The sequence below is a fragment of the Cupriavidus sp. 2SB genome, assembly GCF_005503625.1.
In the GTDB taxonomy this organism is placed as follows: domain Bacteria; phylum Pseudomonadota; class Gammaproteobacteria; order Burkholderiales; family Burkholderiaceae; genus Cupriavidus.
In genome coordinates, this window is the sequence record NZ_SCMX01000043.1 from 1 (window position 1) to 57,671 (window position 57,671).

At 64.1% G+C, this 57,671-nt stretch carries 45 protein-coding genes (1 of these 45 running past the window's edge); 10 read left to right on the forward strand and 35 right to left on the reverse strand.

The window, feature by feature from the left end; all coding sequences use genetic code 11:
• Positions 1 to 862: glycosyltransferase family protein (locus tag FFS21_RS19390; RefSeq protein ID WP_502705185.1), on the reverse strand; the 862-nt coding region annotated here is incomplete at its 3' end.
• A complete protein-coding gene (dnaE, locus tag FFS21_RS19395) occupies positions 855 to 4,358 on the reverse strand; it encodes a DNA polymerase III subunit alpha (protein WP_137926410.1) in 3,504 nt (1,167 codons plus the stop codon). The genes dnaE and FFS21_RS19390, both read right to left, overlap by 8 nt.
• Positions 4,359 to 4,552: 194 nt before the next feature.
• Between dnaE and FFS21_RS19400 the strand changes: the two genes are divergently transcribed.
• Positions 4,553 to 5,392: a sulfurtransferase gene (locus tag FFS21_RS19400; RefSeq protein WP_137926411.1), complete on the forward strand. Its 840-nt coding sequence runs from the start codon at positions 4,553 to 4,555 to the stop codon at positions 5,390 to 5,392.
• A 12-nt stretch (positions 5,393 to 5,404) separates the two neighbouring features.
• Here the strand turns inward: FFS21_RS19400 and FFS21_RS19405 are convergent, their stop codons facing one another.
• The 5 genes from FFS21_RS19405 to rpsP form a co-directional block, all read right to left on the reverse strand.
• Positions 5,405 to 6,085 carry a CoA pyrophosphatase gene (locus tag FFS21_RS19405; RefSeq protein ID WP_137926412.1) on the reverse strand — a complete coding sequence of 227 codons (681 nt, stop codon included), beginning with the start codon at positions 6,083 to 6,085 and terminating at the stop codon, positions 5,405 to 5,407.
• A 131-nt stretch (positions 6,086 to 6,216) separates the two neighbouring features.
• The gene (gene rplS, locus FFS21_RS19410) at positions 6,217 to 6,609 is read right to left on the reverse strand and encodes a 50S ribosomal protein L19 (protein WP_137926413.1); all 393 of its coding nucleotides are present in this window, start codon (positions 6,607 to 6,609) and stop codon (positions 6,217 to 6,219) included.
• 74 nt (positions 6,610 to 6,683) lie between these two features.
• Positions 6,684 to 7,466 (reverse strand): tRNA (guanosine(37)-N1)-methyltransferase TrmD, encoded by a 783-nt coding sequence (trmD, locus tag FFS21_RS19415; RefSeq protein ID WP_137926414.1) that lies wholly within the window; start codon positions 7,464 to 7,466, stop codon positions 6,684 to 6,686.
• 29 nt (positions 7,467 to 7,495) lie between these two features.
• On the reverse strand, positions 7,496 to 8,164 hold the full coding sequence (rimM, locus tag FFS21_RS19420) for a ribosome maturation factor RimM (RefSeq protein ID WP_137926451.1): 669 nt from the start codon (positions 8,162 to 8,164) through the stop codon (positions 7,496 to 7,498).
• A 63-nt stretch (positions 8,165 to 8,227) separates the two neighbouring features.
• Positions 8,228 to 8,488, reverse strand: coding sequence for a 30S ribosomal protein S16 (rpsP, locus tag FFS21_RS19425; protein WP_137926415.1), 261 nt, complete (start codon positions 8,486 to 8,488; stop codon positions 8,228 to 8,230).
• Between the two features lie 365 nt (positions 8,489 to 8,853).
• On the opposite strand from rpsP, the gene FFS21_RS19430 reads away from it, so the two are divergent.
• The 7 genes from FFS21_RS19430 to FFS21_RS19460 all read left to right on the forward strand — a co-directional run bounded on the left by FFS21_RS19430 (position 8,854) and on the right by FFS21_RS19460 (position 24,095).
• On the forward strand, positions 8,854 to 9,261 hold the full coding sequence (locus FFS21_RS19430) for a hypothetical protein (RefSeq protein WP_137926416.1): 408 nt from the start codon (positions 8,854 to 8,856) through the stop codon (positions 9,259 to 9,261).
• A gap of 71 nt (positions 9,262 to 9,332) precedes the next feature.
• Entirely contained in the window at positions 9,333 to 9,830 is a 498-nt protein-coding gene (locus tag FFS21_RS19435) for an NINE protein (protein WP_137926417.1), read from the forward strand.
• 281 nt (positions 9,831 to 10,111) lie between these two features.
• On the forward strand, positions 10,112 to 18,226 hold the full coding sequence (locus tag FFS21_RS19440; protein ID WP_137926418.1) for an Ig-like domain-containing protein: 8,115 nt from the start codon (positions 10,112 to 10,114) through the stop codon (positions 18,224 to 18,226).
• Between the two features lie 117 nt (positions 18,227 to 18,343).
• Complete coding sequence (locus FFS21_RS19445) at positions 18,344 to 19,711, forward strand: TolC family protein (RefSeq protein WP_137926419.1); 1,368 nt, start codon at positions 18,344 to 18,346, stop codon at positions 19,709 to 19,711.
• Entirely contained in the window at positions 19,692 to 21,881 is a 2,190-nt protein-coding gene (locus FFS21_RS19450) for a type I secretion system permease/ATPase (protein WP_249359501.1), read from the forward strand. Before FFS21_RS19445 ends, FFS21_RS19450 begins: the two co-directional genes overlap by 20 nt.
• Positions 21,882 to 21,886: 5 nt before the next feature.
• Complete coding sequence (locus tag FFS21_RS19455) at positions 21,887 to 23,059, forward strand: beta-barrel domain-containing protein (RefSeq protein ID WP_137926420.1); 1,173 nt, start codon at positions 21,887 to 21,889, stop codon at positions 23,057 to 23,059.
• Positions 23,060 to 23,201: 142 nt separating this feature from the next.
• Complete coding sequence (locus FFS21_RS19460) at positions 23,202 to 24,095, forward strand: LysR family transcriptional regulator (RefSeq protein WP_137926421.1); 894 nt, start codon at positions 23,202 to 23,204, stop codon at positions 24,093 to 24,095.
• A gap of 30 nt (positions 24,096 to 24,125) precedes the next feature.
• Here FFS21_RS19460 and FFS21_RS19465 read toward each other — a convergent pair whose 3' ends face one another.
• The 3 genes from FFS21_RS19465 to FFS21_RS19475 form a co-directional block, all read right to left on the reverse strand.
• A complete protein-coding gene (locus tag FFS21_RS19465) occupies positions 24,126 to 25,085 on the reverse strand; it encodes a phosphoribosyltransferase (RefSeq protein ID WP_137926422.1) in 960 nt (319 codons plus the stop codon).
• A 127-nt stretch (positions 25,086 to 25,212) separates the two neighbouring features.
• Positions 25,213 to 26,298, reverse strand: a complete 1,086-nt coding sequence (locus FFS21_RS19470) for a PA0069 family radical SAM protein (protein ID WP_137926423.1) — start codon at positions 26,296 to 26,298, stop codon at positions 25,213 to 25,215.
• A gap of 77 nt (positions 26,299 to 26,375) precedes the next feature.
• Positions 26,376 to 26,891, reverse strand: coding sequence for an Lrp/AsnC ligand binding domain-containing protein (locus FFS21_RS19475; RefSeq protein ID WP_137926424.1), 516 nt, complete (start codon positions 26,889 to 26,891; stop codon positions 26,376 to 26,378).
• A gap of 109 nt (positions 26,892 to 27,000) precedes the next feature.
• Between FFS21_RS19475 and FFS21_RS19480 the strand changes: the two genes are divergently transcribed.
• A complete protein-coding gene (locus FFS21_RS19480; protein ID WP_137926425.1) occupies positions 27,001 to 28,305 on the forward strand; it encodes a D-amino acid dehydrogenase in 1,305 nt (434 codons plus the stop codon).
• A gap of 215 nt (positions 28,306 to 28,520) precedes the next feature.
• Here FFS21_RS19480 and FFS21_RS19485 read toward each other — a convergent pair whose 3' ends face one another.
• The 7 genes from FFS21_RS19485 to FFS21_RS19515 form a co-directional block, all read right to left on the reverse strand.
• Entirely contained in the window at positions 28,521 to 30,305 is a 1,785-nt protein-coding gene (locus FFS21_RS19485; RefSeq protein WP_137926426.1) for an acyl-CoA dehydrogenase, read from the reverse strand.
• A 108-nt stretch (positions 30,306 to 30,413) separates the two neighbouring features.
• Positions 30,414 to 31,349, reverse strand: coding sequence for an electron transfer flavoprotein subunit alpha/FixB family protein (locus FFS21_RS19490; protein ID WP_137926427.1), 936 nt, complete (start codon positions 31,347 to 31,349; stop codon positions 30,414 to 30,416).
• A 17-nt stretch (positions 31,350 to 31,366) separates the two neighbouring features.
• A complete protein-coding gene (locus tag FFS21_RS19495) occupies positions 31,367 to 32,116 on the reverse strand; it encodes an electron transfer flavoprotein subunit beta/FixA family protein (RefSeq protein ID WP_137926428.1) in 750 nt (249 codons plus the stop codon).
• Positions 32,117 to 32,323: 207 nt separating this feature from the next.
• Positions 32,324 to 33,118, reverse strand: coding sequence for a MetQ/NlpA family ABC transporter substrate-binding protein (locus tag FFS21_RS19500; RefSeq protein WP_137926429.1), 795 nt, complete (start codon positions 33,116 to 33,118; stop codon positions 32,324 to 32,326).
• 37 nt (positions 33,119 to 33,155) lie between these two features.
• Positions 33,156 to 33,809 carry a methionine ABC transporter permease gene (locus tag FFS21_RS19505; RefSeq protein ID WP_137926430.1) on the reverse strand — a complete coding sequence of 218 codons (654 nt, stop codon included), beginning with the start codon at positions 33,807 to 33,809 and terminating at the stop codon, positions 33,156 to 33,158.
• Positions 33,799 to 34,833, reverse strand: a complete 1,035-nt coding sequence (locus FFS21_RS19510) for a methionine ABC transporter ATP-binding protein (RefSeq protein ID WP_137926431.1) — start codon at positions 34,831 to 34,833, stop codon at positions 33,799 to 33,801. Before FFS21_RS19510 ends, FFS21_RS19505 begins: the two co-directional genes overlap by 11 nt.
• Positions 34,834 to 35,021: 188 nt before the next feature.
• Positions 35,022 to 35,948, reverse strand: coding sequence for a histone deacetylase family protein (locus FFS21_RS19515; protein WP_137926432.1), 927 nt, complete (start codon positions 35,946 to 35,948; stop codon positions 35,022 to 35,024).
• A gap of 164 nt (positions 35,949 to 36,112) precedes the next feature.
• Between FFS21_RS19515 and mltB the strand changes: the two genes are divergently transcribed.
• Entirely contained in the window at positions 36,113 to 37,222 is a 1,110-nt protein-coding gene (mltB, locus tag FFS21_RS19520; protein ID WP_137926433.1) for a lytic murein transglycosylase B, read from the forward strand.
• Positions 37,223 to 37,301: 79 nt separating this feature from the next.
• Here the strand turns inward: mltB and cysM are convergent, their stop codons facing one another.
• The 18 genes from cysM to gyrA all read right to left on the reverse strand — a co-directional run.
• Complete coding sequence (cysM, locus tag FFS21_RS19525) at positions 37,302 to 38,204, reverse strand: cysteine synthase CysM (protein WP_137926434.1); 903 nt, start codon at positions 38,202 to 38,204, stop codon at positions 37,302 to 37,304.
• A 72-nt stretch (positions 38,205 to 38,276) separates the two neighbouring features.
• Positions 38,277 to 39,611 (reverse strand): solute carrier family 23 protein, encoded by a 1,335-nt coding sequence (locus FFS21_RS19530; RefSeq protein ID WP_137926435.1) that lies wholly within the window; start codon positions 39,609 to 39,611, stop codon positions 38,277 to 38,279.
• Positions 39,612 to 39,854: 243 nt separating this feature from the next.
• Positions 39,855 to 40,268: a ComEA family DNA-binding protein gene (locus FFS21_RS19535; protein WP_137926436.1), complete on the reverse strand. Its 414-nt coding sequence runs from the start codon at positions 40,266 to 40,268 to the stop codon at positions 39,855 to 39,857.
• A gap of 223 nt (positions 40,269 to 40,491) precedes the next feature.
• A complete protein-coding gene (gene rfaD / locus FFS21_RS19540; protein ID WP_137926437.1) occupies positions 40,492 to 41,484 on the reverse strand; it encodes an ADP-glyceromanno-heptose 6-epimerase in 993 nt (330 codons plus the stop codon).
• 24 nt (positions 41,485 to 41,508) lie between these two features.
• Complete coding sequence (gene rfaE1, locus FFS21_RS19545; RefSeq protein ID WP_137926438.1) at positions 41,509 to 42,450, reverse strand: D-glycero-beta-D-manno-heptose-7-phosphate kinase; 942 nt, start codon at positions 42,448 to 42,450, stop codon at positions 41,509 to 41,511.
• A 54-nt stretch (positions 42,451 to 42,504) separates the two neighbouring features.
• On the reverse strand, positions 42,505 to 43,878 hold the full coding sequence (locus FFS21_RS19550; RefSeq protein WP_137926439.1) for a UDP-glucose dehydrogenase family protein: 1,374 nt from the start codon (positions 43,876 to 43,878) through the stop codon (positions 42,505 to 42,507).
• A 40-nt stretch (positions 43,879 to 43,918) separates the two neighbouring features.
• Entirely contained in the window at positions 43,919 to 45,115 is a 1,197-nt protein-coding gene (lapB, locus tag FFS21_RS19555; RefSeq protein ID WP_137926440.1) for a lipopolysaccharide assembly protein LapB, read from the reverse strand.
• A gap of 3 nt (positions 45,116 to 45,118) precedes the next feature.
• Positions 45,119 to 45,445: a LapA family protein gene (locus FFS21_RS19560; protein ID WP_137926441.1), complete on the reverse strand. Its 327-nt coding sequence runs from the start codon at positions 45,443 to 45,445 to the stop codon at positions 45,119 to 45,121.
• Between the two features lie 187 nt (positions 45,446 to 45,632).
• Positions 45,633 to 46,046, reverse strand: coding sequence for an integration host factor subunit beta (locus tag FFS21_RS19565; protein WP_137926442.1), 414 nt, complete (start codon positions 46,044 to 46,046; stop codon positions 45,633 to 45,635).
• A gap of 33 nt (positions 46,047 to 46,079) precedes the next feature.
• Entirely contained in the window at positions 46,080 to 47,774 is a 1,695-nt protein-coding gene (rpsA, locus tag FFS21_RS19570; RefSeq protein WP_137926443.1) for a 30S ribosomal protein S1, read from the reverse strand.
• A 181-nt stretch (positions 47,775 to 47,955) separates the two neighbouring features.
• Positions 47,956 to 48,624, reverse strand: coding sequence for a (d)CMP kinase (gene cmk, locus FFS21_RS19575; RefSeq protein WP_137926444.1), 669 nt, complete (start codon positions 48,622 to 48,624; stop codon positions 47,956 to 47,958).
• Positions 48,625 to 48,751: 127 nt separating this feature from the next.
• Positions 48,752 to 50,065: a 3-phosphoshikimate 1-carboxyvinyltransferase gene (aroA, locus tag FFS21_RS19580; RefSeq protein WP_137926445.1), complete on the reverse strand. Its 1,314-nt coding sequence runs from the start codon at positions 50,063 to 50,065 to the stop codon at positions 48,752 to 48,754.
• 41 nt (positions 50,066 to 50,106) lie between these two features.
• Positions 50,107 to 51,009: a prephenate dehydrogenase gene (locus tag FFS21_RS19585; RefSeq protein WP_137926446.1), complete on the reverse strand. Its 903-nt coding sequence runs from the start codon at positions 51,007 to 51,009 to the stop codon at positions 50,107 to 50,109.
• A 20-nt stretch (positions 51,010 to 51,029) separates the two neighbouring features.
• Entirely contained in the window at positions 51,030 to 52,154 is a 1,125-nt protein-coding gene (gene hisC, locus FFS21_RS19590; protein WP_137926447.1) for a histidinol-phosphate transaminase, read from the reverse strand.
• Between the two features lie 12 nt (positions 52,155 to 52,166).
• Positions 52,167 to 53,330, reverse strand: a complete 1,164-nt coding sequence (gene pheA / locus FFS21_RS19595; RefSeq protein WP_137926448.1) for a prephenate dehydratase — start codon at positions 53,328 to 53,330, stop codon at positions 52,167 to 52,169.
• A gap of 94 nt (positions 53,331 to 53,424) precedes the next feature.
• Positions 53,425 to 54,588 carry a 3-phosphoserine/phosphohydroxythreonine transaminase gene (serC, locus tag FFS21_RS19600; RefSeq protein WP_137926449.1) on the reverse strand — a complete coding sequence of 388 codons (1,164 nt, stop codon included), beginning with the start codon at positions 54,586 to 54,588 and terminating at the stop codon, positions 53,425 to 53,427.
• A gap of 157 nt (positions 54,589 to 54,745) precedes the next feature.
• Positions 54,746 to 55,312: a DUF2059 domain-containing protein gene (locus FFS21_RS19605; RefSeq protein WP_137926450.1), complete on the reverse strand. Its 567-nt coding sequence runs from the start codon at positions 55,310 to 55,312 to the stop codon at positions 54,746 to 54,748.
• An 82-nt stretch (positions 55,313 to 55,394) separates the two neighbouring features.
• The coding region annotated (gyrA, locus tag FFS21_RS19610; RefSeq protein WP_249359503.1) for a DNA gyrase subunit A crosses the window boundary (this coding region is incomplete at its 5' end): on the reverse strand, positions 55,395 to 57,671 show 2,277 of its 2,644 nt. Its footprint extends 367 nt past the window's final position.

Here is a 57,671-nt window from a genome sequence, read left to right on the forward strand (position 1 = left end):
GTATCGGTGGGACGTCTGGAAGAAAGCCAGAAGGATTTTGCGTCTTTACTGCATGCCTATGCCCGGCCAGCCGGGCATAGGCATGCAGTAAAGACGCAAAATCCTTCTGGCTTTCTTCCAGACGTCCCACCGATACGATGAACGGGCCTTGTGGCGTCACACCGGGTTCCAGCGGCTGCTGCGCCCGGGTACGGATGTTCGCGATATCGATGGCGTTGTAGAGGCGCACGAGCTTGTCGGCGGCATCGGGCAACAGCACGCGAGCATCGGCGAGCATGCTGTCGGTCAGCAGCACCACCGCGTCGTAATCCACCTTGCACTGGTGCCGCAGCTTGCGCAGCTTCCGCTCGTGACCATCGGCCAGGTGCGCGACGCTGAAATGCTGATAGCCGATCATCGGCACGGCCAGCGGCCCCGTGATGCGCGACAGCGACATGTCGTAGTCGACTACGGCGTCGTATCCGCCCGGCCCACCCTGCTTGAGAATGCTCAGAAAGCGGCGCCGCATCAGCGGCTTGCGGACCGGCGGCAGCAACGCCTCTTCATAGATCTTGCCAAGCGGCCCAAGCTTCCGCTGCTTCTTCAACTGACGGCAATGCGACAGCCAGCGCTCCGGCGCCAGCACATGTACCTTCACATGCGCGGGCAGCCGGGCGCGGAAATGCGATTCCAGTTCCGGCGACGGATACGTGATCGTCAAACCCAGTTCGAAGTGTTCCGGATCGAGCGAGGCCAGCAGTGATACCAACGAGGTCTCGATGCCGCCATGCAGGAAGTGCGTGACGTGGAACAGCACACGCTGGCGGCGCCCGGCCACGGGGGCGATGTCCTTCGAGGCAACCATCGGCATGGCCTCAGCCATAGATCATCTTCACGCTGTCGCCGAGCGCGCTGCGAAGATTCGTCAGCGCCTCCTCGGATGGCGTGATCTGCCATTGCGCGCCAAGCATGGCTTCGCACTGAGCGGTCTTGTTGACGTAGCTGACGCGAACCGGCAAGCCCGGCGACTGCGCCACGCTGGCGAGGTACGGCGTCAGCAGTTCGCGCAGACGTTCGGTCGAAGCATTGCCATTGAAGCCCAGGCACACCGCCTCGGCATACTTGGCACGCGCCGCCACAAGATCCATCACCGTCTCTGCCGTGAAGCGCACGCCGCCCGTGAACGTGTCATGCCGCGCGTTGCCCTGCGCGATGATCAGTTCGTCTTCCTTGAACATGTGCCGGTTGGCGTCGTACAGCTCGTTGAACACGGTCATCTCGATCTGCGCCGTGCCATCGTCGATCATCACGATAATCAGCTTGCCGCGCTGCGTCATCTGCGTACGCACGCCCATGATCACGCCCGCCACCGCACGGCCGCGCACGTCGCGGCCATAGCCGCCGCCGTTGCCCTGCACTTCCTTCTCCAGCGCGGCCAGCGTGCCCTTGAGGAACTTGCGCACCTCGTCGCGCGACGCATCGAACAGATGGCCCGAGAAGTAATACCCCAGCGCCTGCTTCTCTTCCTGCAGCGTGCGCTTGGCCGTCCAGGCCGGCTCCGAGACCAGTTCCGGACGATGCGTCTCGCCGGCGTCTTCCATCAGGTCGAACAGCGACACCTGGTTGGCCGATTCCGCCTTCTGCTCGGCCGCTTCCATCGCGATCGACACCGAGGCCAGCAGCTGCGCGCGATTGTTGTTGAGGCTGTCAAACGCACCGGCGCGGATCAGTGCCTCGATCGTGCGGCGATTGACCTGGCGGCGATCCACGCGCTCGCAGAAATCGAACAGGTCCGTGAACGGCCGCTCTTCGCGTGCGCGCAGGATGTCTTCGATCGCGCCCTGCCCCGAACCCTTGATGCCTCCCAGGCCATAGCGGATCGTCTTCGCATCGGTCGGCGCAAAGCGGTATTCGCTGGCGTTGACGTCCGGCGGCAGCACGGTCAGCTTGTTCAGGCGGCAATCCTCGAACAGGATCTTGACCTTGTCCGTGTCGTCCATGGCCAGCGACATATTGGCTGCCATGAATTCGGCCGGGTGATGCGCCTTGAGCCACGCCGTGAAGTACGCCAGCAGCGCGTAAGCCGCCGCGTGCGACTTGTTGAAGCCGTAGCCCGCGAACTTCTCCATCAGGTCGAAGATGTCGTCGGCCTGTTGCGCGCTCAGCCCGTTCTTGTCGGCACCGGCGCGGAACAGTTCGCGGTGCTTGGCCATTTCCTCGGCCTTCTTCTTGCCCATCGCGCGGCGCAACAGGTCGGCGCCACCCAGCGAGTAGCCGCCGATGATCTGCGCCATCTGCATCACCTGCTCCTGGTAGACCATGATGCCGTAGGTCTCCTTGAGCACGGGCTCGACGCGCGGATCGGGATACTCCACCTTCTCGCGGCCATGCTTGCGTGCGCAGAAGCTCGGGATCAGGTCCATCGGGCCTGGTCGATACAGCGCCACCAGCGCGATGATGTCCTCGAAGCGGTCAGGCTTGGCGTCCTTGAGCATGCCCTGCATGCCGCGGCTTTCCAGCTGGAACACCGCCACCGTGTTGGCGCTCTTGAGGATCTCGAAGGCCGGGCCGTCATCAAGTGGAATCTGGCTGCAATTCCAGTCGGCCTTTGACGGATCGAGTCGGCGGATATAACGCTCGGCCCAGTCGAGAATCGTCAGCGTGGTCAGGCCCAAGAAGTCGAACTTGACCAGGCCGGCCGCTTCCACGTCGTCCTTGTCGTACTGGCTCACCACGCCGCTCATGCCGTCCGTGCCCTGCGTGTACAGCGGGCAGAAATCGGTCAGGCGGCCCGGCGCGATCAGCACACCACCGGCGTGCATGCCGACGTTACGCGTCATGCCTTCCACACGCTGCGCCAGTTCCAGCAGTTGGCGCACTTCTTCCTCGTTGGCTTCGCGTTCGGCCAGCGCGGGCTCTTCCTTCTTGGCTTCCTCCAGCGTCACCAGCTTGCCCGGCTTGAACGGAATCAGCTTGGCCACGCTATCGACGAAACCGTAACCCAGGTCCAGCACACGGCCCACGTCGCGCACGGCCGCCTTTGCTGCCATCGTGCCGAACGTGGCGATCTGCGACACGGCTTCCTTGCCGTATTTTTCCTTCACGTACGTGATCACGCGATCACGGCCGTGCTGGCAAAAGTCGATGTCGAAGTCGGGCATCGAGACCCGCTCCGGATTCAGGAAACGCTCGAACAGCAGCGCGTACTTGAGCGGATCGAGATCGGTAATGCCCAGCGCATAGGCCACCAGCGAACCGGCACCCGAACCCCGGCCCGGCCCCACCGGCACACCGTTGTTCTTGGCCCAGTTGATGAAGTCCGCCACGATCAGGAAGTAGCCCGGGAAACCCATCTTGATGATGGTGCCGGTTTCGAACTCAAGCCGCGCGTAGTACTCGGGCCGCTGCCGCTCGCGCTCCGCCTCGTCGGGGAACAGCACCTCCATGCGCTTTTCCAGACCTTCCTTGGCCATGTGGATGAGGTAGTCATCCAGCGACATGCCATCGGGCGTCGGGAACAGCGGCAGGCTCGGCTTGCCCAGTTCCAGCGTGAGGTTGCAGCGCTTGGCGATCTCGACCGAGTTCTGCAGCGCCGACGGGATGTCCGCGAACAGCGCGGCCATCTCGTCCTGCGTCTTGAAATACTGGTCGGTCGTGAACTTGCGGATGCGGCGCGGGTTGGCCAGCAGTTCGCCTTCGGCGATACAGACGCGCGCCTCGTGCGCGGTGAAATCGTCGGGTGTCATGAACTGCACCGGATGCGTCGCCACCACGGGCAACTGCATCGAGGCGGCCAATTGCACGGCCTGCGGCACATACGCATCGGTACCGGGATGCCCGGCGCGTTGCAGTTCGATATAGAAACGTTGCGGGAAGACACGCGACCAGTGCTGCGCGGCGCGGCGCGCAGCCTCGACGTTGCCGTTGCCCAGCGCCTGGCCGACATCGCCACCCATCGCACCGGACAGCGCGATCAGGCCCGTCGCCAGCGGCAGGCCCTCTTCGCCCGGCTCTTCGAACCAGCCCGGCTCGAACTCGGCGCGGCCTTTGTACTGGTTGCTCAGCCACGCGCGCGACAGCAACGCGCAGAGATTCAGGTAGCCGATGCGATCCTGCACGAGCAGCAACATGCGCGCGGGCTTGTCGCGATCCTCGGCATTGGTCAGCCAGATGTCAGCGCCCACTACCGGTTTGACGCCGCTGCCGCGGGCCTCCTTGTAGAAGCGGATCAGGCCGAATGCGTTGGCAAGGTCGGTGAGCGCGAGCGCGCCCATGCCGTCGCCGGCGGCTGCCTTGACGGCGTCGTCAAGACGGACAATGCCGTCCACGACGGAGTATTCGGAGTGCAGGCGGAGGTGTACGAAGCGGGGTGCAGACATAGGGCGCCATTGTACCGGCTCCCCTCGCCCGATCTGCGGAGACTTTTCGTAAAGTGATGTCACCTGCAGGGTCTGGGGCGCTGGCCGCGACCATTGCGCAACGGGTATCGGGGAGGCCGCCGAACGGCTATAATTTCGCCTTTCCAATCAGGCAGTTACCGAGCGCTTTCGTGCCCGGCCAGCGGCGTTGCACCATGCAGATCGTTAATATTTCGGCTTACAAGTTTGTCTCGCTCGACGATATCGAGACCCTGCGTCCCGCCATGCGCGAGCGCTGCGACGCCGCGAGCCTCAAGGGCACGATCCTGCTGGCGCCGGAAGGCATCAACATGTTCCTGGCCGGCACCCGCGCACAGATCGACGAATTCATGACGTGGCTGCACGCCGACGCCCGTTTCGCCGATATCGCGCCGAAGGAAAGCCTGTCCGAGAACCAGCCCTTCAAGCGCATGCTGGTTCGTGCCAAGAAGGAAATCATCACGATGAAGATGCCGCTGATCCGCCCCGAATCGGGTCGGGCGCCGGCGGTGCGCCCGGTGGACCTCAAGCGCTGGCTCGATCAGGGTCACGACGACGAGGGCCGCCCCGTGGTGATGCTCGATACGCGCAATGATTTCGAAGTGGCGGTTGGCACCTTCGACAACGCCGTCGAGTACAACATCTCGAAATTCAGCGATTTCCCGCCGGCCGTCGCCGAGAACAAGGCTGCGCTGGAAGGCAAGACCGTGGTCTCGTTCTGCACCGGCGGCATCCGCTGCGAAAAGGCCGCGATCCACATGCAGGAAGCGGGCATCGAGCGCGTGTACCAGCTCGAAGGCGGCATCCTGAAGTATTTCGAGGAAGTGGGCGGCAGCCACTACAAAGGCGACTGCTTTGTCTTTGACTATCGCACCGCCCTGAACCCGAATCTCGAACCCTCCGGTCCGGTGCAGTGCTTCGCGTGCCGCGCCGTGGTCACGTCGGAAGAACAGCAACATCCGAAGTACGTGGTGGGCAAGAGTTGCCCGCATTGCGCGGACGCCGCCGCAGCGTAAGCTTCCTGGCGCCTAAGCCGCCAGCAGGTGGTAGAGATTGCGGAGCATTCCCGCCGTGGCGCCCCAGATAAAGCGATGACCGCCCGCTTCGAGCGGATACGGCATCGCATAGAACTGGCGTTCGCCGCCCTCATACCGATAGATGCGGCGCTCATGCCGCGATGGGTCCATCAGGAACGCCAGCGGCACTTCGAAGACATCGGCCACTTCGCCCGCATCGGGTTGCAGCGTGAAGCCTGGCCGCACCAGGCCCACGACCGGGCTCACGTGAAAGCCCGTGCCCGTGATGTAGTCGGGCAGCGAGCCCAGCACCTCGACGAAATCCCGTCCGATACCAACTTCCTCTTCGGTCTCGCGCAGTGCCGTGGCGATCCGGTCGGCGTCATAGGTTTCCTGACGGCCACCCGGAAAACTGATCTGCCCCGCATGGGAAGAGAGATTGGCATTGCGTTGTGTCAGCAATACGGTCAGCCCGTGCTTGTGCTCCACCAACGGCACCAGCACTGCAGCCTCGCGCAACCCACGCGTTTTGTCGTAGATGCGCGACTCGTCGGTCAGTTCAGGCTCCCAGGCGGGCGGCGAGAGCAGCCGGTGCCGGATGAAATCGGGCTGCATGCGCGGCGCGGAAAGCGGCGCGCGCTGATGGTCGGTCGCGACGACCGGAAGTGTTTCGGGATCGAATATGGGGCGCATAACACCGGCAAGTATGACAGGAAGCGACGTACCGCGCCGGGCGCCCCACAATGCAAAAAGGACACCCCGAGGGGTGTCCTTCGCAAAGCCGGTCTGGCGTAGCACCGGTTTCCCGGTGCTGTCAGAAAAGCTTACTCTGCAGCGGCGGCGACCTTGGGGGTCTTCGCTACCAGCTTTTCCTTGATACGTGCCGACTTGCCCGAGCGCTCGCGCAGGTAGTACAGCTTCGCGCGACGGACGTCGCCACGACGCTTGACTTCGATGCCGGCGATCAGCGGCGAGTACAGCTGGAACGTACGTTCCACGCCTTCACCCGACGAGATCTTGCGCACGATGAAGGAGCTGTTCAGGCCACGGTTACGGCGGGCGATCACCACACCTTCGTAAGCCTGCACGCGCTTGCGCGTACCTTCCACCACATTCACGTTGACGATAACGGTATCGCCAGGTGCGAACACGGGGATGGACTTGTTCGCGGTCAGACGCGCGATTTCTTCCTTCTCGATCTGCTCGATGATGTTCATCGTTTTCTCCTTGACCATCATGCCAGCGTTCAATGCCCCAGAACTTTGCTGGGCCCCGGCAGAGGATGGTAGTTTCACTTGGCGGGAGCGAACTCCCGCCCTGCTTTCGCCGCCAGTTCCGACAGATACTTCTCGTCGGCCTTGGACAACAATCCTTGCCCACGCGCGGCCACGATCAGGTCGGGACGCTTGCGAGCGGTATTGGCCAGCGCCTGCTGCCGCCGCCATTTTTCGATCTCGGCATGATGGCCCCCGAGCAAAATGTCGGGCACCCGCACACCTTCATATTCTTCCGGCCTCGTGTAGTGCGGACAATCGAGCAGGCCGTTGACAAAGCTGTCCTGCACCGCCGATTGCGCATCGCCCAGCACGCCGGGCAGATGCCGCACCACCGCGTCGATCAGGGCCATCGCAGGCAGTTCGCCCCCCGACAGCACAAAATCGCCGAGGCTGATTTCCTCGTCCACGCGACGATCGATCAGACGCTGGTCGATGGCCTCGTATCGTCCGCACAGCAGCACCAGTCCCGGGCGCTGCGCCAGCGACATGACCTTGTCATGCGTCAGCGTCGCGCCTTGCGGCGACATCAGCACCACATGCGGCTTTTCCACCCCGGCGTCACGCTGCGCCGCAGCCGCGGCATCGAGCGTATCGTCCAGCGGCTTGGCCAGCATCACCATGCCGGGTCCGCCACCATACGGCCGATCGTCGATCGTCCGGTAGTTGTCGACGGTGAAGTCGCGGGGATTCCAGCTGCGCAGCGTGTAACGCTGCTGCTTGGCCGCCCGGCTGGTAATGCCCCAGTCGGTCAGCGCACGGAACATCTCGGGAAACAGCGTGATCACGTCGAACTGCATCGCGCCTCCCAGGACGTCACTTCAGTACTTCAGAAATCGAGCCCCCAGTCGACCACGATGCGCCGGGCGGAAATATCCACCGAGCGCAGATATGCGTCGACAAACGGAATCAGCCGCTCGGCGGCCTTACCGTCCGGCAGCTGGTAAGCCACCTCGAGGATCTGATGGGCGCCATTGTCGATCAGGCCAGTCACCTCGCCGAGCGCTTCGCCCTGCTCGTTGACCACGGCACAACCGATCAGGTCGACCCAGTAGAATTCATTCTCTTCCGGCGCGGGGAAGTCCTCCCGCCGGATCCAGACGCGCCTGCCCTTGAGCATTTCGGCCACATTGCGTTCCGAGACACCGGTAGCTTGCGCCACCACGGTACCGCTATGTTCACGCGACTGGGCAATCTTGACGCTCACTGCCTCCGACGGCGACGCCGGTGCCGCCAGCCTGCCAGCGGGTGGCGCGGGAAGCAGCCACCAGCGGCGGGCGTGGAGCAATGCGGAGGCGTCGTCCGCATGCGGCTGGACCTTGATCCAGCCCCGGATACCATACGCCGCGCCCACGTAGCCAACCTCGATGAGGTCGTCGGGAAGCGCGTCGGTACAGAGCAGCCCGGCGGGCAGCTTTGCTGAGCGCACAGCGGCACCGCCTTGCGTGGCGGCGTTCGACAGGTTCAGCGGCTTGCGGCCGGTGGCGTTGCCAGTCACGTTGGCGGAGCGTCGGTCAGACATCGCCACGCACCGGAAACCGGCGCACAGGCGATATGACTATCAGGCAGCAGCCGGAGCAGCCTTGGCGGCTTGCTTCACCAGGCGGGCAACCGTCGGCGACAGTTGTGCGCCAACGCCTTGCCAGTAGGCCAGACGGTCGTGCACCAGGCGCAGACCTTCTTGCTTTTCAGTCGCCAGCGGGTTGTAGAAGCCAACGCGCTCGATGAAACGGCCATCGCGACGGTTGCGCGAATCGGTAGCAACGATATTGAAGAAGGGGCGCTTCTTGCTGCCGCCGCGAGCCAGACGGATTACGACCATTGTAAATTCCTCGAAAAAACGGGGTGTGCGAACACGAAACGCAAGAGTATAGCCCAGTTCCGCAGCCCAAACAAACACTTAGGGCGATCCCGTACCCCGCGCCGGCGCCGAAGCGCCCTCGACGCAACATCGGAGCCGCCGGGCCGTGGCGAAAACCGCGAAGCGGCTCTGCAACAACAGTCCGATGATGCACTTTCCGGTCGCTCAGATGGAACAACCGCAGCCGCCGCCAAACAGGCGTCAAAGCTGGCAAAAATGACGAAACAATCCGTTACACCAGTAACGGGTTTCGCATAGGCCATCACAGGCGCGCTGCGTACCATGGACCCAACGCCTGACTCATCACCTGGACATTGGGAATCCGCATGCTTGCCCGCCCCCACCTGCGCTCACTGGTGGCTGGTACCTTGGCCGTCATCGGCCTGGTTGGCGCGATCGCCACCAGCCACGCACAAGTCGCCTTCTGGCAGCGCGCCGTCGACAATCCGGTGCGCGCGGTTCGCCTTGGCGCCGATAGCTGGGATGTTGCCGCGGTACGCGCCGAAAATCGGCAGCACGTGCAGCAGCAAATCGACCGCATGGAGCAACGCGCCCGCAACGACGACCGCCTGAGCGGACGCCCCCCCGAACCCGGCAACCGCGACGAGCGGGCGCGCCAGGCGGGTGGACCGGATCGTAACACCGGCGACAACGGTGCGATGCGCGGCACCGACGTTCGCCCCACCAACGTCGGCCCCGGCTGGCAGGCACGCGGACGCGACGGCGGACGCTGACTCCCCCTTCGGCCAGCGCCTGGGTGACGGGGCGTACAATGCGGCATCCCTGCCCCATCGCCCCGCTCACGATGCCTGCCGCAAGCCAAGCCCCTGTCGTCGCGCCTCAATCCCCCGCCGGACGTCCGCTCCGAAAATCCAAGCTCGTCACCGTTGCGCTGGCCTTCCTGCTGGGAAGTGTCGGCTTGCACCGCTTCTATCTGCATGGCCTGGGCGACAAATTCGCCTGGACCCACCTGCTGGCCATGCTGGCTGGTGCGATTGGCGTCACGTCGATGGCATTGGGCACCGGCAATGCGGCATTGAACTGGACGTTTGCGGTAGCCGGTGGAGCGTCTATCGTTGCCGCCTTCCTCACGGCCATCGTGTTCGGACTGCGTCCCGACGAAAAGTGGGATGCCCGCTACAACCCGCACGGCCAACCCACGCGCTCTGGCTGGCCGGTGATCATTCTCGTGATCCTTTCGCTGATGATCGGCACTGGCCTGTTGATGGCCGGACTGGCGATCAGCTTCCAGACGTTCTTCGAATCCCAGGTGGAAGCCGCCAAGGCGCTCTCGCAGGAGTAGCGCACTGCTTCAATTCCCACTGGTTGCAAAGATGCAACCAAACGTAAGTGGGGAAATGAAATGTGCGTTTACTTCGCCATACTCGCCGATATGGCAAATCGTTCGCTTTTTGTGCTTCATGCAATTCGCACAGTTCGTGGATAGATTCCTGACCATTCAGACATAACAACAACAGAGACAACTGCATTGGCACGGCCTTAGGCGCGCGCTGCAGATGGGGGATTGTTCCTTGATATGCCCGGCCTCGCCGGGCATATGGACCATTCTCGCCAGGAGCGCGTATGAGCACGCCCGCCGCATTGCAGAACCACGCCAACGTTTCTGTCGCCGCCGGCGCCACCTCCGTGGCTGCCCCGCAAGGCCCCACCAACTTCCTGGTTTCCGCGTCGCGCGAAAGCGTGCAGAACTACGCCCGCGAGGGCAACGACCTGCTGGTGTCGTTCAAGGACGGCCACACGCTGCGCATCGAGGGGTTCTTCGCCAACGGCACACAGACCCACAACCTTGTGTTTGTCCAGGACGATGGCAGCTGGCTGGCTTCGTTCGACCAGGCGATGGTGCCCGGCGGCGATCAGATCGCCGACGCGGCGGTGGCCTACACGCCGATCTCGCAGAGCACGTCCACCACCGCCTTGCTGGCGCTGCTGGGTGTGGCCGCTGGTGCGGGCATCATCGCCGCCGTGGCTGGCGGCGGCGGGGGCGATAGCGATAGCGGCGGCAACGTGGGCGGTGGTGGTAGCGGCGGCGGCACGGGCACCACGCCCGCCGCGCCATCCGTCGCGCCCATCGGCAACGTGATCGGCAGCAACGGCTCGCAAGCCACCGACAATGCCGCGCCAACGCTGCAAGGTAGCGGCGCGCCCGCCAACAGCACGATATCGATCCTGCTCGACGGCCGTCCGCTGGCAACCGTGCGCGCCGATGCCAACGGCAACTGGAGCTACACACTGCCGCAGCAGTTGCCGGATGGCGCCCACCAGATCGTGATCACGCAGACGGCACCCGATGGCACCACAAGCGCACCCACCGTGATCGATTTCACTGTCGATACGCAAGCGCCTGCCGCCCCGGTAGTGACCGACGTCAGCGACGATGCCACGCCGGGGACGGGTCCCGTCACCAGCGGGGCCAGCGCGAACGACAGTACGCCGACGCTCACCGGTACGGCCGAGGCTGGCAGCACCGTACAGATTTTCAACGGCGCCACGTTGATCGGCAGCGTGATGGCCGATGCCAACGGCAACTGGTCGTTCACGCCTGGCACCGCCCTGCCCGACGGCAGCTACACGTTCACGGCCACGGCCACCGATGCCGCCGGCAATACCGGCGTGGCGAGCGCGCCGTTCACGCTCGTCATCGACACCGCACCGCCAGCCGCGCCCACGGTTACGCAAAGCAATGCGCAAGGACTCGCCGGCACGGCCGAAGCGGGCAGCCTGATCTCGATCGATCTCGATGGCGACGGCACGGCCGATGCCACCGTCACCGCCGATGGCGCGGGCAACTGGCGCTACGTGCCCTCGCCCGCCTTGCCCGATGGCACGACGATCACCGTGATCGCCACGGATGTGGCGGGCAATGCCAGCGCGCCCGTAGCGGCCACCGTCGACAGCACGGTGCCCGATGCGCCCGATCTCGACAGCGTGACCGATGACCGGGCGCCCGTGACAGGTACGCTGGCCAGCGGGGACACCACGAACGATGCCACGCCCACCCTGTCCGGCAGGGCCGAGGCCAACAGCCTCGTCACGATCTACGACGGCACTGCCGTGCTCGGTACTGTGGTCGCGGATGGCGATGGCAACTGGCAGTTCACGCCCACTGCGTCGCTGTCCGAAGGCTCGCACGTGCTGACCGTCACGGTGACCGATGCAGCAGGTAACACCAGCGCCGCCACGGCACCGTTCTCGTTGACCGTCGATACCTTGCCGCCCGGCACACCCACGGTATCGCCCAGCAATGGCGCGGTCCTGTCCGGCACGGCCGATGCGGGCAGCACCGTCCTGATCGATCTCGACGGCGACGGCACCGCCGACGCCAGCGTCGAGGCCGATACCAGCGGGCACTGGTCCTATGCACCGGACACGCCGCCGGGCAACGGCGCGGTGGTGACCGTCACCGCCACCGATGCGGCGGGCAACGCGAGCCCATCCGCATCGACCACGATCGATACCAGCATCGTCGACACCACGCCGCCCACCACGCCAACCATCGCGCCGACCGCGGGCACAACACTGTCCGGCACTGCGGAAGCCGGCAGCACCGTCAACCTGGACCTGAACAACGACGGCACGGTCGATACCACCGTCGAGGCCGACGACGAAGGCAACTGGACCTACACGCCGGTCCCACCCATTGACGATGGCGTCACCGTCAGCGTGACCGCCACAGACAGCGCCGGCAACACGAGCCAGCCGGCGACGGCCATCGTCGATGCCAGCGCACCGCCCACGCCTGCCATCGGCACCGTCACTGACAACGCATCGCCCATCACAGGTCCGCTGACAACGGGTGGGAGCACCAATGACACTACGCCCACGTTCGCGGGCACCGCGGAGCCTGGCAGCACCATCACCCTTACTGACACCGTCAGCGGCAACGTGCTCGGCACTACGACCGTCGATGGTGACGGCAACTGGACATTCACGCCGCCCAGCGCCCTGCCACCCGGCGCGTATGCAATCGAAGCCATCGCGACCGACGCCGTTGGCAATGCCAGCGGCCCGAGCACGGCGTTCGAACTCGTCATCGACACCTCGCCACCCGCAGGCCCTGCCATCGGCACGGTCACCGACAACGCCGATCCCGGCACGGGACCATTGCTGAACGGCGGCATCACCAACGACACCACACCCGCATTCAGCGGCAACACCCAGCCGGGCAGCACGGTCAATCTTTACAGCGGCACCACGCTGCTGGGCACGGGGGTGGCGGACGAGAACGGCAACTGGACCATTTCGCCATCGCCGGCACTGGTCGACGGCAGCTACACGGTCACGGCCGTCGCGACCGATCCGGCCGGCAACACCAGCATTCCCGGCGCGGCCTTCACGCTGACCGTCGACGCCACGCCGCCCGCTGCGCCCACCATCGTCACCAGCAACGGCACCACATTGAGCGGCACGGCGGAAGCCAACAGCACGATCGACATCGACCTCGACGGCGATGGCACCGCCGATGCCACGGTCACCGCCAACGACGATGGCGAATGGACCTACACGCCCCTGCCCACGCTCGGCGATGGGGCCGTGGTCAGCGTGACCGCCACCGATGCCGCGGGCAACGCCAGCGAACCGGCCACGATCACCATCGACGGCGCCGCGCCCGATGCGCCATCCATCGATGCGGCCACCGACGACACGACCCCTGCGACAGGCGCCCTGGCCAGCGGCGACAGCACCAACGACACCACGCCGCTGCTGAGCGGCACGGCCGAACCGGGCAGCATCGTCGAGATCTCCAATGGCAGTGCCGTGCTTGGCACAGCCACGGCAGACGAAGACGGCAACTGGACCTTCACGCCCACGGTGCCGCTGACCGACGGCGTCTATACGCTGACCGCCACGGCCACCGATGCAGCCGGCAACACCGGGGCCGCCAGTCCCGCGTTCACGCTGACCGTCGATACCGCGCCACCCGACGCGCCCAATGTCACCGGCAGCAACGGGACCGCGCTGACGGGCACGGCAGAGGCCAACAGCGTGATCGGCATCGATCTCGACGGCGATGGTGCCGCGGACGCAACCGTTACCGCCGACAACAACGGCACGTGGACCTACACCCCCTTACCCGTGCTGCCGGACGGCGCCGTACTCGGCGTGACGGCTACCGATGCCGCAGGCAACACCAGCGCCGTCGCAGCGGTCACGATCGATGCCGCAGCGCCCGCCGCACCTGTCATCGTGTCCGCCACCGATAACGCGACGCCGCTCACCACGCCAGTACTCGACGGCGGCAGCACCAACGACACCACGCCTACGCTGACCGGCACCGCCGAACCCAACAGCACCATCAACCTCTACAGCGGGGGGGCACTGCTGGGCACCGTGGATGCCGATGCCGACGGCAACTGGTCGTTCACGCCAGATCCGGCGCTGGTCGACGACACCTACATCGTCACGGCCACCGCCACCGATGCCGTGGGCAACACCGGTCCGGACAGCGCCCCCTTCACCCTTACCGTGGACACCGCGCCCCCCGCCACGCCGATCATCGACATCCGCAGCGGCACTGCGCTGGTTGGCACCGCCGAAGCAGGCAGCACGCTCAACATCGATCTGGATGGCGATAGCGAGGCCGATGCCACCGTCACCGCCGATGCTGACGGCAACTGGACCTACGCACCTGCGGGTGGCCTGGCCAACGGGCTGGCGGTGTCGGTGACTGCGAGCGATGCCGCAGGCAACACCAGCGGTCCGGCCACGGCCACCATCGATGCCGCCGCGCCGCTGCCGCCCGTGATCGTCACGGTAACCGACGACAACCCGCCCGCCACCAGCACGCTGTCGAGCGGCGCGAGCACCAACGACGATACGCCCACCCTGGCCGGCACCGCCGAGCCCAACAGCGTGATCAACGTCTACGACGGCACCACGTTGCTGGGTACCGTCACCGCCGCCAGTGGCACCGGGGCGTGGACCTTCACGCCCGACGGGCTCGACGATGGCAGCTACACGTTCACCGTCACCGCCACTGACGCGGCCGGGAATACCAGCACGGCCAGCGCACCGTTCACGCTCACGGTGGATACCGTAGTGCCCGATGCGCCGTCGATCCTCAGCGTCACCAAGGACAGCGCGGGGCCGGGTGTGCCGGTGGTGCCGGGCGGCGAGACCAACGACGCCACACCGTTGATCGCCGGCGTGGCCGAGCCCTTCTCGAACATCGCCTTGTACAACGACGGCACGTTAATCGGCAGCACCGTCGCCGACGAGAACGGCAACTGGCAGATCTCTCCCGCCACGCTGCCCGACGACACCTATACGCTGACGGCCATCGCCACCGATGCGGCAGGCAACAGCAGCGACGCAAGCGCATCGTTCACGTTCACCATCGACACCGCCCCCCCCGCCGCGCCGGACATCCTGCCCAGCGACGGCACGTCGCTCACCGGCACGGCCGAGCCAGGCAGCCTCGTCAACATCGACATCGGCAACAACGGCAGCATCGACGCCACCGTGGGCACCGACGCAAGCGGCAACTGGTCCTACATGCCGGCCTCACCGCTGGGCGATGGCGTGGTGGTCTCGGTGACCGCCACCGACGGCGCCGGCAACACGGGCGCAGCCGACAGCACCACGGTCGACATCGACCTCAACGACGTCACGCCACCTGCCGTGCCCACCGTCAATGCCAGCAACGGCACCGTACTGACCGGCACGGCGGAAGCTGGCAGCACCGTGAACCTCGATCTCGACGGCAACGGCACGCCCGATACCGCCGTCACCGCCACTGCCGGCGGCGTGTGGACCTACACGCCGCCCACGCGACTGCCCGATGGCACAACCGTCAACGTGTCGGCCACCGATTCGGCAGGTAACACCAGCGGCAATGCCACCGTGACGATAGACGGCGTGGCGCCGATTGCACCGGTTATCGCCAACCTGACCGACAACACCCTGCCGCTGGCCGGCACCGTGCTGACCGGCGGCAGCACCAACGACACCACGCCCACGCTCTCGGGCACGGCCGAGCCTGGCAGCACCGTCAGCCTGTTCAGCGGCACCACGCTGCTGGGCACGGTGGCGGCCGATGGTCTCGGGAACTGGAGCTTCACTGCCGCCACGCTGACCGATGGCGGATACACCGTCACGGCCACCGCCACCGATGCCGTGGGGAACACCAGCGCGCCATCCACGGCATTCAGCTTTACGGTCGATACCGTGGCGCCGGTCTTGCCGACGATTGCCGCCACCAACGGCACCACACTGACGGGCAGCGCAGAGGCCAACAGCACTGTCGGCATCGACTACACCGGCGATGGCGTGATCGATGTCACCGTCAACGCGAACGGCGCAGGCGTCTGGACGTACACGCCTGCAACGCCATTGGCCAACGGCATTGTCGTGAGTGCCACCGCCACTGACGCCGCCGGCAATACCAGCGCCGCCGCGAATGTCACCGTGGATGCCGCCGCGCCCGCCACGCCGGTGCTGCTATCGGTTACCGACGATGTGGCCCCCGTAGCCGGCACGCTCATCAGCGGCGCAGCCACCAACGACACCACGCCGACGCTGGCCGGCACGGCCGAGGCCGGCGCCACTATCACCGTCTTCGACGGCCTCACCCTGCTCGGCACGGCCACTGCCGATATCAACGGCAACTGGCAGTTCACGTCTCCGGCGCTGACCAACGGCCCCCATGCGCTGACGCTGACCGCCACCGATGCCGTCGGCAATACGAGCACCGCCACGACAGCGTTCAACCTGACCGTCGATACGAATGCGCCCCTCACGCCGGTCATCACACGCAGCAGCGGTGTAGCGCTGAGCGGCACCGCCGAAGCAGGCAGCACGGTGAACCTCGACCTCAATGGCGATGGCACGGCCGACGCTCGCGTGACGGCCGACACGGGCGGCAACTGGACTTTCGCGCCTTCGCCCGCACTGACCAACGGCATCACGATCAGCGTCACGTCCACCGACGCAGCCGGAAACACCAGCCTGGCTGCCACTGCCACGGTAGATGCCCTGGCGCCTGCCGCACCAGTAATCACCACCGTCACGGACAACGTCTCGCCCGTGACCGGCACGCTGGTCAACGGCGGCAACACCAACGACACCACACCGACACTGGCCGGCACGGCCGAGGCCAACAGCCTGGTCTCGGTCTACAACGGCTCCGCGCTGCTGGGCACCGTGCGCGCCGATGGCAGCGGCAACTGGAGCTTCACCACGGCGATCCTGGCCGATGCCACCTATGCGCTGGCCGTCACCGCCACCGATGCAGCGGGCAACGTCAGTGCGCCAAGTCCCACGTTCACCGTGACCGTCGACACCATCGCGCCGACCGTCACCGCCACAATCTCGACGCTGACCGACGATACCGGCGCCGTGGGCGACTGGGTCACCGGCGATCATTCGCCCATCGTTGGCGGCACGCTGAGCGGCGCGCTGGGCGCGGGTGAAACCTTGCAGGTCAGCCTCGATGGCGGCACGACCTGGACCAATGCCGTAGTCAGCGGCACAAGCTGGCAGTGGTATGCGCCGGGCCAACTCACGGATGGCGCCCACTCGGTCAGCACGCGCGTGGTAGATGCCGCCGGCAATCTCGGCACCGCATCCACGCAGGCGTTCTCCATCGTCACGAACGTGGCCCCGCAGGTGACCGTGCGCGATGCGGGTGGACTGTTGGGCATCGCCGATGCCAACCTGCTCGGCCTGATCGAACTCGGGCAGCAGCAGTTCTTCGCGGCGAGCGACTACAACAACAACATCCAGCAGGTGCGCATCTCGTTCGGCGGCGTGCTGGACCTGCTGGCGCTGCAGCAACTGAACGCGAATGCGGCGCTGGCCGCCGAACTGGGCCTGCGCTTCCAGGTGGTCAATGACCCTGGTCTGCTCGGAATCGGTGCCTCATCGGTGATGACGATCACGTCGCTGAATGGCGGTACGATCGACAACCTGCATCTGAACGAATTCCTCGGCTCCGTCACGCTGTCGAACGGCCTGCTCGGCATCAATGTCGGCCTGCTGAATTCACTACAGATCACCGCCACCGATTCCACTGGCCTCAGTGCCACCAGCAGTGCGGCGCAACTGCTCAGTGCCGGCGTGCTGACCAACCTGCTCGGCGGCACGCAGCCCTCGGCCATCGTCGAAGGAACCGCCACCGGCAACACCCTGAATGGATCTGCAGGCGACGACCGGCTCTACGGCTACGGCGGGGATGACACGCTCAACGGGCTGGGCGGCAACGATCTGCTGCGCGGCGGCACAGGCAACGACGCGCTCAACGGCGGCGCAGGCAACGACCTGTTGATCGGGGGCGCCGGCAACGACACGCTGACCGGCGGCACAGGCGGCGACGTGTTCCTCTGGGAGGTCTTCGACAACACCAACGGCACCGGCGGCAATGGCACGGACACGATCACGGATTTCAACGTCGGGACCAGCCCGAACCAGACCGGCCTGGACCGCCTGGATGTCTCCGCGCTGCTGATCGGCTACCAGTCCGACGCGGATGGCCCCGCGCACTACGTCAATGGCGTGGCGACCATCGACCAGGGCGACCTGATCCGCAACTACCTGTCGGTCACCAACGTCAATGGCAACACCGTCGTGTCGATAGACCGCGACGGCGCGGGCGGGGCGTTCGGCTCGCAAACGCTGGTCACGCTGAACAACGTCACCACGAACCTGGAGACCCTGCTCGCCAATCATCAGATCCTTGTGTGAGAAACGCCCAGCCATCGACACCAACTTCATCGGGGACGCCGCCGATTGCCGACACATGCTCATGACCCGGATGCACCACCCGTGGCCGGTCCGGTCCGACGGGTTCGACTCACGATCATGCTTGGCCTGCTGGGCGTGTCCATCGCTGGCGGCTGGCAGGTGTCCGCCACGGCGGCAACGCCGGTCACGGCGCTCGCGCAGGTGACGGGACCGCTCCCGGCACCCTCCTCCATACCATCCACCGCACCCGACACCACCCGGCACGTCGCGCTGCAGGGACTGAACATGCGAGAAGCGATCGGCATCGCGATCTCGCGCCATCCGGACATCAGCCGCGCCAATGCCGTGGTGGCGCAAGGCACCTCCGAGGTGGCCGTTGCCAAGGCCGCCTGGTATCCAAAACTCGAGTATGGCGTGCGGCCCGGCTATGGAGGCACCTTCGGCACCGGCGGCAACAACGTGGGCGCGCGTGCTTCAATCGGCGTCAGCCAGTTGGTCTACGACTTCGGCCGTACGTCGAGCAAGGTGGCGGCAGCCGATGCGTCGCTGACGCGCAGCCGGCACCTGCTGGCCGAAAGCATCGAGAACGTGGCCGCCAACACCGCCGCAACGTTCGTCGATCTCTCCGCCAGCCAGGAGATCGTGGCCGCAGCCCAGCGGCAGATCGAGGCCCTGACCGGCATACGCGGCAAGATCGGGGACCGTGTACGCGCCGGGTTATCGGTGACATCCGACCGCAACATGGCCGATGTGGCGATCCAGCGCGCGCGTGCGGACGAACTCAAGGCACGCAGCCGCTTCGACGTGGCTGCCACGCGGCTGGCCCAGTTGATTGGCGCCCGCCCACCGCGCGTGGCGGCATTGAACAACGCGGACGAAGACGTGCGCAGCATGGGCGACGAGCGCGGCGACGTGGAGCAAACGCCGTCCGTGCTGGCGGCCGGCGCCGCCGTGGAGGCTGCGCAGGCCCACGTCACGCAGGCGGAAGCCGAGCGCTTTCCGGCGATCAGCGTCGGCGTCAGCCGCGCAGCGTCCACCGGCCCCACCAATGCCAACGACGACACCTGGATCGGCGTGCAGATTGCCGGCGACTTCTCGCTGGGCGGTCTCAACCGGCATCGCATCGCCGCCGCCAAGGCCGAGCAGCGCGCGGCCCTGGACTCCCTCGACAACGAACGGCTGCAGGCCCGCACCGCGTTGAACGCGGCCTCGACCGAAGCCACCGGTGCGTCGGCGCGACAGCGCAGCTTCGAGGAAGTGATCGGCTTGCTGCATGCCTCGCGCGATCTGTACTGGCAGGAATACATGCTCAACAAGCGCACGCTGACCGATGTGATCAATCCCGAACGGGAGATTTTCATCGCGGAGCAGGAACGCATCACCGCCATCGCAGACAGCATGCTGGCGCGCATCAAGGCACATGTGGCGGTAGGCCGGTTCGTGGAGTTGCTACGGGAGCAGGAACTTGGAAGCCAATCGCAGTAGTGACAAGCGCGCGCCGGACCCGCCGCCGGAGGTGACCGACCTCGGACGCTGGGCCGAGGCCATCCTGCTGGCCGCGCGGCACCTGGGCCTGCCCAATTCGCCCGAACTCGTGCGCGGCGCTGCGGCCTGGGCCGATGCCTCCGACACCGGCCGCGCGGTGGTGGAGATGGCTGCGGCAGCCGGTCTCAACGCGCAGTTCGTGTCCTTGCCACCCGATGCGCTGACAGACGTGATGCTGCCCGCGCTCGTGTGCGTGGATGCGTGCTACGTCGGCATGATCGTCGCCGTAGCCGAAGGCCGCGCCGCGCTGCACGTGCCCACCGATAGCGGTGTGCTGGAGCGCACGCCCAAGCTGGACACGCTGCTGCGCGACGGCCGCCTGCACGTGCTGCTGGTGCGCGAGCGAGAGACCCCGCGTAGCGACCGTCTCGATGCCTACATGGCCGCCCGTCCACGAGAATGGCTGCGCGCGGCCTTCACCACGAACTGGCGCACGATGCTGGAGTTGGGATTGGGCTCGTTGTTCGGCAACCTGCTGGCCATCGCCACATCGCTGTTCGCGATGCAGGTGTGGGACCGTGTGGTGCCCGCGCGCTCGATCCACACGCTGTGGGTGCTGGCCGCCGGAGTGTTGCTGGCACTGGTGCTCGAACTGATGATCCGCACCGCCCGCGTGGCCATTGCCGATCACTTCGGCAAGCAGGTCGATCTGAAACTCTCGGCGATGTTCTTCGCACGCGTGCTCGATATCCGCAACGATGCGCGACCGCAATCGCCAGGCACGCTGGTGGCCCAGTTGCGAGACCTCGAACAGTTGCGCGAACTGCTGACGTCCAGCACGCTCGGGGTGCTGATCGACCTGCCATTCGTACTGGCCTTCCTGTTCATCATCTGGCTGCTCGGCGGCTGGCTGGTGCTGGTGCCGCTGCTCGCTATTCCACTGCTGGTGCTACCCGGCGTGGTGGCGCAGGTGCCGCTGGCGCGGCTCTCGAAGCAGGGGATGTCGGAGTCTGCGTTGCGCAATGCCATCCTGATGGAATCGATCTACCGCATCGAGGACATCAAGTCGCTGCAGGCGGAGCCGCGCTTCCGCAAGCTCTGGCAGCACACCAACGAAGTGAACGGCGAGGTGGGCCTGAAACAGCGTTTCCTGGCCGGGCTGTTGATGAACATGGCGCAGATGGTGCAGCAGATGGCCTATGTTGGCGTGCTGGTGGCTGGCGTGTACGGCATCCTCGACGGCGACCTGTCCTTCGGCGCAGTGCTGGCCTGCTCGATCCTGACCAGCCGGACCATCGCCCCGCTCTCGCAGATTCCCGCCGTGCTGGGCCGCATCCAGAATGCGCGCGTCGGCAAACAGGCGCTCGATACGTTGCTGACGTTGCCCGTCGATCACGAACCCGGCCGCGATGCTTATCACCGCACGGCATTGCTGGGCCGGTACCGGTTGGAGAACGTGGTCTATGGTTACGATCCGCAGGAAAAACCTGTGCTGACGGTCGCGGATCTGCGCATCGAACCCGGTGAACGCATTGCGATCCTGGGACGCGTAGGCGCCGGAAAATCCACGCTGTTGCGCCTGCTGGCCGGGCTGTCGACGCCGCAGCAGGGCCGCGTGATGTTCAACGACACACCCATGCCGATGATCGACGTGGCCGATGTGCGCCGCGACGTCGGCATCGTGTTGCAGGAAGCCAGCCTGTTCTACGGCACGCTGCGCGACAACCTCCTGGTTGCCGACCCGCTGGCCACCGACGACGCCCTGCTGGCTGCGCTGCGACTGGCCTGCGCCGATCGTCTGCTGCTGAACCAGCCGCACGGCCTGGACCTGCGCATCCGAGAGAACGGCGTTGGACTATCAGGCGGCCAGAAGCAGGCGCTGATCCTGGCGCGCACGCTGTTGCGCGCGCCGAACGTGCTGCTGCTCGACGAACCCACCGCCTCGCTCGATGAAGCCACCGAACTGGCCATCATCCGCCAGTTGCGCGGATGGCTTGGCGGACGCACGCTGGTGGTGGCCACGCACCGCTATCCCGTGCTCGCGTTGGCAGACCGTCTGATCGTGATCGACAATGGCCGCATCGTGCGTGACGGCCCCAAGGATGACGTGCTGGCCGCGCTGCGTGGCCAGTCTCCCGCAACCGGCCCGGCCGTGCGCGCGGCGGAGTAACGACCATGGACGCCTTTGCAACGTGGATGCGAATCGGCCAGCGCGGCGACGCGCCCCGCTACCTGTTGTGGACGATCATCGTTGCGCTGGCGATCTTCATCGCCTGGGCCGCGCTGGCCGGACTCGACGAGGTCGCCATGGGCGAGGGTCGCGTCACGCCTGCCTCGAAGGGACAGATGATCCAGAGTCTCGAAGGCGGCCTGCTGGCAGAGTTGACCGTGCGCGAAGGCGACGTAGTGAAGGCCGGCCAGCAACTCGCCACGCTCGATCCGGTACTTGCGCGATCATCGATGGAAGAAACGCTCGAAAAGATCACAGCGCTACAGGCCCGTGCGGCACGACTGCAGGCCGAGATGAACGATGCGGATACGGTGCAGTTTCCCGCCGAACTCGCGAAAGCGCCCGCCGTGACCGAGCGCGAGCGGCAAGCCTTCCTGACCAATCGTCGCGCTTTCCGCGAGAACGCCGGCAACCTGCGCGAACAGCTTCGGTTGGCGCAGAACGAACTCAATATCGCCCTGCCGTTACTGCGTACCGGTGCAACCAACGAAGTAGAAATCCTGCGTTTGCGGCAGAAGGTGGCCGAACTGACCACCAAGCTATCGGCCACGCAGAGCGAATACTACGTGGCACTGAAATCGGACTACGCCACCACCATGGCCGATCTCGGTCCCCTGCTGAAGATTCGCGAAGGCCGTGCCGACCTGCTGCGGCGCACCGCACTGGCATCGCCTGCGCGCGGCATCGTCAAGGACATCCGCATCTCGACCATCGGCGGCGTGGTGGCACCCGGTGGCGTGCTGATGGAGATCGTGCCGCTGGGCGACCAGTTACTTGTGGAGGCGCGCATCAGTCCGCGCGATATCGCGTTCATCCATCCGGGGCAGGAAGCCACGGTGAAAATCTCGGCGTATGAATCGTCGGTCTACGGCACGCTGCCCGCCAAGGTGGACCGCATCTCGCCGGACACGATCGAAGACCAGGTGGACCGCCGCATCTACTACTACCGGGTCTATGTGCTGACCGACCATGCGTGGCTGGAGACGAAGGACGGCAAACGGCATCCGATTCTGCCCGGCATGGTGGCGACGGCCGAGATCCGCACTGGGCGCCGCACCGTGCTCGAATATCTGGTCAAGCCATTCAACCGCGCGGCGGAGGCATTGCGCGAACGGTAGGGTACGGCGACGCTGGCACCGATCCGGCGGCGAGGTTACTCGCCGATACAAATCCCGGCGTTTTCCACACAACCCGGATACAGGGCACGAGCAGGCTGCATGCATGAACCGGCCATCCGGCTCGTCGCCACCCCGTTAGGTTATGGAAACACCAGACCGTCTTCTCCGAAGCTTTCTTCGGATCGCCGAACTCGAATCATTGTCCAAGGCTGCCGACAGCGTGGGACAAACCCAGTCGGGTATCAGCAAGCAACTCGCCATGCTCGAAGCGCATGTCGGCAAGCCATTGTTCGTACGAACGGGGCGCGGCGTTGCGCTGACCGAGGCCGGATGCAAGCTGCAGGCGGCCGTAGAGGCGCCGTACCGCGCCATCGACATGGCGGTAGAGTCCATACGCGAGACTCACGGCACCACACAGGGCACGTTGCGGATCGCCTTCGTCCACACCGTCAACTATTACTTTCTGGCTGATGCGGTGGCGAGCTTCTTTGCGAACTACCCCGACATCAACCTTTCGCTGATGGGGCGCAGTTCGGCGGACGTCGTCGCGCTCGTGGAAGCCGGCCGGGCCGATCTCGGTATCGCCTACGACACCGCTGTGGATACCGCCGGGCTGGCGGTACACCCGCTCTTCGAGGACGACATGTGCCTGGTCACCTCGCGCACGCCCGATGCCGCACTGGCCGAAGCGGGGATCAACCTGCGCGAGCAGATACTTCGGCTGGTGGGATTTCCCAAGGGCTATGCGTTGCGTCGCATGGTCGAAATCGCGGGCCTTCAGCATCCGTATGTCGCCGAGGCCGAAACCGTCGATGCCATTCTCAAGCTCGTATCCCTGGGCGTTGGCGACAGCATCCTGCCGTCCCGGCTGCCGGACAAGCTGCTTAACGAGTACGGACTGAGCAAGGTGAAGATCCGGAGCCCGCTGCTGCGCCGACGCATCGTCGTCGTCAAACGCACCGGCCGCCAGACCCTGCCGCTGGTGGAAACGCTGTTCCGATCCGTGCTGCAGGTCGCGGGTACGCTGCGGGAGTAAGGCGTTGAAACCCTTCGTGTTGCGTCCCTCTCAGCCGGGCACGGCTTCCCGCCATGTCGCGGCGTTGATCAGCATGCCTGCCTGACGCAGTGCATCCCACCAGATCACACGCAATAGCGGTGCCGCCCTGGCGATAAAGAGCGCCTGCAAGGGATCGCTCTCGATGTAGTGCGTCACCCCGGCTCGCCGCGCGGCGTTCGCCTTGTGGGCTGCGGCCCCGGCAGGCGTTCCATCGTAGCCGTCCGGCCGCATCATCAGATCCAGGTGGCCATAGCCGTGCCGATCGAGCCATGCCTGGGTGCGCGCCCGGTCGACGCTGGGCCGCCCCGTGATGACGGCCCTGACGTTCTCGAAATCGACGGACGGCACGACCTCGAAGGGTAGTAGCGCATCGCGTTCCTGCAACGCTGCGGCCAGGTCTTCGTCGTATCGGGAAAGCGGGATGTCGGGTAGCAGGATGCCGTCCAGGTCGATGGCGTAGCGCGCATATTCGTGATCGTCGCGCATGCCCTCCGCAGCACCCGCCTCGACGCGCGACCAGTCGTCCCGATAACGTTCCGTATAGGCTTGGCGCTCCCACGGAAACATCGTGAAGAACCCCGTCGAGTCGTTGGCATAGTCGGGGCGAATCCGGCTGATCTCGTCGAACGCCCCGGTCAACGTCTTGACCACAAGGCCATGCCGCTCCAGGAACGCGATGCAGTCGACCAGCGTGAACCCGCGGCCCGCAATATCCTCGCAGAGCAGCACCTTCGTTCCCGGCGGCGGCAGCGGCCCGGCCGAGTTCCACAACACGCGGCGGGTCGGCCGGTCGTAGGCCAGAAATGCCACCGGCGCGCCAATCGCGTGCGAGACCATCAACGCGAGGGGAGCGCCGCCTCGCAATATGCCGATGCTGGCGCCGAATTTTTCTTCGAGCAGCATGGGTTGGAGGGACTCGATCCACTGGTCGAGTTGGTCGTACGTCAACGTCAGAACCGGTTTTTCCAATGCTATGAGTGTCTTGGTGAAACGCGGATGTCAGTATGGCGTGCCGGGTCATCGCGAGCCACGCACGTACATTCATCTCGGCTATCGCCTTCCGGCATAACGTCCACCCCCGGCATTGGCACCGGGATCAGAACAGGCTCCCTTGCGGGGACGGCGGCACCGGCACACTGAACAGATCGAGTCGCAGCGGGGGGCGCTCCTTGTTGAGACCGAATCGACGGCAGGCTTGTTGGAATCTCTTTTCCACGAGTTCGGCAAAGATGCCCGTGCCGCGCATCCGCTGCCCGAACGTGGAGTCGTTCTGCCGGCCATCGCGGATCTGCTCGATGAGGCTTAGCACATGGCGCTTGCGGCCCGGATAATGCTGCTCGAGCCATTCGACGAAAATATCGCGCACCTCCAGTGGCAACCGCAGCATCACGTAGCCGGCGGACGCAGCGCCAGCCTCGGCGGCGGCTTCGAGGATGCGTTCGATCTCGGTATCGGTCAGCGCCGGAATGATCGGGGCCACCATGACGCCGGTGGGAATGCCCGCGTCGGCCAGTCGCCGGATGCCTTCGAGCCGTCGCGCAGGCGTGTTGGCGCGCGGCTCCAGCCTGCGTGCGATATCGACGGACAACGACGTGACCGAGATGTAGACCCGCGCGAGTCCCTTTTCGGCCATGCGGGCAAGGATGTCGATGTCGCGCGTCACCAGCGCGGACTTCGTCGTGATCGCCACCGGGTGGTTGAATGCTTCGAGTACTTCGAGAACGGAGCGCGCCAGGCCCATCTCCCGCTCGATCGGCTGATAGGGATCAGTATTGGTGCCGATGGCAATGACGGACGGCTGGTAGGACTTCTTCGACAGTTCCTTGCGCAGCAGTTCGGCAGCGTTGGGCTTGGCGAAGAGCCGGGTCTCGAAATCGAGCCCGGGCGACAAGCCCATATAGGCGTGCGTCGGACGGGCAAAGCAGTAGGAGCAGCCATGCTCGCAGCCGCGATAGACGTTGATCGACTGGTCGAAAGGCAAGTCCGGCGACTGGTTGTGCGTGATGATCGACCGGACGGTCTCGATCGTTACCGTGGTGCGGGGCACGGTGCGCTCACCATGGGCTTCGATCTCGCCAGCCAGTCCGTCGAGGTCCACCTCGCGCTGCCAGCCGTCGAAACGGGATTCCACATTGGACGTGGCGCCCCTGCCCTTCTGGGCCTGCGCGCGGTATGAGGGCATGGGATTTCCCCTTGGCGGGACATCAAACGAATACTGTATAAATATACAGTATTCCCCCTGCCACCCAAACCCATTTTTCAGGCCATGCCGGGTCCGCCACCCTCACGGGGCTCCACCAGAATAGCGAGCGTCTCCTTGATCTCCTCCATCACCACGTAGCTCTTGGACTGCGCCGCTCCAGGCAACTGCAGCAGGATATCGCCGAGCAGCCGGCGGTACTCGCCGATCTCGCGGATACGCGCCTTGATCAGGTAATCGAAATCGCCCGAGACCAGGTGGCACTCCAGCACCTCGGGAATGCGCAGCACCTCGCGGCGGAACTGCTCGAACATGTTGCCGGACTTGTTGCCTAGCGAAATCTCCACGAATACCAGCAGCGCGCTGCCGAGCAACGCCGGATTCAGCCGTGCGTAGTAACCCATGATGACCCCGTCACGTTCGAGCCGCTTCACGCGCTCGATGCATGGCGTGATGGTCAGCCCCACCGCCTCGGCGAGGTCTTTCATCGAGATCCGGCCATCGGCCTGAAGTACCTCCAGGATCTTGCGATCCAGCCGGTCCAGTGCCCGTATCGGTTGACGGCTCGTTCTCATGATTTTTTCCTGTTTCCGTAAAAAGTTCAGAAACTATGACTGGATAAAAGTCCATAGTATAGAAGCGAATTCTTAGACAGATTGTTTTTGCAGTACGGAGCCCCCGAAAATGCGCGTTCTTGTTCTTGGCAGTGGCGTGATTGGCGTCACCAGTGCGTGGTATCTGGCCCAAGCCGGTCATGAAGTGACCGTGGTGGACCGCGAAGGTGGCCCTGCGCTGGGTACCAGCTTTGCCAATGCCGGCCAGATCTCGCCGGGCTACGCATCGCCGTGGGCCGCACCGGGCGTGCCGCTGAAGGCCATCAAGTGGATGTTCCAGGAACACGCGCCGCTGAGCATCAAGCCCGATGGCACGCTGTTCCAACTGCAATGGATGTGGCAGATGCTGCAGAACTGCACCGCCGACCGGTATGCGATCAACAAGGAGCGCATGGTACGGCTGGCCGAGTACAGCCGCGACTGCATCCGCTCATTGCGCAACGAGACCGGCATTTCCTACGAAGGCCGCCAGCAAGGCACGCTGCAGGTGTTCCGCACGCAAGCACAGCTTGAAGCGGCAGCGCGGGACATCGCCGTGCTCGAAGAGGCAGGCGTGCCCTACCAATTGCTCTCGCGCGAAGAACTCGGCGCGAGCGAACCGGCGCTTGCCGCGGCGGGTCAGAAGCTGGCTGGCGGCTTGCGTCTACCCAACGACGAAACGGGCGATTGCCAGTTGTTTACCGAGCGGCTGGCGGCCATGGCTGCATCCATTGGCGTGGAGTTCCGCTACAACCAGTCGATCGACGGACTGCTCACCGAAGGTAATGCAGTCACCGGCGCGCTCGTCGGCGGCAAGCCGATGATGGCGGACGCCGTGGTCGTGGCGCTGGGCAGCTGGTCCACCCCGTTCGTGAAGCACGTGCTACCCGGTCTGTCGAACCTGCCCGTGTACCCGCTCAAGGGCTTCTCGATAACGGTGCCGCTCGTCGACGCTGAAAAGAGCCCCGTTTCCACCGTGCTCGACGAAACCTACAAGGTTGCCATCACGCGTTTCGACGACCGCATCCGCGTGGGCGGCATGGCGCAGATCGTCGGGTACGACCGCTCGCTCGACCCCAACAAGCGCCGTACGCTGGAACACGTGGTGACCGACCTGTTCCCCGGCGCCGGCGACGTGAGCCGCGCCACGTTCTGGACCGGCCTGCGCCCGATGACGCCCGACGGCACCCCGGTTGTGGGCCCTGCCGGCATTCGAGGCCTGTGGCTCAACACCGGACACGGCACGCTCGGTTGGACGATGGCTTGCGGTTCGGGACAATTGCTCTCCGACCTGGTCTCGGGCGCGCGTCCGGCGATTCGTGCCGATGACCTGTCGGTGGATCGATATCGGAAGTCGGCGCGCACGCACCATGCGCCGAGGCCGGTGACGGCGTAAAAAAGGCGACCCGAGGGTCGCCTTTTTTGTTTCCTGCTGCTTGCTCCCCTCTCCCGCTCTGTTTTTGCTCCCCTCTCCCGCAAGGCGGGAGAGGGGTTGGGGGAGAGGGCCGGAGGTTCTGCTTGCCGATCACGTCGCAATTTGAACGGCTTGCCCTCTCCCCTGCCCCTCTCCCAGAGGGAGAGGGGAAAAAACCAAGAGGGCAAACTAGCGCCTCAAAACTGCTCCGCCCCCAGCGCATTCACCGCGTCCGCACCCGCCACAATCCCCGCGCGCAACGAGCTCGCCTGCGACAGGATGTGTTCGCCGAAGAAATGTGCCGTGGCGATCTTCGCCTCGTAGAACGCCGGGTCTTCCGAGCGCTTCGCATCGGCCGCCAGCATGGCACGGCCGAACTGCCAGCCCGAGAACACAATGCCGCAAAGCTTCAGGTACGGCACGCTGCCGGCGAACACCGCATTGGGGTTGCTCTTGGCGTTGTCCACCACAAACTGCACCACGGCTTCCAGTGCCTCACGGCCCTGCTTGAGCTGCGCCGACACTGCCTTGAAGGCTACGCCCCCGTGCAGGGCAAGCGCCGCCTCGGTCTCGGCGATCTGCGCGCAGAGATTGCGCGCCACCGCGCCGCCATCGCGCACGGTCTTGCGGCCAACCAGGTCGTTGGCCTGAATGGCCGTCGTGCCTTCATAGATCGGCAGGATGCGTGCATCGCGATAGTGCTGCGCGGCGCCCGTTTCCTCGATGAAGCCCATGCCGCCGTGAACCTGCACACCCAGGCTCGTCACGTCGATCGACAGCTCGGTGCTCCAGCCCTTCACGATCGGCACCAGGAACTCGTAGAGCGCCATGTTCTGCTTTCGCACGGCCTCGTCCGGATGCTGGTGCGCCACGTCGCTGGCAGCCGCTGCGAAATAGGCCACGGCGCGGGCGCCTTCGATCAGTCCGCGCATCGTCATCAACATGCGCTTGACGTCGGGATGATGGATGATCGTCACGGCCTCGCGCGCCGAGCCATCCACTGGGCGGCTTTGCACACGATCCTTCGCGTAGGCCACAGCCTGCTGGTACGCACGCTCGGACACGGCAATGCCCTGCATGCCCACCGAGAAGCGGGCCGAATTCATCATGATGAACATGTACTCGAGGCCGCGGTTCTCCTCGCCCACCAGCGTGCCGATGGCCCCGCCGTGGTCGCCGAATTGCAGCACCGCAGTGGGGCTGGCCTTGATGCCGAGCTTGTGCTCGATCGACACGCACTGCACGTCGTTGCGCTCGCCCAGCGAGCCATCGGCATTGACAAGGTATTTCGGCACGGTGAACAGCGAGATACCCTTCACGCCTTCCGGTGCATTGGGCGTGCGCGCGAGCACCAGATGGACGATGTTCTTCGCCATGTCGTGTTCGCCATAGGTGATGAAGATCTTCGTGCCGAAGATCTTGAACGTGCCGTCACCCTGCGGTTCGGCACGCGTGCGCACCGCAGCCAGGTCCGAACCGGCCTGCGGCTCGGTCAGGTTCATCGTGCCCGTCCACTCGCCCGAGATCAGCTTCGGCAGGTAGGCCTGCTTCTGCGCGTCCGTGCCGGCCGTCAGCAGCGCCTCGATGGCGCCATCGGTCAGCAGCGGGCACAGCGCGAACGACAGGTTCGCGGCGTTGAGCATCTCGTTGCACGGCGTCGCCACGAGCTTGGGCAGGCCCTGCCCGCCGAAGTCAGCCGGGTGCAGCACGCCCTGCCAGCCACCTTCGCCAAACTGGCGGAACGCATCCTTGAAGCCCGGCGTGGTCGTCACGACACCGTCTTTCCAGCTGCTCGGGTCGATGTCACCGGCACGGTTCAGCGGCGCCACGACTTCCTCGTTGAAGCGCGCGGCTTCCTCGAGAATGGCTTGCGCGGTATCGGGGGTAGCGTCCTCATAGCCAGGCAACTGGCTCAGTTGCGCGAGGCCAGCCAGTTCGTTCATGGCGAACAGCATGTCCTTGAGCGGTGCGCGATAAGTCATCGACGTCTCCTGTCTTTGTAAAAAAGCCGCTCGCGGGAAATACCCGGAACGGCTTCTTGTTCTTCTATACGGGCCGGCTCACCAAGGGGGAACCGGCCGGGCGGGCGATCAGCCCAGTGCGGCTACCAGTTCCGGCACCACGGTGTTCAGGTCACCAACCAGGCCGTAGTCCGCCACCGAGAAAATCGGGGCTTCCGCGTCCTTGTTGATCGCGACGATCACCTTGGAGTCCTTCATACCGGCCAAGTGCTGGATCGCGCCCGAGATACCGACGGCGATGTACAGCTGCGGAGCAACGATCTTGCCCGTCTGACCGACCTGGTAGTCGTTCGGCACGAAGCCGGCATCGACTGCCGCACGCGAGGCGCCCATTGCTGCGCCGAGCTTGTCGGCCAGCGGGGTCAGCACCTTCGTGTAGTTCTCGCCCGAACCCACGCCACGGCCACCGGACACGATGATCTTGGCAGCGGTCAGTTCCGGACGGTCGCTCTTGGTCACTTCACGCGACACGAATTGCGAGATGCCCGCGTCGGCCACGGCCGGCAGCGTTTCCACGCTGGCCGAGCCACCTTCGGCGGCAGCCGGGTCGAACGCCGTGCCACGCACGGTGATGACCTTGATCTTGTCGGCCGACTTCACCGTGGCAATCGCGTTGCCGGCGTAGATCGGACGCTCGAACGTGTCAGCGGCATCCACCTTGGTGATGTCCGACAGTTGAGCCACGTCCAGCTTGGCGGCCACGCGCGGCAGGATGTTCTTGCCCGATGCGGTGGCCGGCGCCAGGATGTGCGAGTAATCGTTGGCGATGGCCAGGATCTGGTCGCCCACGTTTTCGGCAAGCTGGTCAGCAAAGTACGGTGCATCGGCCAGCAGGACCTTCGACACGCCCGCGATCTTCGCGGCGGCATCGGCAGCGGCCTTGGCATTCGAGCCAGCCACCAGCACGTGGACATCGCCACCGCACTGGGTGGCTGCCGTCACGGCATTCAGCGTGGCGGCCTTGATCGATTGGTTGTCGTGTTCAGCAATGACAAGTGCAGTCATGTTTTATCTCCGCGCGCTCAGATGACCTTGGCTTCAGACTTCAGCTTCTGCACCAGCGTGGCCACATCCGGGACCATCTGGCCAGCGCTGCGCTTGGCCGGTTCAACGACCTTCACGGTCGACAGACGCGGCTTCACGTCCACACCGAGATCTTCCGGCTTGACGGTATCGAGCTGCTTCTTCTTGGCCTTCATGATGTTCGGCAGCGTCACGTAACGCGGCTCGTTCAGGCGCAGGTCGGTGGTCACCACCGCCGGCAGCTTCACCGACAGCGTTTCCAGACCGCCATCCACTTCACGCGTCACCGATGCCTTGCCATCCGCCACCACGACCTTCGAGGCGAAGGTGGCTTGCGGCAGGCCAGCCAGCGCGGCCAGCATCTGGCCGGTCTGGTTCGAATCATCGTCGATGGCCTGCTTGCCGAGGATCACCAGTTGCGGTTGTTCCTTGTCCACCAGTGCCTTGAGCAGCTTGGCCACGGCCAGCGGCTGCAGGTCTTCGGTGGTTTCCACCAGGATGCCGCGATCGGCACCGATGGCCATCGCGGTACGCAGCGTTTCCTGGCATTGCGCCACGCCGCACGATACGGCGATCACTTCCGTGACGACGCCGGCTTCCTTGAGGCGCACGGCCTCTTCCACGGCGATTTCGTCGAACGGGTTCATGCTCATCTTGACGTTGGCCAGGTCGACACCCGAACCATCCGACTTCACACGGACCTTGACGTTGTAGTCCACCACCCGCTTGACTGCGACGAGTACTTTCATGCGCTCACTCCACTGATAGCTGATAGTCCAAAGTTTTGAATCGCTCGCCATTATAACCACCGGGGTGGCGGCGCTTTTGATTTTCGAACGATCGTACTATTTTATAGACAAAGAATTGCCGGGCATAGCCGGCAATTCGAAAAATCCGTGCTCATTGTGCCGCAGGATGCCCTGCAGGCACAGTGTATGGATGAAAACCCCTAGAACTTACCAGGCCGTAATCACCGATTCCTTGAACGTCGTCTGCACGTACTGCTTGATTTCCGGCGAGTGATACGCCTTCACGAGCTTGGCCACCCACGGCTTGTTCTTGTCGGCTTCGCGGATGGCGATCAGGTTCGCGTACGGACCCTTCGGGCCTTCCGTGGCGATGGCATCGCGCGTGGGCGACAAGCCAGCCGATTCCGCGTAGTTGCCATTGATGGCAGCGGCGTCGAGATCGTCCAGCGAGCGCGGCAGTTGGGCAGCGTCCAGTTCCACGATCTTGATCTTCTTCGGGTTCTCGACGATATCCAGCGGCGTGGCCTTCAGGCCCGCATCCGGACGCAGCTTGATCAGGCCCTTGGCCTGCAGCAGCAGCAGGCCACGGCCACCGTTGGTGGGATCGTTCGGCACGCCAACGCGGGCGCCCTGCTTGATCTGGTCGAGCGACTTGATCTTCTTCGAGTAGACGCCCATCGGGAACGTCACCGTGAAAGCGATATGCGTGAACTTGTAGCCGCGATCCTTGATCTGCGCTTCAAGGTACGGCAGGTGCTGGTAGCTGTTGGCGTCGAGGTCGCCAGCGGCCAGCGCGGCGTTCGGCTGAACGTAGTCGCTGAACTCGACAAGCTGGATGTTCAGGCCATCCTTGGCTGCCACCTTCTTCACCTGCTCCATGATCTGCGCGTGCGGGCCGCCCGTCACGCCGATCTTGATCGGCTTGTCCTGCGCGAACACGCCAGCCGATACCGTCAAACCCAGCGCCACCACGGCGCCCTTCAGCACATTACGACGTTGCATCTCGATTTACCCTGTTTTCCCTGTTGAAACTTGCGAATCAGCGATGGCTGATCCGGCGCACCAGCCAGTCGCCAAAGCTCTGCACAGCCTGTACGAACACGATCAGGACCAGCACCACGGCGACCATGATCTCGGTCTCGTAACGCTGGTAGCCGTAGCGAATGCCGAGGTCGCCCAGACCACCGCCGCCCACCGCACCCGCCATGGCCGAATAACCCACCAGACTCACGAACGTGATGGTCAGGCCCGCGACGATACCGGGCATGGCCTCGGGCAGCAGCACCTTCCAGACGATCTGCCGTGTCGTGGCGCCCATCGACTGCGCTGCTTCCACGAGGCCCTTGTCCACTTCGCGCAGTGCCGCTTCCACCAGCCGCCCGATGAACGGCACGGCCGCAATGGTCAGCGGCACGATAGCCGCCGTGGTGCCGATCGACGTACCGACGAGGAATCGCGTCAGTGGAATCACCAGCACCAGCAGGATGATGAACGGAATCGAGCGCACCGCGTTGACGACCACACCGATCGTGCGGTTGAAGAACAGGTTCGACACCACACCACCGTTGTTCGTCAGGTGCAGTAACACACCGAGCGGCACGCCGAGCAATGCGCCAACCACGCCGGAAATGCCCACCATCAGCAGCGTCTGATTGAACGAAGACAGGAACATATCGAGCAGTTCAGACGACATGATCGATCTCCTCTACAACGACGCCCTGGTTCTGCAGATACTCCATGGCCGCGCGCACGCTGGCCGGGTCGCCCGTGGCCATGATCGCCAGCGAGCCGAATGCCTGGCCCTGGATCTCGTCGATATGGCCATGCAGGATGTTGAAGTCGAGGCCGTGCTGGCGGATCGCCTGCGCCAGCACGGGCTGGTCAACGTTATCGCCCGTGAAGGCCAGGCGATACACGTGGTCACGGCCATTGCCGAGCCGGCTTTCCACGCGCTTGAGCACGCTGACCGGCAGTTCCTGCGCGATGACGTCGCCGATCATGGCACGCGTCACCTCGTGCTGCGGACGCAGGAACACGTCGATCACGCGGCCTGTCTCCACGACCTGCCCCGCTTCGAGCACGGCCACGCGGTCACAGACCTGCTTGATGACTTCCATCTGGTGCGTGATCATCACGATGGTCAGGCCCAGCTCCTTGTTGATCCGCTTGAGCAGTTCGAGGATCGAGCGCGTGGTCTCCGGATCGAGCGCCGATGTGGCTTCGTCCGACAGCAGCACCTTGGGCTTGCTGGCCAGCGCACGCGCAATGCCCACGCGCTGCTTCTGGCCGCCGCTGATCTGTGCCGGATAGCGGTCGCGCAATACTGACAGTCCCACGAGTTCAAGCAGGGGCTCCACCGTGGTGGCGATCTCCTGCTTCGACTTGCCCGCCAACTCCAGCGGCAACGCCACGTTGTCGTAGACGGTGCGCGAGGACAGCAGGTTGAAATGCTGGAAGATCATGCCGATCTCGCGGCGCGCCTCGCGCAGCGCGGACTTGCCCAGTGCGGTCAGGTCCTGGCCGGCCACGATTACGCGGCCACCGGAGGGCCGGTTCAGCAGGTTGATGGCACGCACCAGCGTGCTCTTGCCGGCGCCGCTTCGGCCGATGATGCCGAAGATCTCGCCGGATGCGATGGATAGGCTGACGTCACGCAGCGCATGCACTTCCCCCGACCCGCCGGGGAATCGCTGCGACAGCCCTTGCAATTCGATCATTGGAAAACGAAAAAACGGCAACAGCGCGGGGTCTCCTGCGTTGTTGCCGTAGATATTTTTATGAAGCCCGCATTTTATGCGATCCGCTTCATACCTCAAACGAGATTTTTTCGATGGCGTTATGCATTGGCGTCATATAGACGCGGTGAAAATGCTGCAAAAGTCATTTAAGACCGATTGAGCGGAAACTACGCCTCCATCAGTACCTTGATATGTGCAAACACGCTGCGCGCCAGTGCACTCAGGTTGTAGCCGCCTTCCAGACAACTGACGATGCGGCCCCTTGCATGGGTCTTGGCCACTTGAACGAGTTGCTCGGTGATCCAGGCGTAGTCCTGTTCCACCAACCCCATCTGGCCGAGGTCGTCCTCGCGGTGCGCATCGAAACCCGCCGAGATGAACAGCATCTCGGGCTTGAACTCGTTCAGGCGCGGCAGCCAGATCGTCTCGACAACCTCGCGCACGGCCATGCCGTTCGTGTAAGCCGGCAGCGGAATATTCGACATGTTTGCCGCGAAATGCTCGGTGCCGCTGTACGGATAGAACGGGTGCTGGAAAAAGCTGCACATCATGACGCGCGGCTCGTCGAGGAAGGCCGATTCCGTACCGTTGCCATGATGGACATCGAAGTCGATCACTGCCACGCGCGCCAGACCGTGTGCCGCCAGCGCGTGGCGCGCGGCAATCGCCACGTTGTTGAAGAAGCAGAAACCCATCGCGCGATCCGGTTCGGCGTGGTGGCCAGGCGGGCGCACGCAGCAGAAAGCGTTCTCGATCTCTCCTGTGATCACTGCGTCGGTAGCGGCCACGGCCGCCCCCGCCGCGTGGGTGGCAGCCGCCAGCGTATGGCGGTTCATCGAGGTATCGGGATCGATGGGATAGTAGCTCCCCGCTGACGGGATGTTCGCCGTCAGGCTGGCCACGTAGTCGGGCCGGTGCACACGTTCGATCTGGTCTTCGGTGGCGGCCGGGGCATCGCGCCGGTCGAGCAAGCCGTCCATCCCATGGGAAATCAGATGGTCTTCGATGGCCTGCAGCCGTTCCGGGCACTCGGGGTGGAAATGCCCCATCTCGTGCAACAGGAACGACGGATGCGTGTAATAGCCCGTTGGCATTTTCGTTTGCGGGTCAAGTTTGTCTCCAGACGTTACGTTAGCACAGGACGTGCCGGGTCTTTCGCGGATGCCCGAGCGCCACTGAGCCCCGCTTCCAAGGCCGGGGCCGTCGGACTTCGCATGTATCGCATCCGCTATACTCGGTCCGACTTGCAAAGGACAACATGACCGACCAACAGCGCTCCCTGCGCCGCCCCCTGCTGGGCGCCGCACTCACCGCTGCCGCATTGGGCCTGTGCGGCGTTTCTCCCAAGCTGCTTGCCGCTGGCAAGCGTCGCGTGAGCAGTACCCGGGAAGAGGAAATCGAACCGGGCCGCTATCAGAACCATCCCCAGGCACGGGCGTTCATCGACGATATGGTGGCGCGCAACAACTTCCCGCGCGCCGAGCTTGAATCGTATTTCAGCCAGGCCGTGTTCTCGGCCACCGTGGCGCGGCTGATCATGCCGCCGACAACTCCCGGCAAGAAAAGCTGGCGCGCCTATCGCTCACGCTTCATCGAACCGATCCGGATCAATGCCGGTGTGCGCTTCTGGCAGCAGAACCGCGAAACACTGCGCCGCGCCGAAGCCGAATTTGGCGTGCCGGCGTCGGTGATCGTCGGCATCATCGGCGTCGAGACGATCTACGGCCGGGACATGGGAACGTTCCGCGTGATCGACTCCTTGTCGACGCTAGCCTTCGATTACCCGGACACCCCGAACCGCGCCGCCCGCACCCAGTTGTTCCGCAACCAGCTGGCCGACTACCTGCTCTGGTGCCGCGAGACGAAGACTGACGTGTTCTCGGTGCTCGGTTCCTATGCCGGCGCGGTGGGCATTCCGCAGTTCATGCCGACGAGTCTGCGCGAGTACGCCGTGGACTATGACGGCGACCGCCATGTCGACCTGCGCAACAGCCCCACCGATGCCATCGGTAGTGTCGGACGTTTCCTGCAACTGCATGGATGGGAAGCGAACCGCCCCGTGGCCTGGCGCATCGCCAGCGATGCGGGCAGCCTGGGCGTTGCCGCAGCCGCCGCTGACGGTGAACCCTGGCCGACGCGCACACTGAACCAGCTCACGCGTGCGGGACTGCGTGTGGACGAGCCGATCGACACACAGCGCGAAGGCGAAACCGGCGTGCTCGTGGTGGACCTGCCCACGCCAGACCAGCCCGTCGAGTACATGATCGGGCTGCGCAACTTCTATGTGCTGACGCGCTACAACCGCAGCTTCTTCTATGCGCTGGCGGTGTACCAGCTGGGAGAGGCGGTGAAGGCAGCGATGGGGTGAGGCGCCTGTTGTTGGCGTGGTTTTCTCCCCTCTCCCGCAAGGCGGGAGAGGGGAGAAAAACAGAGGGATCGCTACCGACTCAAGCCGGAAACACGCCCGTCGACAGATACCGATCCCCGCGGTCGCAGACCACGAATACGATCGTCGCGTTCTCTACTTCTTCGGCGACGCGCAGGGCCACGCACAGTGCGCCAGCGGCCGAGATGCCGCAGAAGATGCCTTCCTCGCGGGCCATGCGGCGGGCCATATGTTCGGCATCGGCCTGCGTCACCGGCTCCTGGCGATCGACGAACTTCGGGTCATAGATTTTCGGCAGATACGCTTCCGGCCATTTACGAATGCCTGGAATGCGCGAACCCTCGGCCGGCTGGGCGCCGACGATCTGGATTGCGGGGTTCTTTTCCTTCAGATAGCGCGACACACCCGTGATGGTGCCGGTCGTGCCCATGGCCGAGACGAAGTGCGTGATGCGGCCTTCGGTATCGCGCCACAGCTCGGGCCCCGTCGTCTCGTAGTGCGCCAGCGGATTGTCCGGATTGGCGAACTGGTCGAGGATGACACCCTTGCCTTCGCGCTCCATGGCATCCGCCAGGTCGCGTGCGTACTCCATACCGCCCTTCACCGGGGTCAGAATGATCTCGGCACCATACGCCGCCATGCTCTGGCGGCGCTCAAGGCTCAGGTCCTCGGGCATGATCAGGATCATGCGGTAGCCACGCACCGCTGCGGCCATGGCCAGCGCAATGCCGGTATTGCCCGACGTGGCCTCGATCAGCGTATCGCCCGGCTTGATGCGGCCGCGCTCTTCTGCTCGGCGGATCATCGACAGTGCGGGACGGTCCTTGACCGACCCGGCGGGATTGTTTCCCTCGAGCTTGCCAAGGATCACGTTGCCGCGCGCTTCGATGGCAGCGCCGGGAATGCGCTGCAGTCTCACCAGCGGCGTGTTGCCGATGGTGTCTTCAATCGTTTTATAGGCCATGGTGCGGGGTCGCTCAGATTTTCGTCGGCCATTGTAATGCACCCACCTTACCCGCACCGGTGGCCGGGACTTTCAGTGCGTCAGCCCTTGCTCTTCCTCACGGCCCTTGCCGAGCAGATGGTAGAGCAGGATCGCACCAAACGTCGCAGTCCCGATGCCCCCCAGCGTCATGCCGCCCAGCTTCAGCGTCAGGTCACCGGCGGCCACCGTCAACGTCGCACCCACCGTGATCAGGTTGCGCGAACTCGAGAAATCGACGTGGTTCTGCACCCAGATCCGGCCGGCCGTTGCCGAGATCAGACCGAAGACGACGATGGTCAGGCCACCGATCACCGGACCGGGAATCGTCAGGATCAATGCGCCGAACTTCGGCGAGAAACCGAGCAGGATTGCCACGGCAGCAGCCACCACGAAGATCAGCGTCGAGTAGATCTTCGTCACAGCCATCACGCCCATGTTCTCGGCGTAGGTGGTCACACCCGTGCCGCCACCCGACGCGGACAGCATCGTGGCCACGCCATCACCAATGAACGCGCGGCCGATGTACGGGTCAAGATTGCGACCCGTCATCACGCCAATAGCCTTGATGTGCCCGAGGTTCTCCGCGACCAGCACGATGGCCACCGGCGCGATCAGCAGCATCGCATTGAACTCGAAGACCGGCGTCGTGAATTCAGGCATGCCAAACCAGCTGGCCGCCACCACGCCCGAGAAATCGATCGCCTTGCCCATACCCATCAGGTTAGTGGCAACAAAGTAGGCAAGATAGCCAGCCAGGCCGCCCAGCAGGACCGGCAATCGCCCCAGCATACCCGGCGCACGGACCGCGATGAGGCCCACGGCGAGCACTGTCAGCAGCCCCACCCATGTGTCGAGCGGCGCGCCACTGACGGCCTTGACCGCTACCGGTGCGAGGTTCAGCCCGATGGCAGCGACGATTGCGCCAGTGACCACGGGCGGCATGAGCTTTTCGACCCACGCATAGCCCACGGCCTGCACCACAAGTCCGATCACCGTATAGAGCGCACCGGCCGCGATGATGCCGCCGAGCGCCACGGGAATATTCGGATTGGGGCCGCTACCGCCGTAGCCGGTGGCAGCGATCACCACGGCAATGAATGCGAAGCTCGAACCGAGGTAGCTCGGTACGCGCCCGCGCACGCACAGGAAGAACAGCAAGGTACCGATGCCCGAGAACAGGATCGCGATGTTGGGATGGAATCCCATCAGGATCGGCGCGATGGCCGTGGAGCCGAACATCGCCACCACGTGCTGGATGCCCGCCAGCAGCGTCTGTCCGGCCGGCAGGCGTTCATCGGGGCCGATCACGCCCGTGGTCTTGAGCCGCCATTTCGGCAGGAAACCCTCGTCATGATTGCTGTCGGTACTGTCCTGGCCATTCGCCATATTGTTCTCTCCCTGTCAGCGGTATGCCTGTTTGTTGGAATGTGTCGACGCGCGTATAGCGTCCTGGTGCAGCAGGTGACGGCATGCACCTGCACGCTTTCTCAGCGATGCGGATGATACCGCGCACCCCGAACCGTGCAAATCGGCACGGCCGGCGCACGAATGCCAGCCAAGCACAACGCATACCAGCCGCAACCTGTTGACGCCGGACAGGGCCACCGGGAGAGGCAGCCCCGCCGCGGGTCAGCGCGTCGCTGCAGGCTTCTGGCTGGATGCCTGAGCTGACTTCGCTACCGGACGGGCATCCTTGCGCGTCGCCTTGGGCGCCGCTGCAGGTTTACCAAAGGTCAACCCCGAAGCTTCAAGATTGGCAGCCGACTTCGATCCCACGCCCGGCACACGATCGGCCAGATCGGCAGCGTCCTGGAATGCACCATGTTTGTCACGTTCGTCGAGGATGCGCTTGGCCGTGGCCGGTCCGATTCCCTTGAGCGCGGTAAGCGCGGCCTCGTCTGCCGTATTGACGTCGACATTGGCGTAAGCGGGACCCATGCCGAGCAGGGCCACTGCCATGCCGAGCGCCACGGCCACATCGCGCCAGCCGTCGCGGACGGCATGGAACGCTTTCGAGAGGGAATGTACGAGGATCTTGTGCATCAGGAACTCCTTTCCTTTTTCGTTGACCCGCCGTCGGATGGCAGCAGGGAAGGTCAGGATAGGTTTCCGAATGGACCTCAGAAACGGCCGGACACACAAGTTCACGACTTCCGCGCGCTTATGTGTCCGCACTGCAATGGGAGCGTTGCACTCCCAAATTCCTACGAGGTTTGCGCGCCATCAGCGTCGCACGCAAACCACATCAAAAACAACATCCGACGGGTCAGCTACGTTCCATCAACCACTTGCAGTAACGCTCCACGCCTTCCTGCACCGTGAGGAACGGTGCGTCGTAGCCGGCGGCGCGCAAGCGCGACACATCGGATTGCGTGAAGCACTGGTACTTGCCGCGCAGCGCATCGGGAAACTTCACGTACTCGACCAGCCCTTCCTGCACCATCTCGTCGAGCGAGAGCGGCGGCTTGTCGTCCGCCTCGCGCAGCGCGTTGACCACCGACACCGCGATATCGTTGAACGGCTGCGACCGGCCTGTCCCGAGGTTGAAGATGCCGGACTTGCCCGGGTGATCGAGGAAGTACAGGTTGACCCTGACCACATCCTCCACCGACACGAAGTCGCGGCTCTGCGTACCCGGCGCGTAGCCGTTGTACTCGCCGAACAGCTTCACGGTGCCCTCGGCACGGAACTGGTTGAAGTGGTGGAACGCCACCGACGCCATGCGGCCCTTGTGATACTCGCGCGGGCCATAGACATTGAAATATCGGAAGCCTACGATCTGCGACAGCGCGGTGGGCAGGCGACGACGCACCACCTGGTCGAACAGGAACTTCGAGTAACCGTAGACGTTCAGCGGCTTCTCGTAGTCGCGGTCTTCGCGGAACATGGTCGAAGCGCCATAGGTGGCCGCCGAGGACGCGTACAGGAACTGCGTGCCCTGTTCCAGGCACGCCTCCATCAGCGCCAGCGTATAGCGGTAGTTGTTCTCCATCATGTAGCGGCCGTCGGTCTCCATGGTGTCGGAGCACGCGCCTTCATGAAACACCGCGCGGACCTTGCCGAACTCACCACGCTTGAAGCGCTCGACGAACTCGGTCTTGTCCAGGTAATCGGCAATCTCGCAATCCACGAGGTTGTTGAATTTCTCGGCACGCGTCAGGTTATCCACGGCAACGATGTCGGTCTCGCCGCGATCGTTGAGGCCCTTGACGATGTTGCTGCCGATAAAGCCGGCAGCGCCGGTCACGATGATGGTCATGGCGGATTCTAGCTAGGGCGCGCTTCAGGCGCCGAACAATTCGGAATAACTGACAACAGCGGTGCCGAGCTTGCCGACGACGATGGCACCGGCGCGGTTGGCGTGCTGCACCGCTTCCTTGAGCGGCACACCGGCGCCGAGCATCGTGGCCAGCGTGGCGATCACCGTATCGCCGGCCCCCGATACATCATAGACTTCGCGGGCCTGGGCCGAGACGTGGAGTACTTCCGCTTCGGTGTAGAGCGTCATGCCCTCTTCCGAGCGCGTCAGCAGCAACGCCTCCAGATGCAGGTCGCGGCGCAGGTTCTGGGCGCGGATCGTCAGGTCCGCTTCGGTCTTCCAGGCGCCCACTACGGCACGCATTTCGGAACGGTTCGGTGTGATCAGCGTGGCGCCGCGATAGCGCGAGTAGTCATCGCCCTTCGGATCGATCAGCACGGTCCGGCCAGCGGCGCGCCCCGCCTCGACCATGCGGCCGACGTGCGTCAGCCCGCCCTTGCCGTAGTCGGACAGCACCAGTACCTGATAGTCCTTCACTAGTGCGTTATACCGATCCTGTACCGATGCCAGCACTTCGCTGGCCGGCGCGTTCTCGAAATCGACGCGCAGCAGTTGCTGCTGGTGCGCCATCACGCGCAGCTTGATCGTCGTGCTCAGCGACCGGTCGTGATGCAGGTATGGTTGCACATGGCTGGCCGCCAGCAGGGCCTCAAGCGTGCGGCCGGGTTCGTCGTCGCCGACCACGCCCAGCATGCCAACTCGTGCACCCAGCGCCGCGGCATTGCGCGCCACGTTGGCGGCACCGCCCAGTCGTTCGTCGCTGCGCTTGATCTGCACCACGGGGACTGGCGCCTCGGGCGAGATGCGCTCGACATCGCCAAACCAGTAGCGGTCCAGCATCATGTCGCCCACCACCAGCACCTGGGCCTTCTGGATCTGTTCCTGCGGAATGATGTTCTTGCTCATGAACTGTCCTTTGCGACACGCCTCGCGCCGGTCAGGCGCGGTCAGGCATACCAATCAGGGATGGGCGTTCGAACGCCCGATCGCGTGATATTCGATGCCGGCATCGGCCATGGCATCGGGTTCATAGAGGTTGCGGCCGTCGATGACGACCGGCGTTTTCAGCATCGTGCGGATCTGCGCGAAATCGGGGCTGCGGAACACCTTCCATTCCGTCACGATCACCAGCGCATCGGCACCCGTCAGCACGTCCATCTGCGCGTCGCAGAATTGCACGCGCGCCATCCCCCCCTCGATGCCGGCCAGATCGGCTTCCATCACGCGGCGGGCCTCGGCCATCGCCACGGGATCATGCACGCGCAGCGACGCCCCACGCGACACCAGTTCACGCGCCAGCACGCGCGACGGGGCCTCGCGCATATCGTCGGTATTCGGCTTGAAAGCCAGACCCCAGATGCCGAAAGTCTTGCCGCTCAGGTCTTCGCCAAAACGGCGAATGACCTTCTCGCCCAGCACCTGCTTCTGCGCGTCGTTGACGGCCTCCACGGCCTCGAGCACGCGCATCGGCTTGCCATGAGCGCTGGCCGTACGCATCAGCGCCTGCACGTCCTTCGGGAAGCATGAACCACCATAGCCGGCGCCCGCGTAGAGGAAGCTGTAACCGATGCGCGGGTCCGAGCCGATACCCATGCGCACCAGTTCAATATCGGCACCCACTTCATCGGCCAGGTTGGCCAATTCGTTCATGAACGAGATCCGCGTGGCCAGCATCGAATTGGCGGCGTACTTGGTGAACTCGGCCGAGCGCACATCCATATAGAAGGTGCGTTCATGATTGCGGTTGAACGGCGAGTAGAGCTGGCGCATGATGGCCTGCGCATGGCGGCCGGCGGCGTCAGGCGCGCAACCCAGCACGATGCGGTCGGGCCGCATGAAATCCTCGACAGCCGCGCCTTCCTTCAGAAACTCGGGATTGGACACCACCGAGAACTGCAGATCCTCCAGCCCGCGTGCGGCCAGCTCCTCGCGGATTGCAGCAGTGACACGATCGCCAGTGCCGACGGGCACCGTGGACTTGTCCACCACCACCTTGAATCCGGTCATGTGCCGGCCGATATTGCGCGCGGCAGCCAGCACGTACTGCAGGTCCGCCGAGCCATCCTCGTCCGGCGGCGTGCCTACGGCGATGAACTGCACATCGGCATGTTCGACGCTGGCCGCAACATCGGTGGAGAACGTGAGCCGCCCCGCCGCGCGGTTGCGGTCGATCAATTCCTTGAGGCCCGGCTCGTAGATCGGTACACCGCCAGCATTGAGCAGCGCGATCTTCTTTTCATCTACGTCGAGGCAAAATACGGCGTTACCGAGTTCGGCCAGGCAGGCGCCGGTCACCAGACCCACATAGCCGCTGCCGATAATCGTGACTTTCATTTACTGAGGCTCCAGAACTGTGACGTTCGCCTGAATTGTCCTAGCCAAGCGCTTCGGAGCGACGCGGCGCATAAGTTTCCCAGCGGTTGCAGCCCGGGCACTGCCAATAAAACAGGCGCGCGCGGAAGCCGCACTCGCGGCACGTGTAGCGCGCCAGATTGCGCGTGCGAAGTTGCAACAGATCGCGGATAGCAGCGGTTTCCTGCGCCTGCTCGTCTGGCGTACCCACGCCGCCCGCGTCAGCGGCCTGTTTCTCGGCGGCCTGCGCTTCGAAATACTTTGTCAGCGCCAGCAGCGTTGGCTGGCGGCGCAGTTGCTCGCGCATCAGTGTTGCCGCGCCCACCGGCCCATTGACTTCGAGTTCGGTCCGATACGCAGTGTCGAGCAGTTCGGCCGCGAGGTTGCCCTTGAGCAGCCCACGCAGCCAGTCCAGCGCCTTGCCTTGCTCGCCAAGCGTGGCATACGCCTTCACCACACGATCGGCCACCAGCGGCAGGTAGGCAGCATCCTGGGATTCGATGGCGAGCCAATGCTTCAGGGCGCCCGGCAGGTCACCCGCAGCAGCCGATACGTCACCCAGCAGGATCGGCGCGCGGACGTTGGCCGGATTCTCCTCGCGGGCACGGCCCAGCCAGGTGATGGCGTCTTCGGGCTTTTTCTTCTGTAGCGCGTCCTGCGCCAGTTCGCAGCAGAACTGGGCGATTTGTATGCGGTAATCCTTCTGTTCGAGTGTCTGCAGCTCGCGCGCGGCGTCGATGGCCTTGAGCCATTCCTTTTCCACTTCGTACAGTTCCAGCAGCACGCGCTTGGCCGATGCCGCATACGGACCCGACATCAGCCGGCGCAGCGATTCCTCGGCACGGTCGAGCAGACCTGCACGCAAGTAGTCCTGCCCCAGTTCGTAGAGTGCGTGCTCACGTTCGGGCTCGGGAAGGTCGGGCCGCGTCGCCAGGTTCTGGTGCACGCGGATGGCCCGCTCCGTTTCGCCCCGGCGGCGGAACAGCGCGCCCAGCGCGAAATGCAGTTCCGTGGTCTCGGGATCGAGCCGGGCAACCTCGACGAACGCATCGATCGCCTGGTCAGGCTGTTCGTTGAGCAGGAAATTGAGGCCCTTGAAGTAGGAGCGCGGCAACGCGCCTTGCTCGCTGATCAGCTGGCGCAGATCAAACCGCGCCGCCATCCAGCCAAGGCCAAAGACAAGTGGCAGCGCTAGCAGCCACCAGGTTTCAAACATCATGGATCAGACTTTCGGGCCGACTACGTTATAGGGAACGCCCGGCTTTGCCTCTGGCGGCACGGGATCGACGGGAGCGGTTGCGGCACGCACCTGGCTCAGCGCGCGACGCAGCCGCGCGGCCTCCATCCGCTGGCGCATCAGGCCAGGCGCCACGGCAGCCAGCGCCGCCACGATACCGAGCCCGAATGCGGCGAGCAGAATCAGGATCAGCGGCGCATGCCAGACCGCGCCAAAGAACAGCTGCAGGTCGGCATCGGCGGTATTGCGCAGCGCCAGCACGAACAACAGGACGAACAGGACGATGCGGAAGATCCAGGCGACGAGTTTCATGCGGTGAGGGCCATCGGAACAGGAGCGGGCATCCGGGCAGGATGCGTTATGGAACGCCGGGCGACGGATTCCCGGCATTGTAGCGGAATCACTTCCTGCAAACGGTAACCATTGGTCGCATCGGTAAACGAAAAAAGCGCTCCCGGGGGAGCGCTTTTCAACAGGCTGCCAGTGATGGCGAGCTTTCCTACGAGCGGACCAGATTCAGCTGGCTGTCGTCATGCAGCCCCGCCGGAGCGGAAGACTGCGGCGCCGACAACTGCCCGGCCTTGCCGTGCAACGCCTGGCCGTTGGAGGCCATAACGCCACTTTGCGGCATTGCCGGGCGATCCACCCGTTCGCGCAACTCCTTGCCCGCCTTGAAGTGCGGCACCCGTTTCTCGGGCACCAGCACTCGTTCGCCGGACTTGGGGTTGCGACCCACGCGAGGCGGCCGCTTGTTCAGACCAAAGCTGCCGAAGCCACGGATCTCGATACGATGACCATCGGCCAGAGCCTCGGACATCGCGTCGAGTATCGTTTTCACTGAAATGTCCGCATCCCGCAGCAGCAACTGCGGAAAACGGGCAGCCAGTTTCTCGACGAGCTCAGACTTGGTCATGGGCGGTCTCGCTGTTCGCGCGGCGCTCGTAAATTACTGGTTGTCCTGGCCCAGCTTGGCCTTCAGCAGCGCGCCCAGGTTGGTCGTACCAGCGGCGCCGGTATCAGCCTGGAACTTCTGCATGGCTTCTTGCTGGTCAGCACTGTCCTTGGCCTTGATCGACAGGTTGATGTTGCGCGACTTGCGGTCGACGTTCACCACCAGTGCGGTGATCTGCTCGCCTTCCTTCAGCACGTTGCGGGCATCTTCCACGCGGTCTGCGGAGATTTCCGAAGCACGCAGGTAGCCTTCCACGTCGTCTGCCAGTTGCACGACAGCACCCTTCGGATCAACAGTCTTGATCGTGCCGGTAACGAGCGAACCCTTGTCGTTAGCCGAGATGAAGTTGTTGAACGGATCGCCCGACAGCTGCTTGATACCCAGCGAGATGCGTTCCTTGTCGACGTCGATGCCCAGGACGACAGCTTCCACTTCGTCGCCCTTCTTGTACTTGCGCACGGCTTCTTCGCCCGTCTCTTGCCACGACAGGTCCGACAGGTGCACCAGGCCGTCGATGCCGCCCGGCAGACCGATGAACACGCCGAAGTCGGTGATCGACTTGATCTGGCCGGCCAGCTTGTCGCCCTTCTTGTGGTTGCGGCTGAAATCGTCCCACGGGTTGGCCTTGCACTGCTTCATGCCCAGGCTGATACGACGCTTGTCTTCGTCGATATCCAGAACCATGACTTCGACTTCGTCGCCCAGCTGGACAACCTTCGACGGGGCCACGTTCTTGTTGGTCCAGTCCATTTCCGACACGTGGACCAGGCCTTCGATACCGGCTTCGATTTCCACGAATGCGCCGTAGTCGGTCAGGTTCGTCACCTTGCCGAACAGACGCGTGCCTTGCGGGTAACGGCGCGAGATGCCCACCCACGGATCTTCGCCCAGTTGCTTCACGCCCAGCGAGACGCGGTTCTTTTCCTGGTCGAACTTGAGGATCTTGGCGGTGATTTCCTGACCAACCGACAGCACTTCGCTCGGGTGGCGGACACGGCGCCAGGCCAGGTCGGTGATGTGCAGCAGGCCGTCGATACCACCCAGGTCCACGAACGCGCCGTAGTCGGTGATGTTCTTGACGATACCGTTGACGATCGCGCCTTCCTTCAGCGTTTCCATCAGCTTCTGACGCTCTTCGCCCAGCGTGGCTTCCACCACGGCGCGACGCGACAGCACGACGTTGTTACGCTTGCGATCGAGCTTGATGACCTTGAATTCCAGGGTCTTGCCTTCGTACGGCGTGGTGTCCTTGATCGGACGCACGTCGACGAGCGAACCCGGCAGGAATGCGCGGATGCCGTTGACCATGACAGTCAGGCCGCCCTTGACCTTGCCGGTCACGGTACCCGAGATGATCTCGCCGTCTTCCAGCGCCTTCTCGAGGTTCAGCCACGATGCCAGGCGCTTGGCCTTGTCGCGGGAGAGAATCGTGTCGCCATAGCCGTTCTCGAGTGCATCGATGGCCACGGAGACGTAGTCGCCGGCCTGCACTTCGAGTTCGCCCTGGTCGTTCAGGAACTCCTCCACCGGCACAAATGCTTCGGACTTGAGGCCGGCATTGACGACCACGAAGTTGTGGTCGATGCGCACGACTTCAGCGGAAATCACTTCGCCAGCCTTCATATTGGAGCGGGCGATCGATTCCTCGAACAGTGCGGCAAAGGATTCGTTAGTTTGCAGGTCGGACATAAACGTAAGTAGCAATCCGCAGTACATTGGCCGGCACGAGGGTCGTGCTCAGTCTGCCAGTGCAGCGGGGTTAGGTTGCAATACACCCGGGCGTCGAAGATTTTCGATCCGGGCTCCTTGGTGTCGGGGCTTTCCCAACGTTATCGCGCCATCAGCAGCGCGCTTGAAAATTTCTTGCGAGCTACTGCGAAACGCGCACGGCGGCGAACCACTCCAGCACCTGCGTCACCGCCTCGTCCACCGTCATTTCAGAGGTATCCAGGCGATACGCACCCTCTGCGGGACGCAGCGGCGCGGCGGCACGGGAACGATCCCGCGCGTCGCGCGCCTCGAGGTCACGCAAAAGGTCTTCGATATTAGCAGAAATTCCCTTATCAATCAATTGTTTATAGCGCCTGCGGGCGCGCGCCTCGACACTCGCGGTCAGGAATACCTTGAGCGGGGCCTCCGGGAAGATCACCGTGCCCATATCGCGGCCGTCCGCCACAAGGCCGGGGAGCTTGCGGAAACCACGCTGAAGTGCCGTCAACGCATCGCGAACCGGCTGATGCACGGCCAGCGCCGAGGCCCGGTTGCCAATGGCTTCCTGGCGGATCAATTGACTGACTTCCTCGCCTTCGAGCCAGACCCGATCCGGGCCGAACTTCACATCGAGGCGCAGGGCAATCTTTGCGAGGGTATCCACCTCCTGCACGTCGACATTGGCGCGATCGCTGGCCAGCGCCACGAGCCGATAGAGCGCGCCGCTGTCGAGGAGGTGAAAGCCGAGGGCGTCTGCCACCTTATGGGCCACCGTGCCTTTGCCGGATGCGGTCGGACCATCAATGGTGATGACGTCGATAATAGTCATTCTTTATTGGTTAGCTTGAAACTATTGATTTCCGGAATCAATCGTGAATCGTTACGATGGGGACCATGGTTGCGCGGCGGCGCGTTACTACCCGCCCCCACAAAAGGCTGCGCAACCATCCTCATACTTACTGCGTCACGCCGCCAAATACCGCGAAGTATTCCGGGAACGTCTTGGCGACGCAGCCTGGTTCGTTGATCCGCACCGGTAACGGACCAAAAGCGGCCAACGAGAAACACATGGCCATCCGATGATCATCATAGGTGTCAATTCCGTCCGCCGGAGTCTGCCAGGTTGACGGCGATGCCGGTGGCGTCACTTTCAGGTAATCCGCACCCTCTTCCACGTCCGCGCCAAGCTTGCGCAGCTCGGTTGCCATCGCAGCAATCCGATCCGTTTCCTTGACGCGCCAGCTCGCGATGTTGGTCAGCGTGGTGGTGCCGTCCGCAAACAGCGCGGCCACGGCCAGCGTCATCGCCGCATCGGGAATATGGTTGCAGTCGAGTTCGATGCCGTTCAGCCGGCCATCGTCGCGCTCGGTACCGCGCACTTCGATCCAGTTATCGCCTGCCATCACGTTGGCGCCCATGCGGTTCAGCGCGTCGGCAAAGCGCACGTCCCCCTGGATGCTCGACAGGCCCACGCCCTCCACACGCACCGGGCCACCACCGATGGCGCCGGCCGCCAGGAAGTACGAAGCCGTCGAGGCGTCGCCTTCCACATAGATCTCTCCCGGCGACTGGTACTGGGCTTCGGCCGGCAGGATGAACCGCTCCCAGCCCTGGCGTTCCACATCGATGCCGAAGCGGGCCAGCAGGTTCAGCGTGATCTCGACGTACGGCTTCGAGATCAGCTCACCCACCATTTCGATTTCGATCTTGCCGGACGCCGACTTGGCCATCGGTAGCGTCATCAGCAACGCAGTCAGGAACTGGCTGGAAACATCGCCGCGCACGCGGATCGGCGCGTCGATACGGATTTCGGCAGGCTGGATCTGCAACGGCGGATAGCCGGGCGTACCCAGATAGTCGATAGCAGCCCCCACCTGCCGCAGTCCGTCGACCAGATCGCCGATCGGCCGCTCGTGCATGCGCGGCACCCCGCTCAGCTTGTACGCGCCGCCCTGCAGGGCCAGCGCGGCAGTCAGCGGACGGATGGCGGTGCCGGCATTGCCCATGAACAGGTCAGCCGATTTGGTCGGAAACTGCCCACCCACGCCCGTCACGATGCAGTCGCCGCCATCGCGCCGCCATGTCACGCCCAGCATGTTCAGCGCTTCGAGCATGACACGCGTGTCGTCGGAATCGAGCAGGTCCCGCACGCGGGTTTCGCCGGTGGCCAGTGCGGCCAGCAGCAGCACTCGATTGGAAATGCTCTTCGAGCCGGGCAGGCGGACCGTACCCGATGCACGGGTCAGGGGGCCGAGGGTCAGATGTTCCATGGTCTTGGCAGCATGGCCATCACGCTAATGGCGCGACAGCGTCAGGGTTCTACGTTATGGAGGGCGGTCGCACGCGCGGCGCCCCATTTCAGGCGGGTCTCGCTGGCGCGCTTGAATACGCGCTCCAGCGCCTCACCATCGCCCGCCTTGATCTGCTTTTTCAGATAGCCGAGCACTGCTTCGTACGTGTCGATCTCGCGCAGCAGAGCATCCTTGTTCGCGACACAGATATCGCGCCACATCTCCGGCGACGAGGCCGCGATGCGCGTGAAATCCCGGAAGCCGCCACCTGCGAAATCCAGCTTCAACGCGGCGTCCTCCGCATTGGCGGTCTGCGCCACCAGCGCGTAGGCCAACACGTGGGGCAGATGACTGACGGATGCGAACACGGCATCATGCTGCACAGCGGACATCACGTGGCAATCGGCGCCTGCCGACTCCCACATCGCGCGCACCGCGGCCACATCGGTGCGGCTGTTCTCCTGCAGCGGGCACAGCACCACTTTCTTGCCGAGATACAGATCGTTCAGCGCAGCTTCCACGCCGTTCAACTCTCGCCCGGCGATCGGGTGGGCGGGCACGAACTGGGCAACCTTGTCACCGAGTGCCGTCTTGGCCGCCATGATCACGTCGGACTTCGTACTGCCCGCATCGGTGACAATCGTGCCCGGTTCCAGGTGCGGCTCCAGCGCATGCAGCAACGCAAAGTTCTGCGCCACCGGCGCGCACAGCACGATCAGGCTGGCGCCACGTGCGGCGTCGGCCAGCGACGTCGCGGCCTCGTCGATTACGCCAAGCTTCATGGCCTTGTCGAGCGACGCCGCCGAGCGGCCCACTCCCACGACGGTGCCCACTACGCCGGCACGCTTGAGCGACAGCGCCAGCGATCCGCCGATCAGGCCGACACCGACAATCACAACACGGGAAAAATGCAGAGCGTTCACGGATTCAAACCTGCCTGGATTCACTTCAACGCCTGCTCGAGCGCCGCGATGCACGCGGCGTTCTCGTCGGGCAAACCAATCGTGATACGCAACCACTGCGGCAACCCATAGTTCGCCACGGGCCGCACGATCACACCCTGCTTGAGCATCGCCAGATTCACGCGCGCGCCAGCGCCATCGTCGGTCCCCACGCGGACCATGACGAAGTTGCCCGACGACGGGACGTATTCCAGACCCAACCGCTCGAAGGCGGCCACCAGTTGCGCCTTGCCAGCGCGGTTCAGTGCCGCGCTGCGTTGCAGGAAATCTGCATCACCCAGCGCTGCCACCGCAGCGGCCTGCGCCAGGCTGTTGACATTGAACGGCTGGCGCACACGATTGAGCAGGTCGGTCAGCGGGGGCTGCGCTACGCCGTATCCCACGCGCAAACCCGCGAGGCCGTACGCCTTCGAGAACGTCCGGGACACCATCAGGTTGGGATACTTCCGCACCCATGCCACGGACTCGTATTGTTGCGCCGGATCGAGATACTCGTTGTACGCCTCGTCGAGCACAACCACGACGTGCGACGGCACCTTTGCAAGGAACGCTTCGATCTCGGCTGCGGACACGAACGTGCCCGTCGGATTGTTCGGATTGGCAACGAACACCAGCTTCGTGTCGGGCGTGATGGCGGCAGCCATCGCATCGAGATCATGACCGTACTGACGCGACTTCACCTCGATGGCCCGCGCACCCACTTCCTGCGTAGCCAGTGCGTAGACCGCGAACGAATACTCGGCATAGACGATCGATTCACCGGCGCGCACCAGCGCGTGCGCGGCCAGCTCCAGAATATCGTTGCTGCCATTGCCCAGCGTCAGCCATTCCGCCGGCACGTCATACTTTTCCGACAACGCTGCCTTCAACGCAAAGCCGTTGCTGTCGGGATAGCGGCCCAAATCTTCCACCGCCTCTGCGACGGCGGCCTTGGCCGAAGCCGGCATGCCGAGCGGATTCTCGTTCGACGCCAGCTTGACGATGCGCGCCTCATCGAGTCCGAACTCGCGCGCAACCTCGGAAATCGGCTTTCCTGCGATGTACGGCGAAATCTTCCGGACGTAGGTGGGACCGAAGTAGTCTGCCGCGTTACCCTGCTCTGCCATGATCTGCTCCGGTTACTTGCTCGACGGGTAAGAGCCCAGCACTTTCAGATATGCCGCATTGGCGCGCAGCATGTCGATCGCGCGCGCTACGGACGGATCGTGTTGATGGCCTTCCACATCGACATAGAAGTAGTACTCCCACGCCCCGCTACGTGCCGGACGCGATTCGAAACGGCACATCGACACGCCGTTCTCGGCCAGCGGCGCCAACAACTGATACACCGCGCCAGCCTTGTTCGGCACCGACAGGATCATCGACGTCTGGTCACTGCCCGACGGCTCCGTCTCGTAACGGCCGATCACGGCAAAGCGCGTGCGGTTGTGCGGATCGTCCTGGATATGCGTGCGGACAATGTGCAGGTGATAGCGGTTGGCCGCAGACTCACCTGCGATCGCTGCCACGGTAGGATCCTCGCTTGCCATGCGCGCGGCCTCGGCGTTGCTCGATACGGCCTGCCGCTCCAGATGCGGATAGTTCGCGGTCAGCCAGTGCTGACACTGCGCCAGCGCCTGCGCGTGGGCGCGCACTACCTTCACGCCCTTCATGTCAGGCGTGGAAGCCATCAGGTTGTGATGCACCTTCAGCGCAATCTCGCCGCTGATCTTCAGCGAAGTCTGCAGGAAAAGATCGAGCGTGCGCGACACCGCGCCTTCGGTCGAGTTTTCCACCGGCACCACGCCATACTCGACGGTACCCGCCTCCACGGCGCGGAACACCTCGTCGATGCTCGGGCACGGCACGCCCGAGACCTCATGGCCAAAATGCGCGTACAACGCCTGTTCCGAGAACGTGCCGGCCGGGCCAAGGAATGCAATCTCCAGCGGCTTCTCCAGCCCACGACAGGCCGACATCACCTCACGCCAGATGGACGCCACGCTCTCGCCGAGCAATGGCCCTGGATTGGCACCCTGCACCTTGCGGATGACCTGCAGTTCGCGCTCGGGCCGAAACACCGGCGCACCGTATTTCTTCTTGACCTCGCCCACGTCGAGCGCCAGTTGCGCACGGCGGTTCAGCAGCGCCAACAGTTCACGGTCAACGGTATCGATCTGGTCGCGCAACGGCGCGAGGTCTGCTGACAGCGCCTGTTCCTGCGGACTCGGTCCCGGATTGGAGCCGTGGGCGTCGGGGCGTTGCACGCCGGCATCTGCGCCCGGCTTGTCTTGCTGTGTCATATCAGGGCCTGTGGGCCGCGCGTCGTGGCGGCCTCGGAAAAGTCTGGGGCAACGACGGCCCGCCGCACAGGCAGCGGGGTCGGATACACCGCCGTCAAGCGGCGGTGCGCTCGAATTCGCGCATGAACTCGACCAGCGCGGCAACCCCTTCGAGGGGCATTGCGTTGTAGATGCTGGCGCGCATGCCGCCCACGGACTTGTGGCCCTTGAGCTGTACCAGGCCATTCGCGCGCGCCTGGGTCAGGAACGCTTCGTTGCGCGATTCGTCGCGCAGCAGGAACGGTATGTTCATGCGCGAGCGGCAGCTGGGATCGATTTCGTTACGGTAGAAGTCGCTCTGGTCCAGGTAATCGTACAGCGCACGCGCCTTGGCGATATTGCGCTGCTCGATTGCGGCCACGCCGCCCTGGGCCTTGAGCCATTGGAACACGAGTCCGGCGATGTAGATCGCATAGGTGGGCGGCGTGTTGTACATCGAATCATGTTCGGCCACCAGACGCCAGTTGAACGCCGACGGGCACATCGGATGTGCGAAGCCGATCAGGTCTTCACGAACGATGACGATGGTGACGCCGGCCGGGCCGATGTTCTTCTGCGCACCGCCATAGACTACCTGCGCACGCGACCAGTCGATAGGTCGCGACAGGATATGGCTCGATGCGTCGGCCACGACAATGCGTCCCTTGTCGTGCACGCCGGTCTGGCCGATGTCCGGGATCTCCTGGAACTCCACCCCGACGATGGTCTCGTTGGTGCACAGGTGGACATACGCGGCATCGTCGGACAGGTTCCACGACTTGGCGTCGGGAATCTTGTGCCACTTCTGATCCTGGCTCGACGCGGCGATATTCACCTCGCTGTAGCGCTGCGCTTCCTGCTCGGTCTTGACCGACCACGTACCCGTGACCACGAAATCGGTCTTCGGCTTGGCACCCTGCACGCGGCCCGCGAGGTTCAGCGGTACGATGCCGTTCTGGCCAATCGCCCCGCCCTGCATGAACAGGATGCGGAAATTCTTCGGGATATGCAGCAGTTCGCGCAGGTCGGCCATCGCCTGCTGATGGATGCTCTCAAAATCCTTGCTGCGGTGACTCATCTCCATCACCGACACCCCGGTGCCACGCCATGACAGCATTTCTTCCGCGGCCTGCTGCAGGACCTCGGCCGGCAATGCGGCGGGACCGGGCGAGAAGTTGTAGACGCGCTCGGCCAGCGAACGTTGCAGGCCGGTCAGGGCGGGATTCTGGGGATCGTTCATGGAGGAAAAAGAAAAATGGCTGCCGGATTGAACCAGGCAGCCATTATCCCCCAAAACCCGCGCCCCTTGGACACCGTAGGCGCCCGGAGCGGGGTGGGAACAGCCGGATCGCCGGACCATCAGGCCCGACGAGGCCGACCGTCGATCACTTGCGTGCTTACTTCGAGGCAGCAGTGATTTCCTTCTCGGCGGCGTCGCGCATCGACTTGCCAACCTGAGGACCGTACTTCTGCATCATCGAACCCCAGATTTCCTGGGTGGCCTTGCCCTGGTTCTGCATGAACTTCTGGCCCGTCGGCGACTTCAGGAACGTGGTCAGGTCCTTCAGTTCCTGCGTCGTGTAGTACTTGCCGAACGCGTCGTAGTGCGCCTGGATGGCGTCCTTGCGGAAACCATCGGTGTTGAACGCGGTGCCCGCGCCATCCACCATGCGCTGCACTGCGCCGTTCTTCTTGAGCTTCTCGACAGCGGCCTGCTTCTGCTTGTCGTTCAGCGTCTTGTTCTCGACCAGCACCTGCTCCAGCACCAGCGGGGCTTCCTGCTTCGCACCCTGTTGCCAGTTATCGGCCTGACCCTTCACTGCCTGGTCGGCCTGCATGACGGAAAGCAGTTCCTTGATGGCCGCTGTCTTGTCCTTGTCTTCCTGAGCGTGCGCACCTTGCGCCAGCATCATGAGCGGAGCGAAAGCAGCCAGAACAGCGATACGTCGATAGGTTTTGAGCATTATGACTCCCTGGAAAATACGTCCGGATTAGTCCGGTCGGCCGTCTGGCGAGTTCCGGCCGCCGTCCCATTGTTGCAACAAATTACGAATTCGCGTCTGCGTCAGTGGCGCCTGCGTCGCTGGCGCCCGTGGTGTCGTCCGCCGCCTCGTCGTCATCCGCGCCATTGGTGTCGGCGTCGGTCTCGACGATGCGCTGCAGCCCCGACAGCCGCGTGCCCTCATCCACGTTGATCAGGGTGACACCCTGCGTGGCGCGGCCCATCTCGCGGATTTCCGCGACACGGGTGCGAATCAGCACACCGCCCGTCGTGATCAGCATGATCTCGTCTTCAGGCGAAACCAGCGCAGCAGCCACCACACGGCCATTGCGCTCGCTCGTCTGGATCGCAATCATGCCCTTGGTGCCGCGCCCGTGTCGAGTGTATTCACTGATAGGCGTACGCTTGCCATAGCCGTTCTCGGTGGCCGTCAGCACGCTGCCCACCGGGGCGGTGATGCTGGCTTCGGGAGTCTCGGCGGCATCAGTTTCTGCCGGCGCCACGAGCATGGCGATCACCGACTGGCTTTCGTCCAAGTTCATGCCGCGCACGCCACGGGCCTGACGGCCCATCGGACGGACGTCGTTCTCGTCGAAGCGCACGGCCTTGCCGGCGTCCGAGAACAGCATCACATCGTGCTTGCCGTCGGTCACGGCCGCGCCAATCAGGAAGTCACCCTCGTCAAGATCGACGGCGATGATGCCAGCCTTGCGCGGGTTCGAGAAATCCGTCAGTACGGTCTTCTTCACCGTGCCACGCGCGGTGGCCATGAAGATGAAGTGCTCCGCATCGAACTGGCGCACCGGCAGGATCACGTTGATCTTCTCGCCGTCAGCCAGCGGGAACATGTTCACGATCGGACGACCACGCGAGTTTCGCGAACCTTGCGGCACCTCGTAGACCTTGAGCCAGTAGAGGCGGCCACGGTTCGAGAAGCACAGGATGTAGTCGTGCGTGTTGGCCACGAACAGCGTATCGATCCAGTCGTCTTCCTTGGTCGCCGTGGCCAGCTTGCCGCGCCCGCCGCGCTTTTGCGCCCGGTATTCGGAGATCGGCTGGCTCTTCATATAGCCCGAGTGGGACAGCGTCACGACCATGTCCTGCGGCGTGATCAGGTCCTCGGTGTCGAGCTCGGTCGCGTTCATCTCGATCTGCGAACGGCGCTCGTCACCGAACTCGGCACGAATGGCGCCCAGTTCGTCGGTGATGATCGTGGTGATACGTTCCGGACGCGCCAGGATGTCGAGCAGGTCAGCGATCACGCCCATGACCTCGCGGTACTCCTGGACGATCTTGTCCTGCTCCAGGCCGGTCAGGCGCTGCAGACGCATCTGCAGAATTTCCTGCGCCTGACCATCGGACAGCTTGTACAGGCCATCCGGCTGCATGCCGAACACGGCAGGCAAACCATCCGGACGATACGAGGCGCGGCCACCCGAAGTGTCGCTTTCGGCACGGGCCAGCATTTCGCGGACCAGGCCCGAATCCCAGGGCTTGGCCATCAGCTCTGCTTTAGCCAGCGGAGGCGTCGGCGCGGCCTTGATGATCGCGATGAACTCGTCGATGTTCGCCAGCGCCACAGCCAGGCCTTCCAGCACGTGGCCACGCTCGCGCGCCTTGCGCAGTTCGAAGACCGTACGGCGGGTCACGATCTCGCGGCGATGCGACAGGAACGCCACGAGCATCTGCTTCAGGTTCAGCAGGCGCGGCTGGCCGTCGACCAGCGCCACCATGTTCATGCCGAACGTATCCTGCAGCTGCGTGTTCTTGTACAGGTTGTTCAGGACGACTTCCGGCACCTCGTTGCGCTTGAGTTCGACCACCACGCGCATGCCCGACTTGTCGGATTCGTCACGGATGTCCGAGATGCCCTCGACCTTCTTCTCGGTAACCAGCTCGGCAATACGCTCAAGAAGCGTCCGCTTGTTCACCTGGTACGGCAGTTCGTCGACGATGATCGCCTGGCGCTGGCCACGGTCGATATCCTCGAAGTGAGTGCGCGCACGCATGACCACCCGGCCGCGGCCGGTGCGGTAGCCTTCGCGTACGCCCTGAATGCCATAGATAATGCCGGCCGTCGGAAAATCGGGTGCCGGCACCAGTTCAATCAGCTCGTCGATCGTCGCATCGGGATTACGGAGCAGATGCAGGCAGGCATCGACGACTTCATTAAGGTTATGCGGCGGGATATTGGTGGCCATACCCACCGCAATACCCGACGAACCATTGATCAGCAGATTAGGAATACGGGCCGGCAAAATGCCCGGCTCTTTCTCCGAACCGTCATAGTTCGGATCGAAATCGACAGTTTCCTTGTCGAT

What these genes read in the sequence shown, in the direction of transcription:
- FFS21_RS19475 (WP_137926424.1), bottom strand. Translation starts at nt 26,891, where the DNA reads ATGAGAACGAGCCGTCAACCGATACGGGCACTGGACCGGCTGGATCGC.
- FFS21_RS19505 (WP_137926430.1), bottom strand. Translation starts at nt 33,809, where the DNA reads ATGTCGTCTGAACTGCTCGATATGTTCCTGTCTTCGTTCAATCAGACG.
- dnaE (WP_137926410.1), bottom strand. Translation starts at nt 4,358, where the DNA reads ATGTCTGCACCCCGCTTCGTACACCTCCGCCTGCACTCCGAATACTCC.
- rfaE1 (WP_137926438.1), bottom strand. Translation starts at nt 42,450, where the DNA reads ATGAGCAAGAACATCATTCCGCAGGAACAGATCCAGAAGGCCCAGGTG.
- serC (WP_137926449.1), bottom strand. Translation starts at nt 54,588, where the DNA reads ATGAACGATCCCCAGAATCCCGCCCTGACCGGCCTGCAACGTTCGCTG.
- hisC (WP_137926447.1), bottom strand. Translation starts at nt 52,154, where the DNA reads ATGGCAGAGCAGGGTAACGCGGCAGACTACTTCGGTCCCACCTACGTC.
- FFS21_RS19605 (WP_137926450.1), bottom strand. Translation starts at nt 55,312, where the DNA reads ATGCTCAAAACCTATCGACGTATCGCTGTTCTGGCTGCTTTCGCTCCG.
- FFS21_RS19495 (WP_137926428.1), bottom strand. Translation starts at nt 32,116, where the DNA reads ATGAAAGTACTCGTCGCAGTCAAGCGGGTGGTGGACTACAACGTCAAG.
- FFS21_RS19455 (WP_137926420.1), top strand. Translation starts at nt 21,887, where the DNA reads ATGGACGCCTTTGCAACGTGGATGCGAATCGGCCAGCGCGGCGACGCG.
- lapB (WP_137926440.1), bottom strand. Translation starts at nt 45,115, where the DNA reads ATGATGTTTGAAACCTGGTGGCTGCTAGCGCTGCCACTTGTCTTTGGC.
- FFS21_RS19445 (WP_137926419.1), top strand. Translation starts at nt 18,344, where the DNA reads ATGCTTGGCCTGCTGGGCGTGTCCATCGCTGGCGGCTGGCAGGTGTCC.
- FFS21_RS19485 (WP_137926426.1), bottom strand. Translation starts at nt 30,305, where the DNA reads ATGACTTATCGCGCACCGCTCAAGGACATGCTGTTCGCCATGAACGAA.
- FFS21_RS19515 (WP_137926432.1), bottom strand. Translation starts at nt 35,948, where the DNA reads ATGCCAACGGGCTATTACACGCATCCGTCGTTCCTGTTGCACGAGATG.
- FFS21_RS19560 (WP_137926441.1), bottom strand. Translation starts at nt 45,445, where the DNA reads ATGAAACTCGTCGCCTGGATCTTCCGCATCGTCCTGTTCGTCCTGTTG.
- FFS21_RS19550 (WP_137926439.1), bottom strand. Translation starts at nt 43,878, where the DNA reads ATGAAAGTCACGATTATCGGCAGCGGCTATGTGGGTCTGGTGACCGGC.
- pheA (WP_137926448.1), bottom strand. Translation starts at nt 53,330, where the DNA reads ATGACACAGCAAGACAAGCCGGGCGCAGATGCCGGCGTGCAACGCCCC.
- cmk (WP_137926444.1), bottom strand. Translation starts at nt 48,624, where the DNA reads ATGACTATTATCGACGTCATCACCATTGATGGTCCGACCGCATCCGGC.
- FFS21_RS19470 (WP_137926423.1), bottom strand. Translation starts at nt 26,298, where the DNA reads ATGCCCTCATACCGCGCGCAGGCCCAGAAGGGCAGGGGCGCCACGTCC.
- mltB (WP_137926433.1), top strand. Translation starts at nt 36,113, where the DNA reads ATGACCGACCAACAGCGCTCCCTGCGCCGCCCCCTGCTGGGCGCCGCA.
- FFS21_RS19565 (WP_137926442.1), bottom strand. Translation starts at nt 46,046, where the DNA reads ATGACCAAGTCTGAGCTCGTCGAGAAACTGGCTGCCCGTTTTCCGCAG.
- trmD (WP_137926414.1), bottom strand. Translation starts at nt 7,466, where the DNA reads ATGCAGTTCGACGTGATCACGCTGTTTCCCGAGATGTTCCGTGCGCTG.
- FFS21_RS19480 (WP_137926425.1), top strand. Translation starts at nt 27,001, where the DNA reads ATGCGCGTTCTTGTTCTTGGCAGTGGCGTGATTGGCGTCACCAGTGCG.
- FFS21_RS19510 (WP_137926431.1), bottom strand. Translation starts at nt 34,833, where the DNA reads ATGATCGAATTGCAAGGGCTGTCGCAGCGATTCCCCGGCGGGTCGGGG.
- rplS (WP_137926413.1), bottom strand. Translation starts at nt 6,609, where the DNA reads ATGAACATCATCGAGCAGATCGAGAAGGAAGAAATCGCGCGTCTGACC.
- FFS21_RS19435 (WP_137926417.1), top strand. Translation starts at nt 9,333, where the DNA reads ATGCCTGCCGCAAGCCAAGCCCCTGTCGTCGCGCCTCAATCCCCCGCC.
- rpsP (WP_137926415.1), bottom strand. Translation starts at nt 8,488, where the DNA reads ATGGTCGTAATCCGTCTGGCTCGCGGCGGCAGCAAGAAGCGCCCCTTC.
- FFS21_RS19440 (WP_137926418.1), top strand. Translation starts at nt 10,112, where the DNA reads ATGAGCACGCCCGCCGCATTGCAGAACCACGCCAACGTTTCTGTCGCC.
- FFS21_RS19460 (WP_137926421.1), top strand. Translation starts at nt 23,202, where the DNA reads ATGGAAACACCAGACCGTCTTCTCCGAAGCTTTCTTCGGATCGCCGAA.
- FFS21_RS19535 (WP_137926436.1), bottom strand. Translation starts at nt 40,268, where the DNA reads ATGCACAAGATCCTCGTACATTCCCTCTCGAAAGCGTTCCATGCCGTC.
- FFS21_RS19500 (WP_137926429.1), bottom strand. Translation starts at nt 33,118, where the DNA reads ATGCAACGTCGTAATGTGCTGAAGGGCGCCGTGGTGGCGCTGGGTTTG.
- FFS21_RS19490 (WP_137926427.1), bottom strand. Translation starts at nt 31,349, where the DNA reads ATGACTGCACTTGTCATTGCTGAACACGACAACCAATCGATCAAGGCC.
- aroA (WP_137926445.1), bottom strand. Translation starts at nt 50,065, where the DNA reads ATGGAACATCTGACCCTCGGCCCCCTGACCCGTGCATCGGGTACGGTC.
- FFS21_RS19530 (WP_137926435.1), bottom strand. Translation starts at nt 39,611, where the DNA reads ATGGCGAATGGCCAGGACAGTACCGACAGCAATCATGACGAGGGTTTC.
- rfaD (WP_137926437.1), bottom strand. Translation starts at nt 41,484, where the DNA reads ATGACCATCATCGTGACCGGCGCTGCCGGCTTTATCGGCAGCAACATC.
- FFS21_RS19400 (WP_137926411.1), top strand. Translation starts at nt 4,553, where the DNA reads ATGCAGATCGTTAATATTTCGGCTTACAAGTTTGTCTCGCTCGACGAT.
- FFS21_RS19430 (WP_137926416.1), top strand. Translation starts at nt 8,854, where the DNA reads ATGCTTGCCCGCCCCCACCTGCGCTCACTGGTGGCTGGTACCTTGGCC.
- cysM (WP_137926434.1), bottom strand. Translation starts at nt 38,204, where the DNA reads ATGGCCTATAAAACGATTGAAGACACCATCGGCAACACGCCGCTGGTG.
- FFS21_RS19405 (WP_137926412.1), bottom strand. Translation starts at nt 6,085, where the DNA reads ATGCGCCCCATATTCGATCCCGAAACACTTCCGGTCGTCGCGACCGAC.
- rpsA (WP_137926443.1), bottom strand. Translation starts at nt 47,774, where the DNA reads ATGTCCGACCTGCAAACTAACGAATCCTTTGCCGCACTGTTCGAGGAA.